Origin of the sequence: Halomonas organivorans (genome assembly GCF_014192055.1) — a bacterium.
In the GTDB taxonomy this organism is placed as follows: Bacteria; Pseudomonadota; Gammaproteobacteria; order Pseudomonadales; family Halomonadaceae; genus Halomonas; species Halomonas organivorans.
In genome coordinates this window covers 1-55,702 of record NZ_JACHXM010000021.1, presented here as the reverse complement: position 1 = coordinate 55,702, position 55,702 = coordinate 1, and the positions used below count along the sequence as shown (strand labels likewise).

The 55,702-nt window shown below is 69.9% G+C and carries 51 protein-coding genes and 2 riboswitches (1 of these 53 cut by a window edge); of the genes, 19 read left to right on the top strand and 32 right to left on the bottom strand.

Annotation, left to right across the window (positions count from 1 at the left end):
• Positions 1–162 carry the final stretch of an azurin gene (gene azu / locus FHR96_RS16520; RefSeq protein WP_183388826.1) on the top strand. Its footprint begins 306 nt before the window's first position, so only the last 162 of its 468 coding nucleotides appear in the window; its start codon lies beyond the left edge, outside the window; its stop codon occupies positions 160–162.
• A 42-nt stretch (positions 163–204) separates the two neighbouring features.
• Here the strand turns inward: azu and FHR96_RS16515 are convergent, their stop codons facing one another.
• Positions 205–792, bottom strand: a complete 588-nt coding sequence (locus FHR96_RS16515; protein ID WP_183388825.1) for a hypothetical protein — start codon at positions 790–792, stop codon at positions 205–207.
• 72 nt (positions 793–864) lie between these two features.
• Entirely contained in the window at positions 865–1,644 is a 780-nt protein-coding gene (locus tag FHR96_RS16510) for a C40 family peptidase (RefSeq protein WP_183388824.1), read from the bottom strand.
• 283 nt (positions 1,645–1,927) lie between these two features.
• Between FHR96_RS16510 and ugpB the strand changes: the two genes are divergently transcribed.
• The 5 genes from ugpB (at position 1,928) to FHR96_RS16485 (ending at position 6,938) form a co-directional block, all read left to right on the top strand.
• Positions 1,928–3,244: a sn-glycerol-3-phosphate ABC transporter substrate-binding protein UgpB gene (ugpB, locus tag FHR96_RS16505; protein ID WP_183388823.1), complete on the top strand. Its 1,317-nt coding sequence runs from the start codon at positions 1,928–1,930 to the stop codon at positions 3,242–3,244.
• A gap of 86 nt (positions 3,245–3,330) precedes the next feature.
• Positions 3,331–4,206, top strand: coding sequence for a sn-glycerol-3-phosphate ABC transporter permease UgpA (ugpA, locus tag FHR96_RS16500; protein ID WP_183388822.1), 876 nt, complete (start codon positions 3,331–3,333; stop codon positions 4,204–4,206).
• Between the two features lie 17 nt (positions 4,207–4,223).
• Complete coding sequence (gene ugpE / locus FHR96_RS16495) at positions 4,224–5,069, top strand: sn-glycerol-3-phosphate ABC transporter permease UgpE (RefSeq protein ID WP_183388821.1); 846 nt, start codon at positions 4,224–4,226, stop codon at positions 5,067–5,069.
• A gap of 28 nt (positions 5,070–5,097) precedes the next feature.
• Positions 5,098–6,225 (top strand): sn-glycerol-3-phosphate import ATP-binding protein UgpC, encoded by a 1,128-nt coding sequence (locus FHR96_RS16490; RefSeq protein ID WP_183388820.1) that lies wholly within the window; start codon positions 5,098–5,100, stop codon positions 6,223–6,225.
• Positions 6,198–6,938, top strand: a complete 741-nt coding sequence (locus FHR96_RS16485; RefSeq protein ID WP_183388819.1) for a glycerophosphodiester phosphodiesterase family protein — start codon at positions 6,198–6,200, stop codon at positions 6,936–6,938. Before FHR96_RS16490 ends, FHR96_RS16485 begins: the two co-directional genes overlap by 28 nt.
• A 39-nt stretch (positions 6,939–6,977) precedes the next feature.
• Here the strand turns inward: FHR96_RS16485 and panP are convergent, their stop codons facing one another.
• The 8 genes from panP to cbiE form a co-directional block, all read right to left on the bottom strand.
• Positions 6,978–8,633: a pyridoxal-dependent aspartate 1-decarboxylase PanP gene (panP, locus tag FHR96_RS16480; RefSeq protein WP_183388818.1), complete on the bottom strand. Its 1,656-nt coding sequence runs from the start codon at positions 8,631–8,633 to the stop codon at positions 6,978–6,980.
• Positions 8,634–8,680: 47 nt separating this feature from the next.
• Complete coding sequence (locus FHR96_RS16475) at positions 8,681–10,174, bottom strand: cobyric acid synthase (protein ID WP_183388817.1); 1,494 nt, start codon at positions 10,172–10,174, stop codon at positions 8,681–8,683.
• Positions 10,171–10,896: a 5,6-dimethylbenzimidazole synthase gene (gene bluB / locus FHR96_RS16470; RefSeq protein WP_183388816.1), complete on the bottom strand. Its 726-nt coding sequence runs from the start codon at positions 10,894–10,896 to the stop codon at positions 10,171–10,173. Before bluB ends, FHR96_RS16475 begins: the two co-directional genes overlap by 4 nt.
• Before the next feature lie 340 nt (positions 10,897–11,236).
• Positions 11,237–11,842, bottom strand: a complete 606-nt coding sequence (gene cobO, locus FHR96_RS16465; protein ID WP_183388815.1) for a cob(I)yrinic acid a,c-diamide adenosyltransferase — start codon at positions 11,840–11,842, stop codon at positions 11,237–11,239.
• A gap of 58 nt (positions 11,843–11,900) precedes the next feature.
• Positions 11,901–12,686 carry a precorrin-6A synthase (deacetylating) gene (gene cobF, locus FHR96_RS16460; RefSeq protein WP_183388814.1) on the bottom strand — a complete coding sequence of 262 codons (786 nt, stop codon included), beginning with the start codon at positions 12,684–12,686 and terminating at the stop codon, positions 11,901–11,903.
• Positions 12,683–13,504, bottom strand: a complete 822-nt coding sequence (cobM, locus tag FHR96_RS16455; RefSeq protein WP_183388813.1) for a precorrin-4 C(11)-methyltransferase — start codon at positions 13,502–13,504, stop codon at positions 12,683–12,685. Before cobM ends, cobF begins: the two co-directional genes overlap by 4 nt.
• Positions 13,501–13,908 carry a cobalamin biosynthesis protein gene (locus FHR96_RS16450; RefSeq protein ID WP_183388812.1) on the bottom strand — a complete coding sequence of 136 codons (408 nt, stop codon included), beginning with the start codon at positions 13,906–13,908 and terminating at the stop codon, positions 13,501–13,503. The genes cobM and FHR96_RS16450 overlap by 4 nt, the downstream gene beginning before the upstream one ends.
• Positions 13,909–13,969: 61 nt before the next feature.
• On the bottom strand, positions 13,970–15,193 hold the full coding sequence (cbiE, locus tag FHR96_RS16445) for a precorrin-6y C5,15-methyltransferase (decarboxylating) subunit CbiE (protein ID WP_183388811.1): 1,224 nt from the start codon (positions 15,191–15,193) through the stop codon (positions 13,970–13,972).
• Here cbiE and FHR96_RS16440 point away from each other — a divergent pair.
• The gene (locus FHR96_RS16440; RefSeq protein WP_183388810.1) at positions 15,192–15,938 is read left to right on the top strand and encodes a cobalt-precorrin-6A reductase; all 747 of its coding nucleotides are present in this window, start codon (positions 15,192–15,194) and stop codon (positions 15,936–15,938) included. The two genes, cbiE and FHR96_RS16440, sit on opposite strands and share 2 nt — an antisense overlap.
• Here FHR96_RS16440 and cobJ read toward each other — a convergent pair.
• The 8 genes from cobJ to FHR96_RS16400 all read right to left on the bottom strand — a co-directional run bounded on the left by cobJ (position 15,914) and on the right by FHR96_RS16400 (position 27,688).
• On the bottom strand, positions 15,914–16,705 hold the full coding sequence (cobJ, locus tag FHR96_RS16435; RefSeq protein WP_183388846.1) for a precorrin-3B C(17)-methyltransferase: 792 nt from the start codon (positions 16,703–16,705) through the stop codon (positions 15,914–15,916). The two genes, FHR96_RS16440 and cobJ, sit on opposite strands and share 25 nt — an antisense overlap.
• A gap of 103 nt (positions 16,706–16,808) precedes the next feature.
• Positions 16,809–17,549, bottom strand: coding sequence for a precorrin-2 C(20)-methyltransferase (gene cobI, locus FHR96_RS16430; RefSeq protein WP_183388809.1), 741 nt, complete (start codon positions 17,547–17,549; stop codon positions 16,809–16,811).
• Positions 17,546–18,175, bottom strand: a complete 630-nt coding sequence (locus FHR96_RS16425; RefSeq protein WP_183388808.1) for a precorrin-8X methylmutase — start codon at positions 18,173–18,175, stop codon at positions 17,546–17,548. The genes cobI and FHR96_RS16425 overlap by 4 nt, the downstream gene beginning before the upstream one ends.
• Positions 18,159–19,400: a cobalamin biosynthesis protein CobG gene (locus FHR96_RS16420; RefSeq protein WP_343066371.1), complete on the bottom strand. Its 1,242-nt coding sequence runs from the start codon at positions 19,398–19,400 to the stop codon at positions 18,159–18,161. Before FHR96_RS16420 ends, FHR96_RS16425 begins: the two co-directional genes overlap by 17 nt.
• Entirely contained in the window at positions 19,397–23,359 is a 3,963-nt protein-coding gene (gene cobN, locus FHR96_RS16415) for a cobaltochelatase subunit CobN (protein ID WP_183388807.1), read from the bottom strand. Before cobN ends, FHR96_RS16420 begins: the two co-directional genes overlap by 4 nt.
• Complete coding sequence (gene cobW / locus FHR96_RS16410; protein ID WP_183388806.1) at positions 23,359–24,459, bottom strand: cobalamin biosynthesis protein CobW; 1,101 nt, start codon at positions 24,457–24,459, stop codon at positions 23,359–23,361. The genes cobN and cobW overlap by 1 nt, the downstream gene beginning before the upstream one ends.
• On the bottom strand, positions 24,456–25,853 hold the full coding sequence (locus tag FHR96_RS16405) for a cobyrinic acid a,c-diamide synthase CobB (RefSeq protein ID WP_246392994.1): 1,398 nt from the start codon (positions 25,851–25,853) through the stop codon (positions 24,456–24,458). The genes cobW and FHR96_RS16405 overlap by 4 nt, the downstream gene beginning before the upstream one ends.
• 20 nt (positions 25,854–25,873) lie before the next feature.
• Positions 25,874–27,688: an AAA family ATPase gene (locus FHR96_RS16400; protein WP_183388805.1), complete on the bottom strand. Its 1,815-nt coding sequence runs from the start codon at positions 27,686–27,688 to the stop codon at positions 25,874–25,876.
• 123 nt (positions 27,689–27,811) lie between these two features.
• Positions 27,812–28,034: riboswitch (cobalamin riboswitch) on the bottom strand.
• Positions 28,035–28,256: 222 nt separating this feature from the next.
• Here FHR96_RS16400 and FHR96_RS16395 point away from each other — a divergent pair.
• The 5 genes from FHR96_RS16395 (at position 28,257) to FHR96_RS16375 (ending at position 31,736) form a co-directional block, all read left to right on the top strand.
• Complete coding sequence (locus FHR96_RS16395) at positions 28,257–29,273, top strand: ABC transporter substrate-binding protein (RefSeq protein ID WP_183388804.1); 1,017 nt, start codon at positions 28,257–28,259, stop codon at positions 29,271–29,273.
• A 140-nt stretch (positions 29,274–29,413) separates the two neighbouring features.
• The gene (locus tag FHR96_RS16390; protein ID WP_246392996.1) at positions 29,414–30,394 is read left to right on the top strand and encodes a FecCD family ABC transporter permease; all 981 of its coding nucleotides are present in this window, start codon (positions 29,414–29,416) and stop codon (positions 30,392–30,394) included.
• A complete protein-coding gene (locus tag FHR96_RS16385; RefSeq protein ID WP_183388803.1) occupies positions 30,391–31,155 on the top strand; it encodes an ABC transporter ATP-binding protein in 765 nt (254 codons plus the stop codon). Before FHR96_RS16390 ends, FHR96_RS16385 begins: the two co-directional genes overlap by 4 nt.
• A gap of 39 nt (positions 31,156–31,194) precedes the next feature.
• Positions 31,195–31,557, top strand: coding sequence for a hypothetical protein (locus FHR96_RS16380; protein WP_183388802.1), 363 nt, complete (start codon positions 31,195–31,197; stop codon positions 31,555–31,557).
• A gap of 2 nt (positions 31,558–31,559) precedes the next feature.
• Positions 31,560–31,736, top strand: coding sequence for a DUF1289 domain-containing protein (locus tag FHR96_RS16375; RefSeq protein WP_183388801.1), 177 nt, complete (start codon positions 31,560–31,562; stop codon positions 31,734–31,736).
• A 185-nt stretch (positions 31,737–31,921) separates the two neighbouring features.
• Here FHR96_RS16375 and FHR96_RS16370 read toward each other — a convergent pair whose 3' ends face one another.
• The 13 genes from FHR96_RS16370 to FHR96_RS16310 all read right to left on the bottom strand — a co-directional run bounded on the left by FHR96_RS16370 (position 31,922) and on the right by FHR96_RS16310 (position 45,040).
• The gene (locus FHR96_RS16370; protein ID WP_183388800.1) at positions 31,922–32,749 is read right to left on the bottom strand and encodes an ABC transporter ATP-binding protein; all 828 of its coding nucleotides are present in this window, start codon (positions 32,747–32,749) and stop codon (positions 31,922–31,924) included.
• Positions 32,746–33,681 carry a FecCD family ABC transporter permease gene (locus FHR96_RS16365; protein ID WP_183388799.1) on the bottom strand — a complete coding sequence of 312 codons (936 nt, stop codon included), beginning with the start codon at positions 33,679–33,681 and terminating at the stop codon, positions 32,746–32,748. The genes FHR96_RS16370 and FHR96_RS16365 overlap by 4 nt, the downstream gene beginning before the upstream one ends.
• A 52-nt stretch (positions 33,682–33,733) precedes the next feature.
• Positions 33,734–34,639, bottom strand: a complete 906-nt coding sequence (locus FHR96_RS16360) for a cobalamin-binding protein (RefSeq protein WP_379685305.1) — start codon at positions 34,637–34,639, stop codon at positions 33,734–33,736.
• Between the two features lie 17 nt (positions 34,640–34,656).
• The gene (locus FHR96_RS16355; RefSeq protein WP_183388798.1) at positions 34,657–36,483 is read right to left on the bottom strand and encodes a TonB-dependent receptor domain-containing protein; all 1,827 of its coding nucleotides are present in this window, start codon (positions 36,481–36,483) and stop codon (positions 34,657–34,659) included.
• 74 nt (positions 36,484–36,557) lie between these two features.
• A riboswitch (cobalamin riboswitch) is annotated at positions 36,558–36,757 on the bottom strand.
• A gap of 312 nt (positions 36,758–37,069) precedes the next feature.
• The gene (locus tag FHR96_RS16350; RefSeq protein ID WP_183388797.1) at positions 37,070–37,492 is read right to left on the bottom strand and encodes a bifunctional adenosylcobinamide kinase/adenosylcobinamide-phosphate guanylyltransferase; all 423 of its coding nucleotides are present in this window, start codon (positions 37,490–37,492) and stop codon (positions 37,070–37,072) included.
• Positions 37,444–38,094, bottom strand: a complete 651-nt coding sequence (locus FHR96_RS16345) for a histidine phosphatase family protein (RefSeq protein ID WP_183388796.1) — start codon at positions 38,092–38,094, stop codon at positions 37,444–37,446. The genes FHR96_RS16350 and FHR96_RS16345 overlap by 49 nt, the downstream gene beginning before the upstream one ends.
• Positions 38,046–38,816, bottom strand: a complete 771-nt coding sequence (gene cobS / locus FHR96_RS16340) for an adenosylcobinamide-GDP ribazoletransferase (protein WP_183388795.1) — start codon at positions 38,814–38,816, stop codon at positions 38,046–38,048. The genes FHR96_RS16345 and cobS overlap by 49 nt, the downstream gene beginning before the upstream one ends.
• Positions 38,813–39,349, bottom strand: a complete 537-nt coding sequence (locus tag FHR96_RS16335; RefSeq protein WP_183388794.1) for a bifunctional adenosylcobinamide kinase/adenosylcobinamide-phosphate guanylyltransferase — start codon at positions 39,347–39,349, stop codon at positions 38,813–38,815. Before FHR96_RS16335 ends, cobS begins: the two co-directional genes overlap by 4 nt.
• Positions 39,346–40,479 carry a threonine-phosphate decarboxylase CobD gene (gene cobD / locus FHR96_RS16330; protein WP_183388793.1) on the bottom strand — a complete coding sequence of 378 codons (1,134 nt, stop codon included), beginning with the start codon at positions 40,477–40,479 and terminating at the stop codon, positions 39,346–39,348. The genes FHR96_RS16335 and cobD overlap by 4 nt, the downstream gene beginning before the upstream one ends.
• A complete protein-coding gene (gene cbiB / locus FHR96_RS16325; RefSeq protein ID WP_183388792.1) occupies positions 40,476–41,456 on the bottom strand; it encodes an adenosylcobinamide-phosphate synthase CbiB in 981 nt (326 codons plus the stop codon). Before cbiB ends, cobD begins: the two co-directional genes overlap by 4 nt.
• On the bottom strand, positions 41,453–42,280 hold the full coding sequence (locus FHR96_RS16320; RefSeq protein WP_183388791.1) for an adenosylcobinamide amidohydrolase: 828 nt from the start codon (positions 42,278–42,280) through the stop codon (positions 41,453–41,455). Before FHR96_RS16320 ends, cbiB begins: the two co-directional genes overlap by 4 nt.
• 5 nt (positions 42,281–42,285) lie before the next feature.
• Positions 42,286–43,323, bottom strand: coding sequence for a nicotinate-nucleotide--dimethylbenzimidazole phosphoribosyltransferase (cobT, locus tag FHR96_RS16315; protein WP_183388841.1), 1,038 nt, complete (start codon positions 43,321–43,323; stop codon positions 42,286–42,288).
• Positions 43,324–43,435: 112 nt separating this feature from the next.
• Complete coding sequence (locus FHR96_RS16310) at positions 43,436–45,040, bottom strand: OpgD/OpgG family glucan biosynthesis protein (protein WP_221195857.1); 1,605 nt, start codon at positions 45,038–45,040, stop codon at positions 43,436–43,438.
• A 439-nt stretch (positions 45,041–45,479) separates the two neighbouring features.
• On the opposite strand from FHR96_RS16310, the gene FHR96_RS16305 reads away from it, so the two are divergent.
• Together FHR96_RS16305 and FHR96_RS16300 are read left to right on the top strand one after the other, a co-directional pair.
• Positions 45,480–47,069, top strand: coding sequence for an ABC-F family ATPase (locus FHR96_RS16305; RefSeq protein WP_183388790.1), 1,590 nt, complete (start codon positions 45,480–45,482; stop codon positions 47,067–47,069).
• A 388-nt stretch (positions 47,070–47,457) separates the two neighbouring features.
• A complete protein-coding gene (locus tag FHR96_RS16300) occupies positions 47,458–48,528 on the top strand; it encodes a PA0069 family radical SAM protein (protein ID WP_183388789.1) in 1,071 nt (356 codons plus the stop codon).
• A gap of 16 nt (positions 48,529–48,544) precedes the next feature.
• Here FHR96_RS16300 and FHR96_RS16295 read toward each other — a convergent pair whose 3' ends face one another.
• On the bottom strand, positions 48,545–49,465 hold the full coding sequence (locus FHR96_RS16295; RefSeq protein ID WP_183388788.1) for a LysR family transcriptional regulator: 921 nt from the start codon (positions 49,463–49,465) through the stop codon (positions 48,545–48,547).
• 183 nt (positions 49,466–49,648) lie between these two features.
• Here FHR96_RS16295 and aptA point away from each other — a divergent pair, with 183 nt between their 5' ends.
• From aptA to FHR96_RS16270, 5 genes are all read left to right on the top strand, one after another.
• The gene (gene aptA / locus FHR96_RS16290; protein WP_183388787.1) at positions 49,649–50,992 is read left to right on the top strand and encodes an omega-aminotransferase AptA; all 1,344 of its coding nucleotides are present in this window, start codon (positions 49,649–49,651) and stop codon (positions 50,990–50,992) included.
• 181 nt (positions 50,993–51,173) lie between these two features.
• Positions 51,174–52,664 (top strand): CoA-acylating methylmalonate-semialdehyde dehydrogenase, encoded by a 1,491-nt coding sequence (locus tag FHR96_RS16285; protein ID WP_183388786.1) that lies wholly within the window; start codon positions 51,174–51,176, stop codon positions 52,662–52,664.
• 440 nt (positions 52,665–53,104) lie between these two features.
• Positions 53,105–54,040: a 4-hydroxyproline epimerase gene (locus FHR96_RS16280; protein ID WP_183388785.1), complete on the top strand. Its 936-nt coding sequence runs from the start codon at positions 53,105–53,107 to the stop codon at positions 54,038–54,040.
• 79 nt (positions 54,041–54,119) lie between these two features.
• Positions 54,120–55,067, top strand: a complete 948-nt coding sequence (locus FHR96_RS16275) for a dihydrodipicolinate synthase family protein (protein WP_183388784.1) — start codon at positions 54,120–54,122, stop codon at positions 55,065–55,067.
• A gap of 136 nt (positions 55,068–55,203) precedes the next feature.
• A partial coding sequence (locus tag FHR96_RS16270) for an aldehyde dehydrogenase family protein (RefSeq protein ID WP_183388783.1) occupies positions 55,204–55,702 on the top strand: 499 nt, incomplete at its 3' end.

Sequence of the window (55,702 nt, the reverse complement as noted above, 5' to 3'; positions counted from 1 at the left end):
GACGAGCGTGTGCTGGCCGCCACCGAGGTCATCGGCGGCGGCGAGAGCACCTCCATCACCTTCTCCACCGAAGGCCTGGCCGGGCGCGACCTGACCTTCTTCTGCTCCTTCCCGGGCCACTACAGCATGATGAACGGCACCTTCACGGTGACCGAGGAATAACGCGAGCTCAGAGACGCCGCCGCCTCGGCGGCGTGCGTCCCATCAATGGCTTGCCGACAGTGTGGCGGGAAAGTTCTCGAGCCCCTTCACGAAGCGCTGCTTGTAGTCGTCGAACTGTGCGCGGTCGCGCTTGAACGACTGCACCACGCCCTGCTCGTCCACCGTCAGGGTGCGCGGCAGGTCGGCGAGCCCGGTGGCCGGATGACGTTTCGACAGGCCAATACGCACCCCGTCCTTGCCGCTGAACCAGCGATCGATACCGACCTCGCGAAACCGCTGCTCCTGCGCCGTATCGACCGCGTCCACGCGCAGCGGCGCACGCAGTGCCAGCTCGCTCACCAGCCGCATCGCCGGGGCCTTCACGGCGTCAGAGGGGGCAATATCCGCCAGCTGCATGACGGTCATGCCGCCACCCGATTCGTCCAACGCCAGCAGCGCCAGCGCCACGGGCCGCGACTGGTCGTCGACCAGCGCCAACAGGCGAGCGGCCTCCTGCTCGAACAGCACCCCCGTCACGCCGGCAAAGGTCACCAGCGGGGCAATCCCTGCTTCCTGGCCATAGGCCTCGGCACACAACCGGGCCAGGCAGGCCTCACGCTGGGCCGCGTTCTTGATATGCACCACTCTCATTGCTTTCGGCTCTCCCTCGATACCTGACGCCCGTCGCGACCGGGCACGAAATCGCGCAGCCTAGCACACTCGTCACGCCGCGTCCGGGCCGGCCCCGCCGTCGTCCGGCACGGCGCCCCATACCAGACGGCGATAATCGAAATGGCGATCCAGGGTCGGCTTGATGACCTGGAAATAGGGCGAGACATCGAAGTCGCGCGGTACGAAATGGCTGTAGTGCCGGGGATAGAGCACCCGTATCTCGCACCCCCAGCAGGACGGGTCCAGCGACTCGGCGGGTACCACGCGCGGCAGGATCGGATAGCGGATCGACTGGAAGGCCTGGGCAATCAGGGTGGAGCAGATCGCCCGGGTAGGATCGCCGCTCCCCAGCGCCAGCATCGGACGCCGCCAGCGCGACGGCACCGGCGGTGTCGGCATCAGGTAGCGCGCCAGGTCAAGCACGTGCCGCAGATCATAGCGCTCGCCCAGGCGTTCTCCGGCAAAGGCCACCAGCCGAGCCACTTCCGCGTCCTCCAGCCCCACCGGCCGGCAGATTCGACTGTGCAAACCGGCATAGTGTTCGACCCCCACCCGACGCACGCCCTGGCGCATATCAGCCTCGATCAGCCCCATCGGCCCGCCGCCGGCATCCTGGAAGGCCTCGCCCACGCAGAGGGCAGCGTGGGACCAGGTCGACTGGGTCAGGTACTTGATGGCCGTGCTGACCCGGGTATTGCCCTCCACCACCAGCACATCGCCGGGCCGCAGGCAGGCGGTCAGGTGGTCGAGATCCACTGCCTCGAGGGTCTTCAATCCCGGCAGCGGCTTGGTCAGGTAACGGCTCAACCAGTCGCCGATGTAGCGTCGCATGGGAACCTCCTGCACCGGGCGCCGATTTCATCTTACCCGCGCCAGGCACGGCGTCCAGGCCCGGTTCCTCATGGACGGCGGCCCAGTCCCGCTTCTTTACCTGCCCCTTGCGACCGTTCCTCGCCGCATCTCGCCCCCGCAGCATGGCGACGCGCGATGGCATGATCTAGCTTTCATTGGACTGTCATCGTCAGGACCTAATGTATCAATGCCCGAATGCTGTGATCGCCGCCTGGCTCGGGCTTCCTGACTGCCAAGAGACCCAATGGAAAAGGAGATTCCGATGCCACGCCTTCACGTGGGAGCACTGACCCTGGGGATGGCCGCCGCCGGCCTGTCGCTGTCTGCCCAAGGCGCCACCGAGATCGCCTGGTGGCACGCCATGGGTGGCGAACTCGGCAACAAGGTCGACGAGATCGCCGCCGACTTCAACGCCTCCCAGGACGACTACGTCGTCAAACCCTCTTTCCGTGGCAACTACTCGGAGACCATGACCGGCGCCATCGCCGCCTTCCGCGCCGGCGAGGCCCCGGCCATCGTGCAGATCTACGAAGTCGGCACCGCCACCATGATGAACGCCGAGGGCGCCATCGTGCCGGTCCACGAGCTGATGAGCGAGTCGGGCCTGGACTTCGATCCCGACGCCTTCCTGCCCGCCGTGACCGGCTATTACACCGACGCCAACGGCCAGATGCTGTCCATGCCCTTCAACTCCTCGACGCCGGTGGTCTACGTCAACCGCGACATCCTCGCCGAGGCCGGCGTGGACGAGGTGCCGACCACCTGGCAAGGGCTCGGCGAGACGCTGGGCCGGATCGTCGATTCCGGCGCCGCCGAGTGCGGCATGACCACCACCTGGCCGTCCTGGATCCAGCTCGAGAACTTCTCGGCGCGCAACGACCTGCCTTTCGCGACCGAGCAGAACGGCTTCGGCGGCCTCGGTGCCCGCCTGACCATCAACGACACCGCCGCCGTCGATCACATCCAGCGCCTGGCCGATTGGCAGCAGGACGGCCGCTTCGACTACGGCGGTCGCTTCGACGAGGCCGCCCCGGCCTTCTACACCGGCCGCTGCGCCATGCTGATGGCGTCCTCCGCCTCGCTGGCGGGCGTGCGCGCCAACGCGGAAGACTTCGACTTCTCCGTCGCCCCGCTGCCCTACGACGATGCCCTGATCGACACGCCGCAGAACAGCATCATCGGCGGCGCCTCGCTGTGGGTGCTGTCCGGCAAGAGCGACGAGGTCTACCAGGGCGTGGCGCGCTTCTTCGACTACCTGTCCTCCGCCGAGGTCCAGGCCGACTGGCACCAGTTCTCCGGCTACCTGCCGATCACCCAGGCGGCCTACGAGCTCGGCCAGCAGCAGGGCTTCTACGAGCAGAACCCGGGCAGCGCCGTGGCCATCGAGCAGATGACCGGCGTCACGCCCACGGCCAACTCCAAGGGGCTGCGCCTGGGCAACATGCCGCAGATCCGTGACGTGATCGAAGAGCAGCTGGAGCGCATCTTCAACGGCGACGTAAGCGCCCAGGAAGGCCTGGACGAGGCCGTGCGACGTGGCAACGAACTGCTGCAGCGCTTCCAGCAGGCCAACGGCTGATCCGCCCCTGAATCCCTAGCCCCTGGCCCAGTGCCGGCACGCCGCCTCGGCGTGCCGGCTCCCACCCGTTCCGGCAACCGACGACCATGGCGACCTTCCAACATCACCGCATCACGCCCTGGCTGCTGCTCAGCCCGCAGCTGGCCATCGTCGCGATGTTCTTCTTCTGGCCCGCGGCCCAGGCCATGCTCCAGGCCTTCTACGTCGAGGACCCCTTCGGTCTCGGGCGCACCTTCGTCGCCTTCGAGAACTTCGCACGGGTGCTCGCCTCGGCGGAATACTACCGGGCGCTGGGCATCACCGTGGCCTTCAGCGCCGGCGTGGCGCTGGGCGCCATGGCCCTGGCGCTACTGCTGGCGGTACTCGCCGACCGGGTGATCAAGGGTGCCACCGCCTACCGCACCCTGCTGGTCTGGCCCTATGCCGTGGCGCCGGCGGTCGCCGGCGTGCTGTGGGGCTTCATGCTCGACCCGGAGCTCGGCCTGATCAGCGCCTGGCTCGGCGCGCTCGGCATCGACTGGAATCACCAGCTCAACGGCGGACAGGCCATGGCGCTGGTGGTGATGGCCTCGATCTGGAAGCAGATGAGCTACAACTTCGTGTTCTTCCTGGCCGGCCTGCAGGCCATTCCCCGCAGCCTGCTGGAAGCCGCGGCCATCGACGGCGCCGGTCCCTGGCGGCGCTTCTGGACCATCACCTTTCCCCTGCTGTCGCCGACCAGCTTCTTCCTGCTGGTGATGAACAGCGTCTATGCCTTCTTCGAGACCTTCGGCACCATCGATGCCACCACCGCCGGCGGGCCCGGCGGCGCCACGCGCACGCTGGTCTACAAGGTCTTCGAGGACGGCTTCATCGGCTATGACCTGGGCTCCAGCGCCGCCCAGTCGGTGCTGCTGATGGGGCTGGTGGGCCTGTTGACGCTGCTGCAGTTTCGCTATCTCGAGCGCAAGGTCCAGTACTGACATCGGAGAAACGCCCCATGCGCTACCGCCGCCGCGGACTGGACATCGTCAGCCACGGGCTGCTGATCCTGGCCCTGATCGCCTTCTGCCTGCCGGTGTGGCTGGCCATCACCGCCGCCACCCACGACCAGGCCTCGCTATATACCGGCACCGCACCGCTGTGGTTCGGCGAGCAGGGGCTCGACAACTTCCGCGCCGTACTCACCGAGCCGGTCAGCCGGCTCGGCACCGACGCGTCACGGCTGCTGTTCAACTCGACGGTCATGGCGCTGGGCATCGCCTGCGGCAAGATCGTCATCGCCATCCTGGCCGCCTACGCCATCGTGTTCTTCCGCTTTCCGCTGCGCCGGCTGTGCTTCTGGCTGATCTTCATCACCCTGATGCTGCCGGTGGAGGTGCGCATCATGCCCACCTACAAGGTGGCGGCAGACCTGGGTCTGCTGAACTCCTACGTCGGGCTGATCCTGCCCCTGATCGCCAGCGCCACCGCGACCTTCCTGTTCCGGCAGTTCTACCTCACCGTGCCGCCGGAGCTGCTCGAGGCGGCCCGGGTCGATGGCGCCGGTCCCTGGCGCTTCCTCAAGGACATCCTGCTGCCGCTGTCGACGACCAATATCGCGGCGCTGTTCGTGATCATGTTCCTCTACGGCTGGAACCAGTACCTCTGGCCGCTGCTGATCACCACCGAGGCGGACCACATGACCATCGTGGTCAGCCTCAAGCGCCTGCTCTCCTCGGCCGACAACCTGGTGCCCTGGCAAACGGTCATGGCTACCGCCCTGCTGGCCATGTTGCCGCCGGTGGCGGTGATCGTGCTGATGCAGCGCTACTTCGTGAAGGGGCTGGTCGACGCCGAGAAATGATGCTTTCACCGATCAACGAGACATGCCTATGGCCACCCTCCGCCTGGACGCCCTGAGCAAGACCTATCCCAACGGCTTCACCGCCCTGCACGGCGTCGACCTCGAGATCGCCGACGGCGAGCTGATCGTGGTGGTCGGCCCGTCGGGCTGCGGCAAGTCCACCCTGCTGCGCATGCTCGCCGGTCTCGAGTCGATCAGCGACGGCGAGCTCGCCATCGACGGGCGCCGCGTCAACGACCTGGAGCCCGCCGAGCGCGATATCGCCATGGTGTTCCAGAACTACGCCCTCTACCCGCACATGAGCGTGGCCGACAACATGGGCTATGCGCTGAAGAATCGCGGCGTGCCGAAGGCCGAACGCCGGCGCAAGGTCGAGGAGACCGCACGGCTGATCGGGCTCGAGGACCTGCTCGACCGGCGCCCGAAGCAGCTCTCCGGCGGCCAGCGCCAGCGGGTGGCCATGGGGCGCGCCATCGTGCGCGAGCCCAAGGTATTCCTGTTCGACGAGCCGCTCTCCAACCTGGATGCCAAGCTGCGCGTCCAGATGCGCATCGAGATCCGCCGCCTGCAGAAGCGCCTCGGGGTGACGTCGGTCTACGTCACCCACGACCAGGTCGAGGCCATGACCCTGGCCGATCGCCTGGTGGTAATGAACGGCGGGCGCATCGAACAGGTCGGCACGCCGATGCACCTTTACGAGCGCCCGGCGACCCGCTTCGTGGCCGGCTTCATCGGCTCACCGGCGATGAACTTCCTCGACGCCCGTCGTTCGGGTGACGTCCTGACGCTCCCCTGCGGCACCCAGCTGGCCTCGCCCTGGCCAGGAGAGGCCGGCGAGACTCGCGACACCCCGGTGTGCCTGGGCATCCGCCCGGAGCATCTGGCCATCGTCCCCGAGGGCCAAAACGGAGGCGGCACCCTGGCAGTCCGGGTCGAGCTGGTCGAGCCGCTGGGCGCCGACACCCTCGTCCACGCGCGGCTCGACGGTCAGGACGACCTGGTGGTGGCGCGCATCGACGGTATCCAGCCGGTGGCCGAAGGCGATAGTCTGATCCTGCGCCCGGACACCGACCGCCTGCACATCTTCGACCCCGACTCCGGGCAGCGCCTGGATGACCTGGAGCCCGCATGCCACACCCCGACCTCCCCCGCCTGATCGCCCATCGCGGCCTCTCCGCCCGCGCGCCAGAGAACACCCTGGCGGCGGTGCGGGCGGCCCACGACGCCGGCATCGATTGGGTCGAGCTCGACGTGCAGCGGCTCGGCGACGGCACCGCGGTGATCTGGCACGACCGAGACGTGGCGCGCTGCTCGAACGGCCGCGGCCGGCTGGCCACGCTGGACATCGCCGCGGCGCGCCGACTGGACGCAGGCGCCTGGTTCGCGCCCGCCTTCGCCGGCGAGCGGATGGCGACGCTCGAGGAAATGCTCGCGCTGCTCGTCGAGCTCGGCATGGGCGTCAACCTGGAGCTCAAGGTCAACCGCGGCCACGACCCGGCGGCGCTGGCCGAGGCGGCGGTGCCGGCGGTGATGGAGGCGCTGCCGTTCGAGCGGCGACTGGTGTCGTCCTTCGACGAACGGGCACTGAGGGTCAGCCGGGCACTGGCCGGCCCCGAACGGCTGGCCCTGGGCGCGCTGTTCGACCGCGTGCCGCGCGACTGGCAGGCCCGCGCCGAGGCGGTGCAGGCCGTCAGCGTGCACGCCAACTGGAAGCCGCTGAAGGCCGAACGCGCCAAGGCGATCAAGGCCGCCGGCTTCGCTCTGCTCTGCTACACCGCCAACGACCCGGACGCCTTCGCCCCGCGCTGGGAGTGGGGCGTCGACGCGGTGATCAGCGACGATCCCACGCGCTTCGACACGGCCTCCTGAGCGGCCTACCGGCGGCCCGGTGTCGGGACGCCGACACGATCACCCCTGGCGATAATGGGAGGCCAGCAGCGCCTTCAGCTCAGCGAAGTCGGCGCTTTCTCGCTGCTCTGCGGCAATCTGGCGCTGCTCCTCGATGAGCTCGCGCAGCACCTGGTCGGTGGTCAGGGGGTTGGCCAGCACGACGCGGAAGACCGTGATGGCCTGGCCGCCGTGGCGACTCGGCGTCAGCCGTGTGCGCGACACGAAGGCCTTGCCCCGCTCGCGCTGGATCTTCTGAATGGACTGGGTCATGCGATTCAGGTGGTCGTTGATCCGCTGACGCAGCGCATCGTCGGCCTTGCCCAGCAGCGCCTGAACCTCGGGTGGCGCCCAGCGATAGGTGAGGATGTTGAGCTCCGGCTCGGTGACCAGTTCGAAGTCGTCGAGCGCCGTGATACGGTCGGCGAAGCGCCGAGCCAGCTGGATGCCATTGTCGATCAGCATCGCATACCCCTGACGTCCGATGATCTTCAGGGCCGACTGCACCAGCATCGCCATGCCGGGCCGGGAGCCTTCCAGGGTGGTGCTGCCAAGATCCCGGGATCCCTGCCGAATGATGTACTGGGCATGATGCTCGATGCTGCCGAGGGCGGACGGCTCGCGGAACAGCACCATGCCCGCCCCCATCGGCACATAGAGCTGCTTGTGGGCATCGATGGTGACCGAGTCGGCCCGTTCGATGCCGGCGAGACGCGGCCGGTAGCGCTCCGAGAATAGCGTCGGTCCGCCCCAGGCGGCATCCACGTGGAAGTGGATGCCATGCTCTGCGGCAATATCGGCCAGGCCGTCCAGCGGATCGATGTTGCCGGTCTCGGTCGTGCCGGCGATACCGACCAGGGCAAACGGCCGTATCCGCTGCTGCTTGAGCCGCTTCAGCGTGGCGACCAGGGCATCGGGCCGAATGCGGTTATACCCATCTGTCTCGACGGCCACCATCTGGTCCCGCCCGATCCCCAGTACATCGGCCGCCTTGGAGAGCGAGTAATGGCCGCGCTCGGAGACCAGCACCGCCGCGCCCTCACACTCATAGTGCCGCATGGCGCTGAACACGCCGCCGCGGCTGATGCCCGGGAACTCGCCATCCGGGCCGAAGGCCCGGTTCCGCGCGGCCCACAGCGCGGTGATATTGGCCACGGTGCCGCCGGAGCAGAAGGCGCCGAGGCGACGCTCGCTGTGGTGCAGCCAGCTGTCGTAGAAATCATCAGGCTGCCCGTAGATCAAACGATGCAGCATGCCCAGCACCTGACGCTCCAGCGGCGTGAAGGCCTTGGAGGTTTCGGTCTTCACCAGGTTCTGGTTGAGCGCGATCATGATCTTCGACAGCGGGATCATGAAGTACGGGAGTGCCGACGTCATGTGGCCGACGAAGCTGGGCGAGGCGGTATGCACCGACTGCGAGACCACCTTGTCGAGCAGGAACTGGGTCTGCTCCGAGACGAAGGCGGGCGCTTCCGGGATCCTGGCATCGCTGAAGTCCTGCTCGATGACGGCCAGGTCGTTCTCTTCCGCGACGATATGCTCCCCGAGGAAGCCGGAGAGATTCGTCGAGATGTCCCTGTCCAGACGGTTCAGCGTCGATCCCGGCGCCTCGGGAACGGTGAAGATCCTCAGCAGGTTTTCCCAGCTGCTCTCGGCGACCTTTGATTGCTTGCCCATGGAACCCTGTTGTCTTTGAAGGATGGAAACGCCGCAAGGGCCGGTGATTACCGATGCGCGCGATGGTAGCCGAGGACCCTGCCCATCGCCAGCGCCTCGATGGCGGCCGGATCGAGATGTTCCTCCAGGGTATCGGCCAGCCGGTCGAGCTGGCGCTCGCGGTGGGCGGCCAGATCCACGGCCCCGTCCTCGCCTTCGAGCCCCAGCATGGCCAGCAGCGCGGCGGCCGCCGGCGCCTCGTCGAACAGGCCGTGCAGGTAGGTGCCCATCACCTGGCCATCCTCGCTCACCGCACCGTCCGGGCGGCCATCGAGGTCGAGCAGCGGTCGCGCCAGCCCCGGGCCCTCGCTGACGCCGTTGTGGATCTCGTAGCCGCTCACCGCCACGTCCTCTCCGCCTGCCCCCCCCATCAACCGCCCGCGCACGTTGCGCAGCTGCTTGCCGGCCACCATGCGGGTGCGCATCGCAAGAAGCCCCAGCCCCGGCACGCTGCCGGCCTCGCCCTCCAGGCCGTCCGGGTCGTCGATGGCCTCGCCGAGCATCTGGAAGCCGCCGCAGATGCCGAGCACCCGGCCGCCGTAGCGCAGATGGCGACGTATCGCCGGTTCCCAGCCCTGGCGTCGCAGCCAGGCCAGGTCGCTGGCGGTGCTCTTGCTGCCGGGCAGCAGGATGACGTCGGCGGGCGGCATGGCCTGCCCGGGCCCCACCAGCGTCAGCTCGACCCGCGGATGCAGGCGCAGTGCGTCGAGGTCGGTGTGGTTGCTGATTCGCGGCAGCGCCGGCACCGCCACGCGCAGCCCCGGCGCTTCGGCGGCGCTCTCGGTCAGCCCCAAGCCGTCCTCGGCGTCCAGCAGCAGGCCATTGAGGTGCGGCAGCACGCCCGTCACCGGCTTGCCGGTGCGCTCGGTGAGCCAGTCGAGGCCCGGCTCGAGCAAGGCGATGTCGCCGCGGAAGCGGTTGATCACGAGCCCGGTGGTGCGCGCGCGCTCGGACTCGCTAAGCAGCTCAAGGGTGCCTACCAGCTGGGCGAAGACCCCGCCGCGGTCGATGTCGGCCACCAGCCACACCGGGCAGTCCACCGCCTCGGCGAAGCCCATATTGGCGATATCATTGGCACGAAGATTGATTTCAGCAGGACTCCCCGCGCCCTCCGCAATGACGAGATCATGGCGTGAAGTCAGTCGCTCCCAGGCCGCCAGCACGGTCTCCCGGGCCTGACGCTTGAAGGCGTGGTAATCCAGCGCATCCATATGGCCGTGAACCCGGCCGTCGAGGATCACCTGGGCGCCGCGGTCGGTCTCGGGCTTGAGCAGCACCGGGTTCATGTCGGCGTGGGGCGCCAGCCCGCAGGCCAGCGCCTGCAGCGCCGTGGAGCGGCCGATCTCGCCGCCCTCCGCCGTCACGGCGCTGTTCAACGCCATGTTCTGGGGCTTGAAGGGCGCCACCGACACCCCGCGCCGCGCCAGCAGCCGACACAGCCCCGCCACCACCGTGCTCTTGCCGGCGTCCGAGGTGGTGCCCTGGATCATCAGCGCCCTCATCGCTCGCCCTCCCTGGCCGCGAGGGCCTCGAACAGCTCAGGGGAGTCCGCCGCTTCGCCCCAGCCGCTGCCGTGCACTCGCTCACTCAGCGGCAGGCGCTGACGCCAGCCGGCGCGGGCCAGCTCGGGACGATCGAGGAACGCGTCGACGTAGCCCAGGCACAGGTAGGCGAGCGGATAGACGGTCTCCGGCAGGCCCAGCACCTCGATCAGCTCGTCCTGATCGAGGATGCTGACCCAGCCCACGCCAATGCCCTCGGCCCGAGCCGCCAGCCACAGGTTCTGGACCGCCAGGCAGGTGCTGAACAGGTCCATGTCGACGATGCTCTGGCGTCCCAGCACGTGCTCGCCGCCGCGGCTGCGGTCGCAGGTGATGCACAGGTTGAGCGGGCTCTCGAGGATGCCCTCCAGCTTGAGGCGACGATACAGCGCGCCGCGCTCGCCGGTGTGGGCCTCGGCCGCCTTGGCGTTCTCGCGTTCGAAGATGGCGTGCACGCGCTCGCGCACCTCGCGGTCGTCGATCAGCAGGAAGTCCCAGGGCTGCATGAAGCCCACCGAGGGCGCGTGGTGGGCGGCCTCGAGCAGCCGCGCCAGCACCGCGGGCGGAATCGGGTCCGGGCGGAACTGGGCGCGCACGTCGCGACGCTCGAAGATGGCCCGGTAGAGGCCCTCGCGCTGCGCCTCGGGGAAGGCGTGATCGGGTCGCCCGGTCGGGTCTGCCATGCGGCGGTCTCCTGAAAATCGTGGTGGTGGGATGGCGCTAATGTCACAGGATGATGAGCTTGCCCGGCGCCAAGCCGGCACGAGGGCGCTGTAAACCCATCCCTGGGCGCTAACTTTTGCCCAGCGGCGCTCTCGCATCCTGCTCCGCTTGCTGGGCCGGTGCTGGCCATCCATGGCCAGCCCGTTCGGCGGAATCCGCCTCACCCCTGGCAAAAACCCCTCGCGCCGTCTCGTCCCCGGCGCTCATCCAGCCACTCCCCACGAACCTGGCAATATCGTTAGTGGCGTAGCTACGGAACGGGAACAGGCTAGGCCGAGCGCAGCCACTTCTCAGGCCGGCCTAGAGTTCGACGCCCTTCTGGGCCTTGACGCCCTGATCCTTGAAGGCGTGCTTGATCACCTTCATCTCGGTCACGGTGTCGGCCAGCTCGATCAACGCCTCCGGCGCGTGGCGGCCGGTAACCACCGCATGCTGCATGGCCGGGCGACCCTGGAGGTCGTCGAGCACGGTGTCGAGTGCCAGGTAGCCGTGGCGCAGGGCGATGTTGAGCTCGTCGAACAGCACCAGCGCGTAGTCCGGGTCGGCCAGCATGCGGCTGGCCTCGGCCCAGGCCGCCTCGGCGGCGCGCACGTCGCGCTCGCGGTCCTGGGTGTCCCAGGTGTAGCCCTCGCCCATGACGTGGTAGTCCACGCCCGGAAGCGAGCGATAGAAGGCCTCCTCGCCGGTCTGGAACTTGCCCTTGATGAACTGCACCACGCCGACCTTCATGCCATGGCCCAGGGCGCGTGCGACCATGCCGAAGCCGGAGCTGCTCTTGCCCTTGCCGGGGCCGGTGAGCACCAGCAGCACGCCCTGCTCCTTGTCGGCGGCGGCAATCCGCTCGTTCATGATTCTCTGCTTGTGGGCCATGCGCGCCGCATGGCGCTCGGGGTCGACGTGCTTCATCGGGTTCTCCAGCGATCGAGGGAGTAGCGTAGTGTGTTCGGTGCCATACCGATATCCATCATTTGAGCAGCGGCCGACGCGCCAGCAGGTAGACATCCATGATCCAGCCGTGGCACTCGCGCAGCGCGGCACGGCGCTCGACGATGGCGGGACCGACCTCGGCCAGCGGGCCAGCGATCAGGCACTGCTTGTCCATGCCGAGATAGGCGCCCCACCAGATGTGCAGGCCCTCCGGGGCCAGCGACTGGAAGGCGCCGCCGGCGTCCAGCATCACCGCCACGCTGGCGGCGTCGCCCGGCCAGCCGCGCTCGCGCAGGCGCCGCCCGGTGGTGACCTGCACCGGCTCGGCCAAGGCGTTCAATGGGATGCAATGCTCGGCGGTCAGCACCTGCAGGCTGGTGATGCCCGGCACCACGTCGACCTCGAGCGCCATGCCGCTCTCCTGCTCCGGCCCTGCGCCCTTGAGGCGCGCGGCGATGCGCAGGCTGCTGTCGTAGAGCGAGGGATCGCCCCAGATCAGCATCGCGACCCGCCCGCCCTCGGGCAGGCGCTGCGTCATCTGCTCGCGCCAGGTCTCGGCGATGGCCGCGTGCCAGTCGTCCACCGCACCCAGGTAGTCGTCGCGGCCGTCGCGGCGCGGCAGGTCGAACTCCACCACCCGCGAGTGCGCGGCCTCGTCGAGCAGGCTGCGGCACAGCAGCCGGCGCAGGTCGACCAGGTCCGAGCGGGCCTCGCCCTTGCGCGGCAGCAGGATCAGCTCGGCCTCGCGCAGCGCGCGCACGCCGGCCAGGGTGATGTGATCGGGATTGCCGGTGCCGATGCCGATCAGCGAAAGATGGATCATGCCTCGCCCTCTCGTTCCGCGCCCTCATGTTCGCGGATGCCGCCCTCGGCGAAGGGCGAGTCCGCCGACTGCGGCCGGAAGCGGCGGTCGTAACCGATGGCGTAGAGGCAGCTGTCGTCGAAGTCGGCGCTGCCCAGCGCCGGGCCGACCAGGATCAGCGCGGTGCGGTTCATGGCCGGATCGAGCCGAGCGGCAATGGTGTCGAGCCGCCCGCGGATCACCTTCTGGTCGGGCCAGCTGGCGCGCCAGACGATGGCCACCGGGCAGTCGTCGCCGTAGCGCGGCGCGAGCTCCGCCACCACCTGCTCCAGGTTATGAATCGACAGATGGATCGCCAGCGTCGCGCCGCTGCGCGCGAAGTTGGCCAGGGTCTCGCCGTCCGGCATGGCGCTGGCACGGCCCGGCGTGCGGGTCAGCACCACCGACTGCGCCACGCCCGGCAGCGTCAGCTCCTGGCCGAGGGTGGCGGCCGCCGCGGCGAAGGCCGGCACCCCGGGCGTGATGGCGTAGGGAATGCCCAACGCGCGCAGCCGGCGCAGCTGCTCGCCCATGGCCGACCATACCGACAGGTCGCCGGAGTGCAGCCGGGCCACGTCCTGGCCGGCGGCGTGAGCCCTGGCGATCTCGTCGACGATCTCGTCGAGGGACAGCGGCGCGGTGTTGACGATCCGCGCGTCCGCCGGGCAGTGATCGAGGATCGCCTCGGGCACCAGCGAGCCGGCGTAGAGGCACACCGGGCTGGCGGCGATCAGGTCGCGCCCGCGCAGGGTCAGCAGGTCCGGCGCGCCGGGACCGGCGCCGATAAAGTGAACGGTCATGGCATCTCTCCTGCCGGAGTGTCTTGCGTCATAGCGACGTTGGCCATGGCGGCGGTGGCGCATCGATCCGACGACACCAGCCGCGGGCCGAGCAGCTCGCTCCCCGGCCCGGCCGCCAGCCGCGCCACCGCCTCAGCGACGCTGCCGGTGCCGCGGGCCCGGCGGCTGCGTGGGGAATGCGTCAGCGTCTCGGCCGAGGCCAGCGCCTCATCGGGCACGCCCAGCACCTCAAGGCCCCGCGTATCGCCCAGGGTCTGCACCATCGGCCGCATGCTCTCGGCCGCCGCCAGCCGGTCGGCCGGGCCATGGCGCGCCTCGAGCCGCTCCAGCGCCTCGGCCAGCGAGGCGAGCGTGGCCGAGCGGCGAAAGCCGAAGCCCGCGACCTTCATCGCTTTGCTCTTCATGGCGCCCGGCCCCGCGCCTTGCTCTTCATGGCGCCCGGCCCCGCGCCGTTCATGTCGCTATTCATTTCACTATCCGCCACTGCACGATGGGATAGGCGGCCTTCCAGCCGCGGCGGCTGCCGAGGGCGGTCGCCGCCGACAGCGCCAGGCGCACCAGCTCGCCACCCAGCTCTCGCTGCCGCTGGACCAGCAGCGCCTCGGACTCGAGCGTCACCGCATTGGCCACCAGCCGCGTACCCGCTGTCAGACGCGGCCACAGCGCGTCGAGCAGCGCCTCGGAGAGCCCGCCGCCGATGAAGACCGCATCCGGCCGCGGCGCGTCCACGAGGCCGTCCGCCAGCAGCGCCACCGCGTCGCCCTCGACCACCTCTAGCCAGTCGACGCCGAGTTCACGGGCGTTGAAGCGGGCGCGCTCGGCCCGCTCGGCATCGCGCTCGAGGCCCAGGGCAAGGTTGTCCGGATGGGCCAGCAGCCACTCGATGGCCACCGAGCCGGAGCCGGTACCGATGTCCCACAGCCGCTCGCCCGGCATCGGGGCCAGGGCGGCGAGCGTGGCGGCGCGCACCGCCTGCTTGGTGATCTGGCCGTCGTGGGCAAACCAGCCGTCCGGCCGCCCCGGCGCCAGCGGCAGCGCCGGCCCGGCGCCGTCGACCTCGAGCCCCACCGCCACCGGATGGGCGATGTCGCCCGGCAGCTCGGCGTCGGCACGCAGGCAGCGCACGCGTTCTTGATCCCCGCCCAGCGCCTCCAGCACCTGGAGCCGGCTGGCGCCGAAGCCGACGCTCCCGAGCCACTCGGCCAACGCCGCCACGGCCTCGCCGTCGCGCAGCAGCACCAGCAGCCGGCGGCCGCGATGCAGGTGCGGGCGCAGGCGGGTCAGCGGCCGGGCGTGCAGGCCGAGGCAGGTCACGCCCTCCAGCGACCAGCCGAGCCTCGATGCCGCCAGGCTGAAGGTCGAGGGCGAAGGCATCGAGCGCCACTCGCCCGGCGCCAGATGACGCGCCATACTCGCCCCGGCGCCGAACCAGAAGGGATCGCCGGAGGCCAGCATCACCGTCCGCCGGCCGCGCTCGGCCAGCAGTTCGGGAATGCCGTCGGCGAAGGGTACCGGCCACTCGCGCACCTCGGCAGCGAGCGGCGGCAGCAGGCGCAGGTGGCGCCGGGCGCCGAACACCAGCTCGGCGGCTTCCAGCGCCTCGCGACTTGCCGGCGCGAGCCCGGCCGTGCCACTCTCGCCCCAGCCCACCACCGTCAGCCAGGGAGCGTCGTTCGCGTCAATCATCATGAAGGTCCTGATCCTGGGCGGTACCACCGAGGCCAGCGCCCTGGCCCGCGCGCTCGCCGAGCGCGAGATCCCCGCGCTGTTCAGCTACGCCGGCCGCGTCGCCGCGCCGAAACCTCAGCCGCTGCCGACCCGGGTCGGCGGCTTCGGCGGCACGGACGGGCTGGCCGACTTCCTCACGGCGGAGCGCATCACCCACCTGGTCGACGCCACCCATCCCTTCGCCGAGCAGATGAGCCAAAATGCCGTGGCCGCGGCGACGCATACGGGCACCGCGCTGATCGCCCTGACCCGGCCGCCGTGGGAGCAGCAGGAAGGTGACCGCTGGCAGCGCGTCGCGAGCATCGAGGCGGCGGTGGACGCGCTCGCCGGCCCGCCCGAGCGGGTGCTGCTGGCGATCGGGCGCATGCACCTGGCGGCCTTCGCCGCCCGGCCCGAGCATCACTACGTACTGCGGCTGGTCGACCTTCCCGAGGAGGCGCCGCCGCTGCCGCGCCATACCCTGACCGTCGACCGCGGCCCCTTCACCCGGGAGGGCGACCTGGCCCTGATGCGCGAGCACGGCGTCGAGCGCCTGGTGTGCAAGAACGCCGGCGGCGCGGGGGCCGCGGCCAAGCTCGAGGCCGCCCGCGAGCTTGGGCTGCCGGTGGTGATGATCGACCGCCCGACGCTGCCGCCCCGCCGCGAGGCGCATGACGTTCGGCACGTCGTGCAATGGCTGGGTCATACCACCGACCTCGGCGTATAGACCCACTCGCCCGCCACACCGCTGTCGACGGGAATCCGCCGCGTCAGGCTCGAGCCCACCATCACCAGGGTGCGCATGTCGGCCATCTCGGGGGTCGCCTCGCCGAGGGTCGTGACGCGCAGGCGCTCCTCCGGCGTGGAGACGGCGCGGGCGAACATGATCGGGCGATCAAGGCCGCAGGCCTCGCGCAGCACCGCCAGGGCGCGGGCGAAGCCCTCCGGCCGCGAGCGGGAGCGCGGGTTGTAGAAGGCCATGGCGAAGTCGGCCTCGGCGGCCAGCCGCAGGCGCTTCTCGATCAGCGCCCAGGGCTTGAGGTTGTCGGAGAGGTTGATGCAGCAGAAGTCGTGGCCCAGCGGCGCGCCGAGCCGCGCGCTGGCGGCGAGCATCGCCGAGACCCCCGGCAGCACCTGGATGTCCAGCGCCCGCCAGGCCGGCTGCCCTGCCTCCAGCGCCTCGAACACGGCAGCACCCATGGCGAACACGCCGGGATCGCCCGAGGAGACGACCGCCACCCGGCGGCCGTCGGCGGCCATCTCGAGGGCCTGCTCGGCGCGGCGGATCTCCTCGCGGTTGTCCGAGCCGTGGCGGGTCAGCCCCGGGCGCGGTGCGACCCGCTCGACGTAGGGCACGTAGCCCACTACATCCGTGGCCTCGGCCAGAACGCTCGACGCCTCAGGGGTGATCAACACCTCATTGCCCGGCCCAAGACCGACAATCTTCACCCAGCCTTCACGGCCGGCTGCGCGTCGGCCATACGGCGTTGGCATCGTCTTCGAAATGCTCATTTAGCCCCTCTAAACTGCGCTTTCTCAGACGATGCCGCCTTGTCTGTCGCTAGCTCGCCAGGCCGTGATTCGACGTTTTCTCCGCTCATGGCCGCCTCCCGTTGCCGTGAATCACCAGGATCGAGAAATAGGGCACGCGCTCGCCGGCATCGCGCAGCGGCACCACCCGCTGCCGGCCCATGGAGGCGTACTCGATCAGCCAGGCCTCGTCTTCGCGGCCGGCGCTTTCCAGCGCGCGGCGCAGCTTGTCGAGGTGTCGGCCGATCTTCATCACCACCAGGGCGTCGGTGCGCGCGATGCGCTCGGCCAGCCGGTCCTCCGGCTGGGTCGCGGTCAGCACGGTCAGCACGTCGTCGCCCCAGGTGATGGGCCGGCCCGTGGCCGTCCAGGCGGCGGACATGCCGGTGATGCCCGGCACCACCTCCACGGCCACTCTCCCCTGCAAGCGGGTATAAAGGTGCATGAATGAGCCATAGAAGAAGGGATCGCCCTCACACAGCACCGCCACGTCGTGGCCCGCCCCGGCGACCTCGGCGAGCTGGGCCACCTGGCGCTCGTAGAAGGCCGACAGCCATTCGTTGTAGCGCGGATCGTCGACGGGAATCTCGGTAGTGACCGGATACTCCATCGCCAGCTCCACGGCGCCGGGCGCCAGCATGCCCTCGACGATGGTGCGGGCGTGGCCGGTGCGGCCCTTCTTGCGGAAGTAGGCGACGTGGCTGGCGCCGCGGATCAGCCGGTCGGCGCGCACGCTCATCAGGTCCTGGCTGCCGGGGCCGAGGCCGACGCCGAAGATCGTGCCGGATCGGATATCGAGCGTCGTCATTCGCGGCGATCCGCCATGGCGTTGATGGCGGCAACCGTCACCGCGCTGCCGCCGAGCCGGCCCTCGACGATGGCGCAGGGCGCCGCACCGCTCTCCCACAGCGCCTGCTTGGATTCCGCCGCGCCGACGAAACCCACCGGGCAGCCGACGATCGCCGCCGGGCGCGGGCAGTCCGGGTCCTCGAGCATGTTGAGCAGGTGGAACAGCGCGGTCGGGGCGTTGCCGATCGCCACCACCGCGCCTTCCAGTTGGGGCCGCCACAGCTCCAGCGCCGCCGCCGAGCGGGTGTTGCCCATCTCGCGCGCCAGGCCCGGCACCCGCTCGTCGTGCAGGGTGCAGATCACGGCGTTGTCCGCCGGCAGGCGCTGGCGGGTGATGCCCTCGGCGACCATGCGCGCGTCGCAGAGGATCGGCGCCCCGGCCTCCAGCGCCGCCCGGGCGCAGGCCACCACGTCGTCGCGGAAGTGGACATGCGGCGCCAGCGCCACCAGGCCGGCGGCGTGGATCATGCGCACGGCCACCTGCTCCTCCTCGGGCGAGAAGCGTGAAAGCTCGGCCTCGCGCCGTATGATGGCGAAGGACTCCCGGTAGATCGCCGGTCCGTCGGTTTCATAGACGTAAGGCATCACGTGTCTCCAAGTATTCGATAGCGTCGGCTTCGCCGAGGCCGGTCGCGACCGGCGCGTCGTCGGCGCATCCGTTCAGGATCAGGTCATGGCGGCCGTCGCGCCCGGTCAGGCAGACTTCGGCCGGGCCGCTGCGGGCGCAGCCCTTGGCGCAGCCGGATACATGCAGGCGGCCGGTCGCCGGCGTGCCGGAAGGCTCTCTCGACCGCTCGGCAAGCGCATTCGCCAGCGACGTTGCCAGCCCCAGGGTCGCCACGCTGGCCTGGGCACAGAACGGCGCGCCGGGGCAGGCGTCCATGGCCAGGCGCGGGTCGCGGGCGTCATGGATCAGGCCGTCGTCCGGTGCGCTGTCTTTCGTATTCGGATTCGCCCCCTCGCCTTCCAGCAGCAGACACCGCCAGGGCGTGACGCGAACGCCGGTGATGCCCTCGGCGGAGAATAAAGAGCGAAGCGCCGAGGCCGGCGCCCGGCCGAAGGGCAACCCGACCACCCGGCCATGCGGATGCGGCCCCGGCGTCAGGCCCGCGGCGTGGTCGGACGTTTCCGGCGCGGCAGCTGGCTCGGTATCGGCCTCCGCCCATTCCGGCAGCGGCATCTCGAAGCGACGCATGCGCCCGGCCAAGAGGCCACCCTGGTCGACGAACCAGTGCGCCAGCCGCGTCATCAGCGCGACCGCGGCCTCGGCGTCGGCGACCGGCGTGCCAAGATCGCGCCCGTCGGCCCGCACCATCAGGCCGCCCTCGCGCGAGCGCTCCAGACGCAGGTCGGCGGGAACATCGGCGAGCACCGGCACCGGGCCGGCGTCCAGCGCCAGGCCCCACTTGTCCGGCAGCGCCGGCCAGTCGGCCAGGCGGCGTTCCAGCCGGCGCGCCGCCTCGACGGTGGCATCGCCCTCGCGCCAGTCCGGGGCCAGCATCAGCGCCGGGCGGCGCTCGCCCTCGGCGTCCGGGGCCGCCAGACCGTGCTCGACCAGAAACGCCATCAGCTCGGGCCAGCCGGCCTCGCTCACGCCGCGCAGCTGCAGGTTGGCGCGGCGGGTCAGCTCGATCAACCCGCTGCCCCAGGTCTCGGCGGCCTCGCACAGCGCCAGCATCCGGGCCCGAGTGAGCCGGCCCAGCGGCGGGCGCACGCGCACCAGCAGGCCATCGCCGGTGGCCATGGGCCGCCAGGCGCCGGGGCACCAGCCGCGCATGCGGGGCGAGGCGCTCAAGCGCTCGTCATTCACGACATCCCCTCCCGCCGCTCGTCGAACTCGAGCAGCAGGTCCTGCAGGGCCTCGCCGCGCTCGCCGGGGTCCTGCCACAGGCCGCGCTGGACGGCCTCGAGCAGCCGCTCGGCCATCTCCTCCAGCGCCGCGGCGTTGTGCTCGCGCAGGAAGCGCTGGTTGGCGTCGTCGAACACCAGGGCATCGCTCACCTGGGCGTACTGGTGGTCGGGTACCAGGTCGGTGGTGGCGTCATAGGCGAACAGATAGTCCACGGTGGCCGCCATCTCGAAGGCGCCCTTGTAGCCGTGCTCACGCATGGCCTCGATCCACTTGGGATTGAGCACTCGGGAGCGCACCACCCGCGTGATCTCTTCCTGCAGGGTGCGGATGCGCGGCCGCGCCGGGTTGGCATGGTCGGCGTGGTAGACGGTCGGCGCCTCGCCGCCCAGGGCACGGCCGGCGTTGGCCATGCCGCCCTGGAAGGCGTAGTAGGTGCTGGAATCGAGGATGTCGTGCTCGCGGTTGTCCTGGTTGTGCAGCACCGCCTGCAGCCCCTCGAGCCGGTGTTCGAAGGCACGGCGCGCGGCGGCGCCGGACTCGGGGAACTGGCCGTAGGCGTAGGCGCCGGCCGCGAGGTAGGCCTCAGCCAGCTCGTCGGCATCGTCCCAGGCGCGACTGTCGACCAGCCGATCCAGGCCGGTGCCGTACTCGCCGGGCCGGCTGCCGAACACGCGGAAGCCCGCCTCCTTTTCGGCCGCCTCGGGCGAGAGCCCGGCGGCCTCCAGCTCGCCGCGACGCGCCTCGACCGCGGCGCGGATGGTGTTGCCGTCGCCCGGCTCGTGATAGTCGGCCACCGCCCGCACCGCGGCGTCGAACAGCCGGATGACGTGGGGGAAGGCGTCGCGGAAGAAGCCGGATACCCGCAGGGTGACGTCCACCCGCGGTCGGCCCAGCAGCATGCTGGGGATCACCTCCACGTCGACCACCCGCTGCGAGCCCAGCGACCAGATCGGCCGCACGCCCATCAGCGCCAGGGCCTGGGCAATGTCGTCGCCACCGGTGCGCATGGTGGCAGTGCCCCAGATCGACAGTCCCAGCCGACGTGGGTAATCGCCGTGGTCCTGCAGGTAGCGCTCGACGAACGCCTGGGCCGAGGCCTCGCCCAGCGACCAGGCGGCGGGCGACGGCACGGCGCGGTTGTCGACGCTGAAGAAGTTGCGCCCGGTGGGCAGCACGTCTAGCCTGCCTCGGCTCGGCGCCCCGCTCGGTCCCGGCGGCACGGCGAGGCCGTCCAGCCCGTCGAGCAGCGCGCCGATCTCGCGCTCGACACCGTGGCGCATGGCGGCCCAGAGGCCGTCGCGGGCATGGCGACACAGCGCCGCGGTGGCCGGCCAGTCGCACGCCAGCGCCTCGAGATCGCCGTCTTCCAGCACGTAGCCTTCGACCAGCCGCTCGGCGAGCCGCTCGAGCCGCTCGCGGGTATCGGCGGCGCTGCGCCAGGGCACGTTGCTCAGCTCGTCCAATTCACTCAAGACCGTCGGCCGCGGCCCCTGCCAGGGCTCGGCGCCGGCGGCCAGCGGATCGAAGCGCGCGCCCTCCTCGCCACTGACGTCCGGCTCGCGCAGGCCCAGGTCGTCGGCCAGGGCGTGCAGCAGGCCCTGCTGCGTCGGCTTGTCGCCTCGCGGCAGCCGCAGGATGGCGACCAGGGTCGCGGCCCGCTTGTCCGCCGGCGGCAGGGTGCCGAGCACGTGCAGGCCGTGGCGGATCTGGGCTTCCTTGATGTCGCAGAGGAAGGTGTCGAGCTCGTTGAGCAGGCGCTCGTCGTCGCCCTGGCAGGCGTCATCGGCGTTGGCCGCCGATTGGCCGAGCTCGGCGTCGATGCCGGTGCGCTTCAGGTGCTCGAGGATGCGCTCGCGCAGCAGGGCCTCGCGGCGCGGGTCCATGCCCAGCGCCTGGTAGTACTCGTCGGTCAGCGACTCGAGCTCGGCCAGGTCGCCGTAGAGCTCGGCCCGGGCCAGCGGCGGCATCAGGTGGTCGATGATCACCGCCTGGCTGCGGCGCTTGGCCTGGGCGCCCTCGCCCGGGTCGTTGACGATGAACGGATAGAAGTGCGGCAGCGGCCCCAGGGCCACGTCCGGCCAGCACTCGGCGGAGAGCGCCGTGCTCTTGCCGGGCAGCCATTCCAGGTTGCCGTGCTTGCCGACATGGATCACCGCGTCCACCCGGTAGTGCTCGCGCAGCCAGAGATAGAAGGCCAGATAGCTGTGGGGCGGCACCAGCGCGGTGTCGTGGTAGCTCCTGGCCGGATCGGCATCAGGGCCCTCGCCAATGTCCCGCGCCGGCTGGATGCCGACGAAGGTCTCGCCGAGGCGGAGGCCGGCGATCAGCAGTCGGCCCTGGCGGTGCTTGGGATCGTCCTCGGGGGCGCCCCAGCGCCGCCAGACCGCCTCCTGCAGCGCCTCCGGCAAGGTGCGGAACCAGGCCAGGTAGTCGTCGACGCCGAGGCTCTGCCAGCTACCGCGCCAGGCAAGCGACTGCGGATCGTTGGTCACGCTGCCCTGCAGGCGGCGGATCAGCGCGTCGCCGTCCTCGGGCAGGTCCGCCAGCGGATAGCCGGCCTCCTCCAGCGCGCGCAGCAGCTGGACGGTGGAGGTCGGGGTGTCGAGGCCGACGCCGTTGCCGATGCGGCCGTCCCGGGTCGGATAGTTGGCCAGCACCAGCGCCAGGCGCTTGTCGGCGTTGGCGGTGTGGCGCAGCCGCGCATAGCGCCGGGCCAGTTCGGCGACGAAGGCGGCGCGCTCGGGATGCAGCGCATGGCGAGTCACCGACAGCTGGCAGCGCTCGCTGTAGTGGGCCTCGGCCTTGAAGCCCACCGCCCGGGTGATGACGCGCCCGTCCATCTCCGGCAGCACCACCTGCATGGCCACGTCGCGACTGTGCAGGCCGGCGGCCTTGTCGCGCCAGTCGTCCTCGGGGCTGCTGGCCAGTATCGCCTGCAGCACCACCGGACGGCCGGCGAACAGGTCGCTCGCTTCGTCAGCCCCGTCGTCGCAGAACGCGCCGCCGGTGACCTCGCCCTCGTCGGGCTCGCGGTTGACCGAGAAGCCGGTGGTGTTGACCACCAGGCCGGCGCCGGTGCGCTCGATCAGGTGATCGACGAAGGCGACGCAGGCGTCTTCCTTCAGCGAGGCCACCGCCACCGCCAGCGGCGCCAGGCCCTCGGCCTCGAGCGCCGCGATCAGGCCGTCCAGCACCGCGGTATTCGCCCCCTGCAGATGGCTGCGGTAGAACAGCAGCAGGCAGACGGGGCGCGCGGGATCGCGCCGGGCCTCCCAGTCCGCCAGGGTCGCCTCCTGCCCGCTCCTCGGCGCGGATTCGGGCGCCTGAGAGTGCGCCGTGTCGGGCGCCTTAGGGAGATAGACCAGTGCGGGAGGAATCGCCCGCGGCTCGCGCCAGTCGAGCGGCGCCGCCGCGCTCTGTTCCAGGGCCAGATGTTCCGCGCCGACGAAGCGCAGCAGCTGCTCGGCGTTGTCGGCGCCGCCCTCGCGCAGGTAGCGCCATACCCGATGGGCCGACTCGACCGGCACGCTGGAAGCCTCAAGCAGGGCGTCGTCCGGGGCGTCGCAGCCCGGCACCAGGATCAGCTGCCGCGTCGGGTCCGCCGCCGCCCAGGCCCGCAGGCGTTCGAAGCCGTACTGCCAGTAGGCGCTGCCGCCAAGCAGCGAGACGATCACCAGCCGCGCGTGGTCCAGCACCCGGTCCTCGTAGAGATCAAAGGCGGCCGGCTTGACCAGGTTCATCCAGTTGGCGAGGCGCACCGAGGAATAGGCGTCGCCCAGCCGCTCGGACGCCTGGGCCAGCGCCGACAGGCTGCTGTCGGCGGCCGACAGGATCACGACCTCGGCGGGCGTCTGCTGCAGGTCGACGATGCCCTCGTCGTCGACGAAGCCTCCGGGCTTGGCGGCGAACAGGTGCATCAGGCGGGCGTCGCGCTCTCGGTGTCGGCCAGCACGGCCTGCAGCACCTCGCGATCCAGGTGCCGGCCGATGATGACCAGCTCGGTGTGGCGCGGCTCGTCCTGCGCCCACATCCGGTCGAAGTAGCCGTCCAGGCGCTCGCCGACGGCCTGGATCACCCGGCGCATGGGCTTGCCGGGAATCGCCGCGAAGCCCTTGGCACGATAGATCTGATGGGCCTTGAGCAGGTCGGCCAGGCGCGTCTCCAGCGCCTCGGCGTCGACCTCGCCCAGGCGGATCACCAGGCCGTCGAAGTGATCGTGGGCGTGATCGTGATGGGCGCCCTCGGCGTGGTGGCGATCGTGGTGGTTGTCGATGCGGTCGATGCCCTCCTCGCTCGCCGCGCCGATACCCATCAGGGCCTCCAGACGGGCCGGATCGTCGGCCAGGCTCGGGTCGATAAACAGCGTCTTCACGGACTCGGGGACCTTGTCGGCCACCAGCGCCTCGACCCGATGGCGCTCGTCCTCGGTCAGCAGATCGCTCTTGCTGACCAGTACCAGGTCGGCGGCGCTCAGCTGGTCGTCCAGCAGCTCGCGCAGGCTGGGGTCGTGATCCAGGCTGTCGTCGGCGCGGCGCTGGGCCTCGACCTGGTCGACGTCGCTGGCGTAGCGGCCGGCGGCCACCGCCGGGCCGTCGACCACGGTGATGATGGCGTCGACGGTGCAGTGCTGGCGCACCTCCGGCCAGTTGAAGGCCTGCACCAGCGGCTTGGGCAGGGCCAGGCCGCTGGTCTCGATCAGGATGTGGTCGATGTCGTCGCGGCGGGCCACCAGCTTCTTCATCACCGGCAGGAACTCTTCCTCCACGGTGCAGCAGATGCAGCCGTTGGCCAGCTCATAGATGCCGCCGTCGTCGTCCAGTGCCACCGCCCCCTCGCCTTCACAGCCGATGGCGCAGCCACGCAGCAGGCTGGAGTCGATGTCCTGCTCGCCGAACTCGTTGACGATCACGGCGATGCGCTTGCCGGTGATGCGGCGCAGGATGCCGGCCAGCAGCGTGGTCTTGCCGCTGCCGAGGAAGCCGGTCACCACCGTGGCGGGAATCTTGTCGAGTTTCATGCGTGGCATTCCTTGGTTTGATCGGGAGTCTGATCGAGCGTCTGGTCGAATCGAGAGACGTCGGCCTCGACCGCGGCCGCGCCGAACAGGCGGGCCACGGCGGCGGGGTTGTCGGGGAAGAACAGGTGCAGATAGGACGCGGTCAGGCCTCGTTCGCGATAGATCGCCTCGCCGGGCGCGGGATGACGCTGGCGGCGACCAAAGGCAATGGGCGCTGGCGTGTCGCTGGCCTGGGAGCGGTGATGGGCATGGCCGCGCACCGGGCCCTCGGGCAGCTCGGCGGTCTGCATGCCCTGGCAGCCGCGGCGCCCGCGCATGGCGCCGGCGCCGGGCAGCAGGCCCAGCATGGCGTGGGTCTCGCCGTCCTGATCGGTCAGGGTCTCCAGGCAGTAGAGCAGCCCGCCACACTCGGCGAGGATCGGCAGATCGTCCTCGAAGGCCCGCTGGAGGTCGTCGCGCAGCGCCGCGTTGGCGGCGAGGCCGGCGGCGTGCAGCTCCGGGTAGCCGCCCGGCAGCCACAGGGCGTCGCAGGCCGGAAGGGCCTGATCGGCCAGCGGGGAGAAGAATCGCAGCGCCGCGCCCATGCGCTCGAGCAGGTCCAGGTTGGCCTGATAAATGAAGCTGAAGGCGGCGTCCCGCGCCACGGCGATGGTGCGGCCGGCCAGCCAGGCCGGCGGCGCGGAGGCTTCGGTAAGCGCGGGGGTGAAGGCCACCGGCGGCAGCGCCAGCAGGGCTTCCGCCAGGCCCTCGGCGGCGAGCGCCTCGGCGCCGGCGTCGAAGCGCGCCTCCAGGTCGTCGCGGATCTCCTCGGCCTGGACCAGCCCCAGGTGGCGCTCGGGCAGCGCCAGGGCCGGATCGCGGGGCACCGCCGCCAGCAGCGGTACGGTCGCCGGTAGCGCCGCCTCGATCAGCTCGCGATGGCGAGCCGAGCCGCAGGCGTTGGCGATCAGTCCGGCGATGCGCACGTCGTCGCGAAAGCCGGCCAGGCCGGCCACCAGCGCCGCCGCGGTCTGGGCCATGCCCTTGACGTCCATCACGATCACCATCGGCAGTCCGAACAGCGCGGCCAGATCGGCGCTGGAGGGCTCGCCGTCGAACAGGCCCATGGCGCCCTCGACCAGGATCAGGTCAGCCTCCCGGGCGGCCTCGAACAGCCGCTGGCGGCAATAGGCCTCGCCGGCCATCCACAGGTCGAGCTGGTCCACCGGCTGCCCGGAGGCCTGGGCCAGCACCCGCGGGTCGAGGTAGTCCGGCCCGGTCTTGAACACCCGCACCACCCTGCCCTGGCGGCGCAGCATCCGCGCCAGCGCCGAGGTCACGGTGGTCTTGCCCTGGCCCGAGGCCGGTGCGGCGACGAACACCGCCGGGCAGCTGACGGCGTCGTGTTCGCGCATCGCGTTCGCTTCCTTGACGTTCATGTCGATGCCCAACCCCCAGCCTCCAGGCCGGCCAGCGGCCGGTAATCGGCGCCCAGTGCGCGGGCGATGTCGCGGCCGCGACCACGCTTCACGGCGGCGGACTCGGTGTCGACGACCACGCAGTCGCCGAGCGGCGGCAGGCCGCCGAGCGGCTGGCGGGTGCGGCCGTCGGTGATCAGGTAGGTGCGCACGTGCAGGCCGGCGTCCTGGCGACGCCAGCGGCGGACCAGTTGGGCGGCGTGGCGCACGGCTTCGCGCAGCGGCGTGCCGCCGCCGCCGGGCACGGCGTCGAGCCGCTCGAGCAGGTCCTTGGGCGCGCGGCGTCGGGGCTGGAGGGTCTTGATGCCGTCGTTGCCGAAGCCCAGCACCGCAATCTGCTCCCGGGTGGCGTAGGCTCGGCGCGCCAGCGCGTCGACCGCGCCCTTGGCCCGGCCCAGCAGGCGCCGGCCGAGGGTCGAGGCGGAGGTGTCCAGCAGCACCAGGTGCAGCATCGGCTGGCCGCTGCGCGGGCGGCGATAGCACAGGCGACGCCAGGGGCGCCTGCCGCGATGTTCGACCAGGGTCGCGAACCAGTCCGGACGCGGCTCAGGATCGGCGGGCTCACTCTGTCGACGATTACGGCGACGGCCCTCCTGGCGGCCGGGGCGGTGGCTGGAGGATGCGAGCGAAGACGGCGTCCCATCGGTCTTCGGTGCGGGCGTCATTTCGGGCAGCGACGGCATCGGCGTCATGACGCTCGGCTGCGCCACCGGGGGCATGGCGCCCCACTGGCCCTGGGGCTCGGGGTCTCGAGCGTTACTGGCGTCCGGCCCCTGTCGCCCGAGGCCCTGCCCTTCGGAGCCACGCCCTTCGGAGCCACGCCCTTCGGAGCCCTGTCCTTCGGAAACAGAGCCAGAACCGCTGGAACCGTCATCGGGCGGATTCCGGTCTTCGGCCCCGGGGGCGACGGTGCGGCGGTGGGCCAGCACCCAGGGCTCGACGACGTCCAGGTCCTCACACTCGACGCGCGACGCACCGCGCCAGGCCGCATGGGCCCGGGCGGCGCGGTGCCAGGTGACGTCGGCGCGCATCCCTTCGACGCCGGCGGCCTCGCTGCGCGCGGCGATGCGCTCGTAGACCCAGTCGTCGGCGACGATCGCGGAAAGCCGCTCACGGGCATCGGCCAGGCGCCGGGTCAGCGCTGCCTGCTCGGCCTCGTGGGCATCGACGAAGTCGCGCGGATCGCAGTCGAAGGCCTCGCGCTGGCGCAGGATCGCTACGCGCTCGGCCACGCCGGGGCTCGCCGCCTGTTCGACGCACAGGCCGAAGCGGTCGAGCAGCTGCGGGCGCAGCTCGCCCTCGTCGGGGTTCATGGTGCCGATCAGACTGAAACGCGCGGGGTGGGCGTGGCTCAGGCCATCGCGCTCGACGCGGTTGACGCCGCTGGCCGCCACGTCGAGCAGCAGGTCGACCAGCGCATCCGGCAGCAGGTTGACCTCGTCGACGTACAGCAAGCCGCCGTGGGCGCGGGCCAGCAGGCCATCCTGGAAGCGCGCCTCGCCGTCGGCGAGCACCCGCTGCAGGTCCAGGCTGCCGGTCAGGCGCTCCTCGCTGGCGCCCAGCGGCAGGGTCACAAGCGACGTGGGCCGGCCCCCGGTATCGCGCGGCAGGATTGCCGCCAACGCCCGGGCCAGGGTCGACTTGGCACTGCCCTTGGGGCCGCTGATCAGCACGCCGCCAATGCGCGGATCGATGACGCTGAGCAACAGCGCGGTCTTGAGCGCCGGCTGGCCGACGACGGCGACGAAGGGGAAGTCGGGCACGGCGGTCATGGCGTCACGACCGAAGAGCGGCAGACGGACGCCAGACACGCATCACGGCGGTAGCTCCGCCGTGAGCAGAAAACGAAAAACACGGGCATGTTGATCCTCTCGGTGCCCACCGCACCGCACTGGGATGACACGAAACGACAGGCCGGTCTCCGGGCTTGAAGGGGCACTCGCCAGGGCATTGCCGAGGCGTCGTGCCGTGATCTGCACCTTCCCGGCGGGTCGCCAGTGGTCATCGCAGATCGCGCTTCATTACCGTTGCGGGGGCAGCGCTGGGATCGGCCGTGGCCTCACCAGACTTCCCGATTATCCCCAGATCGTCAGGGGCACCTGTCTTCGGACCAAGTATCGTAATGGACCGGTCACGCCCTGCGCAATCGCCCACTGCCGAAGCCTCGAAGACCTTGCCGATTTTTTAAGATATGTTATATCATAACTTTTTATATCGCTTAGCGTCTCCCGCATCTGGGGCGTCTACCCTGCGCCGAAGGGAGTGGAAAATGCATCGAAAATCGTGGCAATCTCCCGACGCCGGACGCCCATGTCACCCCCTCAACCTGGACACCACCGCATGACTCTCGCTCGCAAGCTACTGGCAGCGCTTACACTCCTCCCGGCATCATCCGCCTGGTCAGAGGCCACGCAGTATCCGCTGACACTGATGAATTGCGGTCGAGAAATTCGCGTTGATGCCGCACCGGAGCGCACCGTCACCGTCGGTCAGTCAGCGACCGAAACCCTCTACGCATTGGGCCTGGACGACCGAGTCGTCGGCACCTCGGTCTGGTTCACCCCGGTACTGCCAGAATTCCAGGAAGCCAACGCCAATATCGAGCGTATAGCCGACAATGACCCGAGCTTCGAAGGGGTAGTAAACCTCCGCCCAGACCTGGTCGCGGCCCAGTACGAATGGCACGTCGGCCCCACCGGCAGCGTGGCCACCCGCGACCAGTTCAAGGACCTCGGCATCGACACCTACATCATGCCCGCCGACTGCGATACCAAGGACAATGCCACCGGCGGCGATGGCACTCGCACCGCCGCCTTCTCTACCAATTCGATCTACAAGGGTATTCATGAGCTGGCCACCATTTTCGACGTACAGGATACCGGGGAAAACCTGATCGATGAGCTTGAGTCACGCGAAGAAAAAGCCATTTCCCGCGCCGAATCGCTGTCACTTCCTGACGACTTGTCGGCGGCATTCTGGTTCTCTTCTCCCGACGACTCATCGGATCCCTACGTCGCCGGAAGGCTCGGCGCCCCCGGCTACATGATGGACAAGCTCGGCATCCAAAACGTTATCCAGTCGAACGAGGAATGGCCGACCGTTGGCTGGGAAACGATCGCCCGCGCCGACCCGGACATCATCGTGATCGCGACGATGGATCGCCGCCGCTATGCGGCGGACAGCGTCGAGGCAAAGCGCGACTTCCTGCGCAACGATCCCGTGGCACAAGAGATGTCGGCGGTGAAAAATGGCCACATCATCGAGATGGATGCCCACGCCATGAGTGCGACGATGCGTACCGTCTACGGCCTCGAGACGCTGGTCGAGGCCCTGTCGATCCAGCCGTTCGATCGATGACCGATGCCGCTCGCTCCCTGGCGTCGACCACCGCGCCCTCCGGGCACTCGAACGCCGCGCGCCCTGCTCGTCTCGTGCCTTCGGCACGCTCCGCATGGCACTGGAGCTGGCTGGCACCGCTGCTGCTGTTCGCCGCGGTGATGGCAGGCACCGCCATCGGCGAGACCGCGATTCCGCTCGATACCATTCTCAAGGTGCTGGCCAACCATCTCGGCGATGCGACCTTCGCGGTAGACCGCATCGATGCCGGCATCGTCTGGGAGTATCGCCTGAGCCGGGCGATCCTCGCCGCCTGCTGCGGCACCGGCCTGGCCCTGGCCGGGGTGGTGCTGCAGGCGCTGCTGCGCAACCCGCTCGCCGACCCCTTCCTGATGGGTATCTCCGCCGGTGCCTCCACCGGCGCCGTCTCGGTGGCCATCCTCGGCATCGGCGCCGGTACCCTGACGCTGTCACTCGGCGCCTTCGCCGGTGCCGGACTGGCCTTCGGCCTGGTGGTGGTGCTGGCCCACACCGCCGGCAGCGGCACCGGCGGCGGCCGCGCGACCCAGGCCGCCGGCGCCATCATCCTCGCCGGCATCGCCGGCTCGCAGCTGTTCAATGCCCTCACCGCGCTGATCATCGCCAAGTCGGCGAGCGCCGAGCAGGCCCGCGGCATCATGTTCTGGCTGATGGGCAACCTCTCGGGCGTGCGCTGGGACGACGTCGCCCTGGCGCTACCCGCCGCCCTGGCGGGCCTGGCGATCTGCCTGTGGTACCGGCGCGCCCTGGACGCCTTCACCTTCGGCGCCGACAGCGCCGCCTCGCTGGGCATTCCCGTGCGCCGGGTACGTGGAGTGTTGATCGCCGCCATGGCGCTGGTCACCGCCGCCATGGTGTCCATGGTCGGCGCCATCGGCTTCGTCGGGCTGGTGATTCCCCACGCCATGCGCTTTCTGGTCGGCAGCCGCCACACCCGGCTGGTGCCGGCCTCGGCGCTGGCCGGAGCGATCTTCCTGATCGGCGCCGACGTGCTCTCGCGCATCCTGGTGGCCGGCCAGGTGCTGCCGATCGGCGTGGTCACGGCGCTGATCGGTGCCCCGGCCTTCGCCCTGATCCTGATCCGCGGTGCGAGGACGCGATGAGACTCTGCGCCGAGCACGTCGACTGGCGGGTCCACGGCCGCCGGCTGCTGGACGACGTCAGCCTGACGGTGGAACCGGGCGAGACTTTCGGCCTGGTCGGTCCCAACGGCTCGGGCAAGACGACCCTGCTGCGCGTGCTGGCGGGGCTCAGGCGGCCAAAGGCCGGCCGCGCGCTGGCCGACGGCCGGCAGATGCAGACCATGCGGCCCCACGAGATCGCACGTGCCATCGCCTTCGTCGAACAGCAGGCGGATACCCTCGACCGCCTCGCGGTGCGCCAGGCGGTGGCGCTGGGGCGCACGCCCTTCCTCACGCCGCTGAGCCCGTGGTCCGAAGAGGACGACACCATCGTCGACCAGGCGCTGGCCGAGGTCGGCCTCGAGACGATGGCCGAGCGCCTGTGGCACACCCTCTCCGGCGGCGAACGCCAGCGCGTGCACATCGCCCGTGCCCTGGCCCAGCGGCCCCGCGCCCTGCTGCTCGACGAACCGACCAACCACCTGGACATCCGCCACCAGCTGTCGATCCTGCGCCTGGTACGACGGCTGCCGATCACCGTGATCATCGCCCTGCACGACCTCGACCAGGCCATGGACTGCGACCGCATCGGCGTGATGGAAGGCGGACGCCTGGTCGACATCGGCCCGCCCCGGGAGGTGCTGACCCTCGAACGGCTGCGGCACACCTTCGGCGTGCACGCCGATTTTCTCGACGATCCCGAACAGGGCCGGCCGGTGCTGCGCTTCCGACGCGCCCTGTAGATCGCTACCCTGCCACGCCCCACGATGAGAGAGCCCGATATGCTCGACAAGAAAGCCAGCCGGCAGATGGAACGCCGGCTGACCCAGGCCCTGACCGACGCCTGCGAAACCGCCAAGCCGCTGCTGCCGGGCTTCGCCTGGCTGACCCATCTGGTGGACTACCGCCGCTTCCCCGACAGCCTGCGGGTGGTCTGGGTGTTCGAGACCCAGGACGATCTAGCCCGCGCCCTCAAGGGCGACGGCCGCCGTCGCATGCGCGAGCTCACCGAGGCCGCGCTGTTCGAGGCGGACGTGGAGGTCGGGAACATCGACGCCCACCTGGACGCCGACAGCGAAGAGGAATGCCGCCGCGTGCACGGCGGCGACTGGGAGCGCCGGCTGTCCGTACTGGAGCGCCACTGATTATGGCCAAGCGCATCGACAGCCCCTGCGTCTCGATCTGCCAGCTGAAGGGCGGACTATGCGTGGGCTGCGGCCGCACCACCGAGGAGATCACCCGCTGGCAGTCGATGAAGCGCCCGGAGCGCCTGCAGACCAATCGGCTTGCGGCGCAGCGGCTGAAGAAACTCAGTAAAGACTGAGCCGGAAAGTCGTCGAGCGAAGGTGAGGGCTAGGCCCGTTCCCGACGGGCCAACGCACTTCCCACCTCCCTGTGGGTCGCAAGGCAAACATCATCGAAAAGGCGGACCGGGCTCGCGTGCGAGTTTACGTTCTGTAAATGAGGACTTTGACCGGGCTCGCGCACAAGCTGATGTTTAACGCCGTATCATCGAGCGCAGACACTTTTCCGAGGGACGAAAACGAGGGCGCCGTCTACCTCCACGCAAGTCAACGTCTGATCGTAGAGCCGCTCCAGGGCGTCGGGCGCCAGCATGGCCTCGGCCGGGCCCCAGCAGGCCTCGCCGTCGGGGTAGAGCAGCAGCAGGTGGCTGCACCAGCGAGCGGCGAGGTTGAGGTCGTGCAGGCACATGATCACGCCTCGCCCCCGCTCGGCCTGCTCGGCGAGCAGCGTCATGATCGCCACCTGGTGGTGCAGGTCGAGGTGGTTGGTGGGCTCGTCGGCAAGCCAGAAGCGCGGCGCCTGGGTCAGCACCGTGGCCAGGCTGACCCGCTGGCGCTCGCCGCCGGAGAGCGTCGCCAGCTCGCGCTCGGCGAGGTGCGAAAGCTCGAGTCGTTCGAGTGCCGCCTCGGCCCGGGCGTAGTCCTCGGGCCCTTCCTGGCGCCAGGGCGAGAGGAACGGATGGCGGCCGATCAGCGCGGTCTCGCGCACCGTGGCCGGGAAATCGTCGTGGCGCTCCTGGAACACCACGCCAAGGTGTCGGGCCAGCTCGCGGCGCCGCCGGCGGGCCAGCGGCGTACCGTCGAGGCTCACCTCCCCCGCCCGCGGCGGGCGCAGCCCGGCCAGGGTATGCAGCAGGGTGGTCTTTCCCGCGCCGTTGGGCCCGAGCACCCCCCAGCGCTGGCCGGGTTCGATGGCGAGATCGAGCGCCCGACCGTCCGGTCGCCCCGGCACATCGATGACCAGGCCTCTCGCTTCCAGGCCCGTCGCCGCCAGGCCCTTTCCTTCCGGGCCCTTCGCCGCCGGCCCCGTCATCGTTGGCTCCGCTGCAACAGGTAGAGGAAGGTCGGCACCCCGATCAGCGCGGTGATCACGCCCACCGGCAGCTGCTGAGGGGCGATCAGGGTACGCGCCAGGGTGTCGGCCAGGGTCAGCAGGGTACCGCCGGCCAGCAGGCTGGCCGGCAGGATCAGCCGCTGGTCGTTGCCCAGCCGCAGGCGCAGCATGTGCGGCACCATCAGCCCGACGAAGCCGACGCTGCCGGCGGTGGTCACCGCCATGGCGGTGATGAAGCTCGCCAGCAGGTAGAGGGTCCACTCGAGCGGCCGCACCGCCACGCCCAGCGCGGCGGCCTGCAATCCGCCCCGGGCCAGCACGTTGAGCGTGCGCCCCAGCGGCAGCACCACGGCCAGGCCCGCTGCGGCCGTGGCCAGCACCGGCCAGGGGCTGCCCGCATAGGCGAGGTCGCCCATCAGCCAGTAGAGCATGCCGGGCAGCCGTTCCACCGGGCTGACCGCCAGCAGGAAGGTAATCATCGCGCCCCAGCCCGACGCCATCACCACCCCGGTGAGCAGCAGCCGAGTGGGCGTCCAGCTGCCGCCGCCGTGAGCCAGGCCGAACACGATCAGCGTCGAGGCCAGCGCCCCGGCGAAGGCCGCGCCGCCCACCAGGGTCGCGCCGAGACCGGCCAGCATGGCCAGCAGCGCGGCCACCGAGGCACCGCCGGAGAGCCCCAGCACGTAGGGATCGGCCAGCGGGTTGCGCAGCAGGATCTGCATCAGCGCCCCGGCCAGCGCCAGCAGCGCCCCGGTGCCGAACGCCGCCAGCGCCCGGGGCAGGCGGAGTTCAAGCACCAGGGTGCGATGCAGGGCTTCACCGCCGCCGGCCAGCACGTCCAGCAGTTCACCGGGGCCCAGCGACACGCTGCCCAACGCCAGGGCGGTCAGCTGGGCCAGCAGAGCCGCCATCGCCAGACACGCCAGCGGCCCGAGGGCCGGCCTCCCGAATAGGCGAGATACCCTAGCGCCGCCCACGGGCCGTCTCCAGATGGGCGCACAGCGCCCGAGTGCCCTCGACCAGCCGCGGCGTGGCGCGCTGCACCAGGTCCGGGTCGATGAAGAACAGGTTGTCGCGACGCACCGCGGCAAGCTCGGGAAACTCGCGCCAAGCCTCTAGCCAGGAGGAATCGGCCTTGCCCATGCCGCCGGTGATGATGACCTCGGGATCCCGGGCCAGCACCGCCTCGCGGGCGATGCGCGGCACCAGCGGCGCCTCGTCGGCGAACAGGTTCTCGCCGCCGCACAGCGCCAGGGCATGGCTGATCCAGTGCTCGCCGTTGACGGTCATCAGCGGCTGCTCCCAGACCTGGTAGAAGACCGACACCGGGGCGGCATCGGCGTAGCGGCGTCGAAGCTCGGCCACCTCGTCGCGCAGCCGCGCGGCCGCCTCATGGCCCTCGCCCTCGCTGCCGGCCAGCGCTCCGAGACGCTCCAGGCTCGCGGCGATGGCGACAAAGTTCTCGGCATCGGAGAAATACACCGGCAGGCCGAGCGTGGGCAAGCGATCGATCTGCTCGCGAGGATTGCCCCCGGCCCAGGCCACCACCAGGTCGGGCTCGAGGGCCAGCAGCGCCTCGAGGTCGAGGCGGTCGTAGCTGCCGACCCGGGGCAGTGACTCGGCCGCAGGCGGGTAGTCACTGAAGCTGACCGCCCCCACTACCCGCTCGCCGGCCCCGGCGGCGAACAGCAGCTCGGTCACGCCGGGCGACAGCGCCACGATGCGGTGCGCCGGGACGTCCAGGCAGACCTCGCGGTCGGCATCGTCGGTGACGCAGACATCGGCGGCGGCCTGGGCCGGCACGAGACCCGCCAGCCCCAGGCCTACCAGCAAGCCCGCTCTGCGGCCCAGCGCCATCATTCGTTGCATGCCAGCTTGCCAGGACATCAGCCGCCGAAGCTTACGCTGAGGAAGGCCGCGCGCCCGGCGTCGCGATAGGCGTAGTCGTTGAAGCTGTCGTAGGTCGTGACGTACTCCTTGTCGAAGACGTTCTCCAGCGTCAGTCGAGCCGACCAGCCCGGGGCGAAGCCCCAGCCGGCGCGCAGGTTGAGGATACCGAAGCCAGGCAGACGCTCATCGTTGGCCGCGTCGTTGTAACGGTGCCCCTGGGCGATCCAGGAACCGCCGAGCGTCCAGTCGCCCAGCGCCCGGTCGGCGTCGAAGCGCAGGCTGCGCGAGGCACGGCGCACCAGGCGCTTGCCGGTCTCGCGATCCTCCGGGTCGGCGTAGGTCAAGGCGGCACGCAGCGTCCAGTCGTTGACGTCGGCGCCGGTGGCGATCTCCACGCCGCGGATGCGAGCCCGGTCGACGTTGAAGGGGGCGAAACGGCCGTTGCGCAGGGTGTTGGCGATCATGTCGTCGATCTCGGTGCGGTACAGCGCCAGGTCCCAGAAGCCACGGCCGAGCTGGCCGCGCAGGCCGAGTTCGATGCTCTCCGAGTGCTCCGCCTCGAGATCGGGATTGCCGAAGTTGGGAAAATAGAGCTCGTTGAAGGTCGGCGCGCGGAAGGCGGTGCCGTAGCTGGCGCGCAGGGTATGGATCTCGTCGAGGGCGTATCCCAGCGCCAGGCTGCCGGTGACCTCCTCGCCGAAGGCCTCGTTGTCGTCGTGACGCAGCCCGGCCTGCACGGAGAACGGCGAGAAGTCCAGCAGCGCCTGGCCGAACACGGCCAGGTTGTCGCGGCTGTCCTCGACGTAGGCGGTGGTGCCGGAGACGTCGTCGCGGGCGTACTCGGCGCCGGCGACCAGCTGGTGGGGCCCCAGATCCAGGGTGTTCTCCCAGCGGGCGGTACGCGTGCGGGTGTCGATCACCGAGTCGCCAAAGTCGTCATGGTTGTCGCTCTCGTCCCGGGCCTCGCTCAGCGTCAGGCGGCTGCGCCAGGCGTCGGTGACCGGCAGCTCACCGTAGACCCCGGCCACCCGCTGGGCATAGTCGGTGTCGCCGCCCACGAACTCGGTGTTGCCGCGAGCGCTCAGGCCCAGCAGGCCCAGCTCGGCGCCGCTGGCGAAGGTATGCGAGAGGCGCACCAGGCCGGTGGTGTTGTCGTAGCCCTTGTCGCCCTGGCCGTCGACGATCTCGTAGCCGTCGCTCTCCAGGCGGCTGGCGGCGACGTGATAGCGAGTGCCGCCCCCGCTGCCGGACAGCGAGGCGCTGCCCCGCCGGGTGTCGAAGCTGCCGCCGCCCAGGGTGACGCTCGGGGTCGGCTCGCCCTCGCCCTCCGGGGTGAACAGCTGGACCACGCCGCCCACGGCGTCGGCGCCGTAGAGGCTGCCCCGCGGGCCACGCACGACCTCGACGCGCTCGAACATCCGCGGGTCGAGGAACTGCCAGGCGGGGCTCCCGGTGGTGGCCGAACGCAGCCGGATGCCGTCGATCATCAGCGGCGTGGATTCGCTGCCGGTACCGCGCAGGTAGACGCTGGCGTTCTTGCCGAAGGCGCCGCTGGAGGAGATGTCGACGCCTGGCTGGGCGCGCAGGATATCGGTGATGTCCCTGGGATCCTGACGGCGCAGGGCTTGCTGGTCGATCACGGTGACCGAGGCCAGGCTCTCGTCGGCGGTGCGCGGCGCCAGGGCGGCGGTCACCACCAGCGGGTTGAGCGTCTGTGAGGCGACATCGTCCGCCGCGGCGGTCGTCTCGCCCTGGGCCTGGACGGCCAGCGGCAGCGCGGCCAGGGCAAAGGCCAGGCCGCGGGAGGGATGGGGCTTGTTCATGGGAGTCCTTGCTCACCGTGCTCACCCGCACGGCTTGTCGGTTTTTATCGAGCCTCGAGGCCATCCGGCTCATCGTGGCGTTGGCCTCCCAGGCCGGTCTCCGGGCTGACGAGCGAGGCGCTGACGTGCCTCTCTACCGCCGCCTTCCCGTGCAAGGCACAGTGGCATTGTGGCGGTGCATGACTCGATCACCGTTGCGGGGGCAGCGTCGGACTGGATCACCGACTTCCCGTTTCAACCCGGCCCGTCGTGCGGGCCTGGCGCCGGATCGGAGGGCGCCTGGGTCACCTGAGAGTGCGCGTAAGCTAGCAATCGCCTACCGGGGCGTCAACGCGGCACGGGCTCTTGCCCAAGACCGTCGCTACCGATACGCTCGCGGCTATCCCGTCGACAAGCCTGCGAAGAAACGCTGTGAATACTTCCCTGTAAGCTCCCGACGCCCTGCAGCGCTCTCGCGTCCCGCTTCGCTTGCAGGGCCGGTGCTGGCCATCCTTGGCCAGCCCGTTCGGCGGAATCCGCCTCACCCCTGGCGTAGGAGTTTTTCTTCGGCTTGTCCCCGGCGCCCCTCGCTAGATGCCTCGGCCACTCACAGCCGGCGCGCCAGTCCGTGGCGCACATACCAGACCGATTCGGCGCGGGCGGCGGCGTCCTGGGCCAGCCAGCCGGCCAGGTCACGCAGGCGCCGGTCCGCCGCGTCCATGGGCACGATGCCGCGCCCCATCTCGGGCAGGATCAGCACGACCTCTCCCCTCGCCTCACGCTCGGCGTCCCTCAGCCTGTCGAGCGCCTCGGCCAGTCGCGCGCGCAGCCGGTCGTCGTCGGGCTCGTCCGCCAGGGCCTTCTCCAGCCAGCCCGCCCAGCCTGTCAGCACCCGCACCCTGCCCGAGCGCAGGTCATTCTCCCGACCCTCGAGGCCAACGTCGTCGACCCGAGACCAGGCGGCGCCGGGGAAGCGCGCGGCTACGAGGTCGCGCTTGCCGGCGCAGGCACCGCCGATGAAGAGCTGCATGACCAGCCGTCCTCCTCGCATGTGAAGGTGAAACACCGCCCCTGGGCCTGGCCGACCACGCCGCCCCAGAAGTCCGCGTTCTCCAGGCGGCGGCGCAGCTCGCGGATGGCGCCGCCGTGGCTGACCGCCAGCACCCGGCGATGGCCGGCCGCCTGCGCCTCGGCCTGCACCTCCTCGAGCCAGGCCGAGAGCCGCGCCCACAGGTCGTCGGCGGATTCCCCGCCCGGCGTGGCCAGCCGCCCTTGGCTGTCGACCCAGGCACGATAGTCGGGATCGTCCTTGAGCGCGGCCCAGGTCTGGCCCTCGTAGTCGCCGAAGGCCAGCTCGCGCAGCCGGGCATCGAAGCGCGGCGACGCTAGCTCCCCCTCACGCGCCCTGCCCTCCAGCACATGGGCCAGGGTCTGGCGGCAGCGCGTCAGGTCGCTGCAGTGCACGGCGTCGAAGGCGACGTCGGCCAGCGCCTCGCGCAGCCGGTCGAGGTCCGCCTCGGCATCCGGCAGCAGCAGCGGAATGTCGCGATGGCCCTGGTAGCGGTGTTCACGGTTCCAACGGGTCAGGCCATGACGAACGACCACCAGCTCCAGGCGATCAGCAGCAGCCATAGTTCTCCTCCCTCGATGGCGGCGCCGACGATGTCGCCGTTGATGCCGCCGAAGGCCCGGCGCACCGCCCGGCCGTAGATGATGACGAAGCCCGCCATTCCGACAAGCAGCCAGGCTAGCAGCCAGCCCATCCCGGGCACGAAAAACAGACACGCCAGCGCCGGCAGTGAGGCCAGCACCAGGTCGCGCCGGCCGAGGCTCTGCTGCCAGGCGTGGGCCAGGCCCTCAGCGCGGGCGGCGGGCTGGCTCACCAGCAGGCCGACCGCGGCCAGCCGGCCCAGCGCCACCACCGGCACCAGCCACCAGGGGCTCGCTCCGGCGGCCAGCAGCGCCCACAGCAGCGCCGCCTTCCAGGCCAGTTGGAAGACCAGCGCCAGCATGCCGAAGCTGCCGACCTGCGGGTCCTTCATGATCGCCCAGCGCTTCTCGAGCGGCGCGTTGCTGCCGAGCGCGTCGGCCAGGTCCATCAGGCCGTCGAGATGCAGCCCGCCGGTCAGCGCCACCCACAGGCTGAGCAGCGCAAGCGTCAGCAGCGGCAGAGGGACCATCTCCTCGAGCAGCATGCCGGCGGCGGCCAGGATCGCCCCGACCAGCGCGCCGACCAGCGGATAGGCCCGCGCCGCCCAGCGCCGAGTGGCCGGCGTCCAGGGGCAGGACAGCGGCACCGGCAGCCGGGTCAGGAACTGGAGAGCCAGCAGCACCCCGAAGCCCGCGTCCTTCATGCATCATCTCCCTTCCAGTCGATGGCGCGGCCGGCCACCACCTCGATCACCCGATCCGCGGCCGCGGCCAGGTCGCGATGCAGGGCCTGCAGGAAGGCCAGGTAGCGCCATACAAGGGCGTCGCGGGGCGGCAGATCCTCGTTGAGGTCGTTGGAGACCACCACCAGGGCGAGGTCGCGGCGTCGCGCCTCGGCGAGCCCCGCCGCCAGCATCGCCCGGCCTTCGCCCTCCGAGAGGCCGGCCTCGAACATCACCCGGCTGGCCCACAGGGTCAGGCAGTCGAGCAGCGCCGTGCTGCCCCTGGGCATCGCGGCGAGCGTCTCGGCGAAGGCCAGCGGCGGCTCGAGGGTCAACCAGCCCTTGCCCCGCTCGCGGCGATGGCGGGCGATGCGGGCGGCCATCTCGTCGTCGCCGGCCCGGGCGGTGGCCAGATAGTAGCGCTCGCCGCCGCGCGCTGCCTGCCACTCGCCGACCAGCGCCTCGGCCACGCCGCTCTTGCCGGAACGCGCCCCGCCGGAGACGAAGGCGATCATGGCCGCCTCCAGGCCGCCAGGGCCTCGAGCAGCCGGGCATTGTCGTCGCCGCCGCGCAGCGCCAGGCGCAGCCAGGCGCCGTCGAGGCCGGGGAATCCGTGAGTGTGGCGGGCCAGCAGCCCGCGCTCGAGCAGGAAGGCGAACAGCGCCCCGGCCTCGCCGGCATCGGCCCCGCCGCGCAGCAGCAGGAAGTTGGCGTGGGTCTCGGGCACCGTGTAGCCCAGCGCCCGCACGCGTTCGGGAAGATCGCGCTCGGTGGCGAGCCAGGCCCGGGTGCGGGCCAGATAGTCCTCATCGGCGAGCAGCGACGCCGTCAGCGCCAGGGCCAGGGCGTTGACGCTCCACGGCATCTGCAGCGCGGCCAGCCGCTCGACGGTCTCGGGGGCGCCGAGCAGGTAGCCGAGCCGGAGCCCCGGCACGTCGAAGAGCTTGGTCAGCGAGCGCAGCAGCAGCAGGTTCCTCGAGCGCTCGAGCAGCGGCGTGAGCCGCTCCTCGCGCTCGGTGAAGTCGACGAAGGCCTCGTCCACCACCAGGGTGGTGCGGGTCTCGTCGGCCCGCGCCAGCAGCCGCTCGACGTCGGCGCGGGGAATCAGGGTGCCGCTGGGATTGTTGGGCCGGCACAGGAAGGCCACGTCGACGCCGGCCAGGGCGGACTCGGCGGCCTCGAGATCGAGCCGGAACGCCGAGGGTTCCAGCGCCAGCCGCTCGACCTCGAGGCCGTGCCGGCGAGAGGCCAGGGCATACTCCGAGAAGGTGGGCTCGATCACCAAGGCGCGGCCGCCGGCGTGCAACGCCGCGGCGAGATGGATCGCCTCGATGCCGCCATTGGTGACCAGCACTCGCTCCGGCGCCACGCCGTCGTGGGCGGCGATGGCCTGGCGCGCCCGGCCGTCGTCCGGGTCCGGATAGCGGGAGAGCAACTTACCGGCGCCGGCCAGCGGCCCATTCAGCCGATCGCTCAGCCAATCGCCGAGCCAGGGCGGCGGCCCCAGCGGATTGAGGTTGGCGCTGAAGTCGATCACCGGATGGTCGGCGGGCAGGCCGTGACGCGACAGCAGCGGCGCGATGCGCCCGCCGTGGGCCGGCCAGTCCGGCGTGCTCTTCGCGTCCGTTCTCGCCGGTGTTGTCATGCCAGCCACTCCTTCAACAGCACCAGGGGCACCAGCAGCGCCAGCAGGCCTAGCCATCCGCCATGCATATGGCGGATGGCGCGCTCGATATGGGCCACGCTCAACGGCTCCAGCGCGCAACCGAGGACGGCGCGATGCGAGGGGCGACCATCGTAATGGTTGAGTCCGCCGAGCCGCACGCCCAGCAGGTGCGCGACCATCGCCTCGGGCCAGCCGGCGTTGGGGCTGGGATGACGCGGCGCCTCGCGGCGGGTAGCGGCCATGGCACCTTTCGTGCGGCCGCCGACGACGAGGCGCGCCGCCAGCCACATGGCCAGTGCCGTGAGCCGCGCCGGCACCCAGTTGACGGCGTCGTCCAGGCGCGCCGAGGCGCGGCCGAAGTCTTCGAAGCGCGGGCTGCGATAGCCGACCATCGAATCCAGCGTATTGACCGCCTTGTAGGCCAGCGCCAGGGGCGCGCCGCCGATCATCGCCCAACACAGCGGCGCGGTGATGCCATCCACGGTGTTCTCGGCCACGGTCTCCACCGCGCCGCGGGTGAGCCCGGCCTCGTCCAGCGCCTCGGTGTCGCGGCCGACGATCCTGCCCAGAGCGCGCCGCGCCGCCGGCAGGTCGCCGCGCTTGAGCGGCTCGGCCACCGCCCGGGCCGCCTCGGCAAGCCCGCGGGTGGCGAAGGCCGTGGCCAGCAGGATGAGTTCGGCGGCCAGCGACAAGCCAGGGGATATCCAGGCCAGCGCCGTCAGCAGGACCCAGACCAGCGCCCAGGTGCCGCCGACCACCGCCGCCGCCAGCCAGAGGCCCCGCCGCCGCCGGGCCTCGGCGGGGCCGTGATTCCACGCGCGCTCGAGCCGGGCGATCGCCCGGCCGATGCCGACCACCGGGTGCGGCAGCCAGGGCGGATCCCCCAGCGCCAGGTCGATGGCCAGCGCCGCCGCGATCAGCACCAGCAGCTCCCAGGACAGCGGGTCCAGCATCATGCTGCGCCCTCCCCGGCCGCCAGGGATTCGCGCACGGCGCGATAGACCGCGGCGCCGATCGCGCGGCCGAGGCGCGTGCCCGAGCCGGCATAGGGCGTCGGCGCACCGCGCTGGGTGGCGGCGATGGCCAGGCAATCGGTGGAGGTGCCGGTGGCCGGCGTGCCGTGCTCGGGATCGCGTACCCCGTCGGCCGCCAGGGCCTGCACCTTGGCCTCAGTGGCGGAGAGCGCGGCGTTGACCAGGGCGCCGTCGGTGAGATGGCCGTCGACGAACACCAGCACATTGATGGTGCCCGCGACCAGGCGCGGATCGCCGCTCGCCGGCGCGGTGATGTCCACGGCATTGCCCACCCCGGCGGTGACCGCCGCCAGCACCCGAGGCCTGCCATCCACGTCGTCGACGTCGACCGGCACCAGCGCCAGATGCGCCAGCGGCACCGCGGTCATCATCGCCAGGGCCTCGTCTCTTTTCTCGGCCCGGCCCTCGCCTCTCTCCTCGGCCCGGCCCTCGCCTCTCTCCTCGGCCCGGCCACCGCCGCTGTCCTCGACCAGGCCCCGCGCGGCGAGCCAGCGGCGCAGGTCCTCCGTCGGCGTTTGGCCGGCGTAGTCCCTGTCGACGTAGAAATTGCAGAAATCACGGACCCAGCCGAGCCCTTCGCCGACCAGGGCGTTGCTGAGCGTTCGCAGCGACTGGGGATAGTAGAAGTGCAGGCAGCCGGCCTCGGCGACGAGGCTCAGGCCGTCGCCGAAGGCCAGCGCCCTGGAGACCGGACCGTGGTGCCGGCAAGGATCATGGCGAAGGGCGTGACGCAATGGAGCATCCATCGGCATCAAGCCCCCTCGCGATCGTCGACCCCGGCGCCGTCGAAGGTGGCCATCTCGGCCAGCATCGACGTGGCCGCCTCGAGCAGCGGGAAGGCCAGGGCAGCACCGCTGCCCTCGCCCAGGCACAGCTCCATGGCCAGCAGCGGCTCGGCGTCCAGCGCCGCCAGGGCGTGGGCGTGGCCGGGCTCGTGGGAGCGATGACCGAAGATCAGGTAGGGGCGCAGCGCCGGGTCGAGCCGGCAGGCCGCGAGCGCGGCCACCGTGGCGATGAAACCATCGACGAGACAGGGAAGGCGCCTGCCCGCCGCCTCCAGGTAGGCCCCGACCATGGCGGCGATCTCCAGCCCGCCAAGCTTCGCCAGCACGTCCAGGGGATCGGCGGGGTCCGGGGCGCGCTCGGCCAGCGCCGCCTCGATCACCGCGCGCTTGTGGGCCAGCGCCTCGCCGGCCACGCCGGTGCCGGGGCCGACCAGCTCGGCGACGGGCACGCCGGTCAAGGCCGCCAGCATGGCGCTGCTGGCGGTGGTGTTGGCGATGCCCATTTCGCCGGCGATCAGGCAGCGGCAGCCCGCCTCTGCGGCCCGCTCGGCGGCACGCCGGCCGGCAGCGATGGCGGCCAGGGCCTGGTCGCGGGTCATGGCGTCCTCGCGGGCCAGGTTGGCGGTGCCGGAGCGAACGCGATCGTGGACCACGCCGTCATGGGGCAGCGCCCCCGCCACGCCCACGTCGACCACCTCGAGCCGCGCGTCGATGCGCCGCGCAAAGGCATTGATGGCCGCCCCGCCGGCGACGAAGTTGGCCACCATCTGGGCGGTCACCGACTGGGGAAAGGCCGAGACGCCCTCTGCCGCCACGCCATGGTCGGCGGCGAACACCGCCACCCCGGGAGGGCCGACCCGCGGGAAATCCTCGCCGGTGATCGCCGCCAGGCTCACTGCCAGAGACTCCAGGCGCCCGAGGCTGCCCGGGGGCTTGGTCAGGGTGTCGAGATAGCGGGCCACGCGCCCGGCACAGGCGGTGTCGGGCGCGGGAATGGACGGCATGGCATCGGTCACGGGGCATCTCCGGGCATCCTTGGCAAGGCGCCCATCCTACCAGAGGCCCGCTGCCGGCGGTGGCTACCCTCGCCCGCTTGGCTCCGCGAGCCCGAACGCCCTACAGGTGTCCGGGATTGCGCAGCTTGCGCTCCTCCGCGGGCGGCGGCGTCCATTCGTAGAGCCAGGTCTCGGTCAACGCTTGATCGCCGCGCTTCAGGTAGAGCCGCAGGGTGATGGGATCCGTTCCATCGTCGGGGGGCACCACGTCGAACATCGCGCGGTAGCCACCGATGGCGTCCAGCGGGCGGGCCGAGGCGATCTCGACCCGCCCGGCGGAGGCGTCGATGACCGGGGCGACGTCGACCTCCTCGTCCAAGGGCAGCGGACCGCCCGCGAAATCGACCACGAAGCGCCGACTGTAATACTCGCGACGCTGGCCGACCACGCCGCCGAGCCCGGTGCGGGTCGCCACGCAGCGCGCCAGCGACGGCTGGGCGGGCGAGGCGTCGCACCAGCTGAGCCGATAGCCGAACAGCAGCTCCTCGCCGGGCTCGGCGGGCGCGGCCGGGTTCCAGAAGGCAACGATGTTGTCGAAGGTCTCGTCGAGGGTGGGCAGCTCGACCAGCTGTATCGATCCCTCGCCCCAGTCGCCCTTCGGCTCGATCCAGACGCCTGGGCGTCGATCGTAGAACACGCCGTCGTCCTGGTAATGGTCGAAGTCGCGATCCCGCTGCAGCAGTCCGAAGCCGCGTGGCGCCCGTTCGCCGAAGGCGTTGAAGCGCAGCCGGTCGGGATTGGCGAGCGGTCGCCACAGCCACTCGCCGTCGGCGGCATGGATCGACAGGCCATCGGAATCGTGGATCTCCGGCCGCCAGTCCCAGCTTGCCTCCCGGTCGTTCTCGCCGACCATGTACATGCTGGTCAGCGGCGCCACGCCGAGCCGCTCGATGGTGCGCCGCGGGTACAGGGCGGCATCGATGTCCATGACCACGCCGTCGGCCTCGCCGATGATGAAGCGGTAGGCGCCGGTGACGCTGGCCGATTCGAGCAGTGCATGGACGATGACGTGCGACTCGCCGTCGTCGGGCTGCTCCAGCCAGAAGCGGGTGAAGTCGGGAAACTCCTCCTCCCCGGTCGCGGTGGCCGTGTCGATGGCCAGGCCACGGGCCGACATGCCGTACTGCAGGGAGTCGCTCACCGCCCGGAAGTAGCTGGCACCCAGGAAGGCGGCAACGTCACGCTGCCAGTCGTCACGGTGATGGAGCCGGAACCCGGCGTAGCCGAGATCCTCGGGCAGGCGCTCCCCCTCGACGCCCGACGCGCCGAAATCGAATCGTGAGGCCTGGTAGGCAAGCTCATGGGCGCGGCCCTCGACGACCTCGTAGATGCGCACCGGCGTCCGGTAATGGAGCCCCAGATGGAACAGCTGGGCACGGAAGTCCGCCCCGTTGTCCCCGGCCCACAGCGCCCGCTCGGGCCGATAGCGGATCGCTTGGTAGGCGTCCCAGTCGAGGCCGCGGAGCGGCGCGGGCAGCTCGATGGCATGTTCACGCGGCGGCCGGGCGGAAAGCTCCCGGGCCAGCCCCTTGAGCCAGGCAAAGTCGAAGGGCTCGCCGTCACCGCTCGGCTGGGCGTCTCGCCCCGCCGCCAGCACGCTGCCCATCGGCAGCAGGCCGCTGCCGCCGAGCGCCCCGGTGAGTTTGAGGAAATCGCGTCGCTTCATAACGGGTTCCTTGTCAGTGGCATCCATCACGGCCCCGGGTTCGCCCGGGGCGCCCTCGCGTCCGTGTGGAACGCCGCCACCCCGCCCGAGTTCCCCGGCCAAGGCTTTGTCGTGATGACGGGAGACGCCCATGCCATACCTGGATACGGCAAAGGAGCCCGACATGGCGACGCCTCCCCACCGCCAACGCTCCCTGGCAGCTGCGCGGCAGCAACCTGTCATCGCGCTATACCACTCGCTGGGGAGAGTGGCTCGAGGTCGAGGCATGAGCCCGCCATGGAGACGGCAGGTTGCCGAACCGAGCTGACGCGGCCGGTCGACGGGGCGTGTAGATAGCCACGCGGTCCGGCACGTACAATGCGCCCTCCACTTTGGTCGAAGCCCCTTGCCGCGCCGGCCCAAGTCTCTCATTCATGTTCCTCCCGCGAGATACTCCGCCGTGCTCTCTACCGCCAACATCACCATGCAGTTTGGCCCCAAGCCGCTGTTCGAAAACGTTTCCGTCAAATTCGGCCAGGGCCATCGCTACGGCCTGATCGGGGCCAACGGCTGTGGCAAGTCGACCCTGATGAAGATCCTCGGGGGCGACCTCGAGCCGACCAGCGGCCAGGTGATGAAGGACGCCACCACTCGCCTGGGCAAGTTGCGCCAGGACCAGTTCGCCTTCGAGGACGAACGTGTCATCGACACCGTCATCATGGGCAACGAAGAACTCTGGCGCGTCGCCGCGGAGCGGGAGCGCATCTACTCGCAGGCCGAGATGAGTGAAGAAGATGGCATGGCGGTCGCCGATCTCGAGGTACGTTTCGCCGAACTCGATGGCTATACCGCCGAGGCCCGTGCCGGCGAGCTGCTGCTGGGCCTGGGCATTCCCCTCGAGCAGCACGCCCAGCCGATGAGCGTTGTCGCGCCAGGCTGGAAGCTCCGCGTGCTGCTGGCCCAGGCGCTGTTCAGCGACCCCGACGTGCTGCTGCTCGATGAGCCGACCAACCACCTCGATATCAACACGATTCGCTGGCTGGAGGACATCCTCAAGGCACGCTCGTCGACCATGATCATCATCTCCCACGACCGCCACTTCCTGAACAGTGTCTGCACGCACATGGCGGATCTGGACTACGGCGAGCTGCAGCTGTTTCCGGGCAACTACGACGAGTACATGACCGCCGCCACCCAGGCACGCGAGCGCCTGCATGCCGAAAATGCCAAGAAGAAGGCGGAAATCGCCGAACTGCAGCAATTCGTCAGCCGCTTCTCGGCCAATGCCTCAAAGGCCAAGCAGGCCACGTCGCGGCAGCGCAAGATCGACAAGATCCAACTCGAGGAGATCAAGCCCTCCTCGCGCGTCAGCCCCTTCATTCGCTTCGAGCAGAACAAGAAAATCCATCGCCAGGCGCTCTCGGTGGAAGATCTCTCCAAGGCCTGGGGCGATAACGTACTGTTCGAGCGACTCGGCCTGCGCGTCGAGGCCGGCGAACGGATCGCCATCATCGGCCCCAACGGCATCGGCAAGACCACCCTGCTCAACTGCCTGGTGGGCGGCATGACGCCGGATGCCGGCGAAGCCAGGTGGACCGATGCGGCCGAAGTCGGTTACTTCGCGCAGGACCACGCGGCGGACTTCGAGGGCGGCGAGACGCTCTTCGAATGGATGCAGCAGTGGACGACCGGCGGTGAGCAGACCGTGCGCGGTGCACTAGGCCGGATGCTGTTCTCCAATGACGACATCGGCAAATCCGTGAAGGTCATCTCGGGTGGCGAACAGGGGCGCATGCTGTTCGGCAAGCTCATCCTGCAACAGCCCAATGTGCTGATCATGGATGAGCCCACGAACCACCTGGACATGGAGTCCATCGAAGCGCTCAATCTGGCACTGGAACACTATGCCGGCACGTTGATCTTTGTCAGTCACGACCGGGAATTCGTCGGCTCGCTGGCCACGCGCATCATCGAGATGAAAGACGACGGCATCGTCGATTTCAGTGGCAGTTATGACGATTACCTGCGCAGTCAGGGTGTTCCCGGATAAGTCTTCCCTCGCGCCGTCGTGATGGGTGGCGCCCGCCGCCCATCCGTCAGCCCCCGCCTCATCGGCACAGCCCTTCCACGACTCGACCCGAAGCGTCGCGTGCGCGACGGCAAAGGCGTCGCTCAGCATCGTCTTGATCTCGACCAGCACCCGCTCCTGGTCCGCCCCCTCATCCAGAATCGCAGGCAGCGACATCAGAGGCGGCCCCGGCGTCAGTGACCAGGCATGCACATGATGCACATCGCGGACCTCGGGCAGGCGAGCCCCCTCGACGCCGGACTCACCAACGTCGAAGCGCTCGACCGCGTAGAAAAGCTCCCCGACCCACACTTTGCCGCCATGACGGGAGGCGCCTATACTGTATATATTTACAGCAACGGAGTCCGACATGGCGACGCCGCCCCGGAACGCCATGGCCCGCAAGGGCCGAGGCGCCACCTTCGATCCCGACAATCGCTTCGCGCCGACGCGGGTCGAGGCGGTGGACGACGGCTGGTGGCAGGGCGCCGTGCCCGAGCGGCTGGCCACCGAGGTCGCCGAGGAGCGGTCGCGCAGCGCGCTGGCCTGGAATCGTTCGCCGGACCTGCCCTTCGATCGCTCGTTGAACCCTTATCGGGGCTGCGAGCACGGCTGTATCTACTGCTATGCACGCCCCAGCCACGCCTACTGGGATCTCTCCCCCGGGCTCGACTTCGAGACGCGGCTGATCGCCCGCCACGGCCTGGTCGAGCGACTCGAGGAGGAACTGGCCCAGCCCGGCTATGTGTGCCGTCCGATCAACCTGGCCGGCAACACCGACGCCTACCAGCCCCTCGAGGCCGAGCGCCGCACCACACGGCGCCTGCTGGAATGCCTGCTCGCCTGCCGCCACCCGGTTACCCTGGTGACCAAGGGGGCGCTGATCCTGCGCGATCTGGACCTGCTGGGCGAGCTGGCCCGCCGCCGCCTGGTCAGGGTGCTGGTCAGCCTGACCAGCCTTGACACCGACCTGAAGCGCAGCCTGGAGCCACGCGCCGCCTCACCGGCGACGCGACTCAGGATGATCGGCCGGCTGGCCGAAGCCGGCGTGCCGGTGGGCACCCTGATCTCACCGGTGATCCCGGGACTCACCGACCACGAGCTGGAGCGGCTGATGGGCGCCGCCCGAGAGGCCGGAGCCGGCGACGCCAGTTGGATGCTGCTGCGCCTGCCCCGAGAGGTGGCGCCGCTGTTCGAGGACTGGCTGGCCCAGCACTACCCCGAGCGCGCCGCCAAGGTGATGAGCCTGATTCGCCAGTGCCGCGGCGGGCGCGACTACGACGCCCGCTTCGGCCGCCGCATGCGCGGCCAGGGGGTGTTCGCCGACCTGCTCGACCAGCGCTTCCGCAAGGCTTACCGGCGGCTCGACTTTCCCGGTCTGCCGTCCCTGGATACCGAGGCCTTCCGGCCGCCGCGCCGCCAGGGAGAGCTGTTCGAGTGAGAACGCAGCCCACGTTCTATCCGCCGATCCGGCCTGCCAGCTCCTCGAGATAGCTCTCCAGCACCAGGTTGGGCGGCGCCCCCTTGCGGGTGATGGCGCTGTAATGGGTCAGGTAGTGCCAGGTGTCGGGATTCAGGGCGCGCATTCGTCCCTCGCGCACCCAGCGTTCGGCGTAGTGGGTCGGCAAATAGCCGATATAGCGGCCGGACAGGATCAAAAAGGCGATGCCTTCGCGGTCGGTCGCCGATGCGGCGGCCCTGAGCGGCTCATGCAGCGCCTTGATCTCCGGCGCCTGGGCGTAGGCGGGCACCACGGCATCGCATTCGGCCAGCCGCTCTCGCGTCACGTCGCCGACCTCGAACAGCGGATGGTCCGCTGCGCAGTACAGCTGGGAACGCTCCTCGTAGAGAGACAGATACTCGAGCCCGGGAAGGGTCTTGAGCGCCGGTATCACGCCGGTATGCAATCGGCCGTCCAGCACCGCCAGCTCGATATCGCTGGGCGGAATCATGCGGATGTTGATGCGCACCTCGGGCCCGCGCTCCTTGAGCGCGCTGAGCGCATCGGTGATGTGCATCTCCGGCATGGTCACCAGGTTGTCGGTAATGCCGATATTGAGTTCGCCCTTGAGCCAGGCGTGCAGGCCATTGACCCGGGTGCGAAACCCCTCCACCGCCGCCTGCAGCTGCAGGGTGGCCTCATAGACCTCGGCGCCCTCGTCGGTCAGGGCGAAGCCGCTGCGGCCGCGCTGGCAAAGCCGCAGGCCTAGCCGCGCCTCCAGGTCGTTCATGGCCATGCTGATCGCCGCGCGGCTGATGTTCAGCTCCACTTCGGCGGCGGAAAAACCACCGCATTCCACGACCTTGCGGTAAATACGCAGCAGGCGAAGATCGGCATCGCTGGGCTGGCCCGACAGGGCCTGTTTGCGGGTCGGCATGGCACGGCTCTCTGGTCGAGGACGTTCGTTGCGAAGGGTATCGGACATCGAGGCAGAAAGTTAACCAAATGCTTTCACGAAATTAAAGATATCTAGATTTAACTTATCCACTCCCGGGCCTACCTTTTCATTACAACGACCTGCAATGACCTGAAACGGCCTATCAACAGGAGGGGTGCTGCCATGTCGGTTCGAGACGACTCACACATCGCGGGCTTGAGCCCGGAGCAGTTGGATGCCTACTGGATGCCCTATACCGGCAATCGCCAGTTCAAGCGCGATCCGCGCATCATCACCGGCGCCCAGGGCAGCTATCTCACCGACGCCGAGGGACGACGCGTCTTCGACGGCCTCTCGGGGCTGTGGACCTGCGGCGCCGGCCATTGCCGCCCCGAGATCGCCGAGGCGGTCAGCCGCCAGCTCGGCGAGCTGGACTATGCCCCGGCCTTCCAGTACGGCCATCCCAAGGCCTTCGAGCTGGCCCATCGGCTCCGCGAGCTGACGCCCGCCGGCCTCGACTACGTGTTCTTCACCGGTTCCGGCTCGGAGAGCGCCGATACCGCGCTGAAGATCGCCCGCGCCTACTGGCGCAAGAAGGGCAAGCCGACCAAGACCAAGCTGATCGGGCGCAGCAAGGGCTATCATGGCGTCAACTTCGGCGGCTTCAGCCTGGGCGGCATCGGCGCCAACCGCACCCTGTTCGGCCAGGGCGTGGATGCCGACCACCTGCCCCATACCCTGCTCAAGGACAACGCCTTCACCCGTGGCATGCCGGAGCGCGGCGCCGAACGTGCCGACGAGCTGCTGGAACTGATCGCCCTGCACGATGCCTCCAACATCGCCGCGGTGATCGTCGAGCCGCTGGCCGGCTCCGCCGGGGTGATCCCACCTCCCAAGGGGTATCTCAAGCGCCTGCGCGAGATCTGCGACCAGCACGACATACTGCTGATCTTCGACGAGGTGATCACCGGCTTCGGCCGCATGGGATCGATGACCGGCGCCGAGGAGTTCGGCGTGGTGCCGGACATGCTCAACGTCGCCAAGCAGCTCACCAACGGCGCGGTGCCCATGGGGGCGGTCATCGCTCGGGACGAGATCTATCACACCTTCATGGAACAGGGTGGCCCCGACTACATGCTCGAACTGCCCCACGGCTACACCTACTCGGGCCATCCGGTGGCCTGCGCCGCGGCGCTGGCATCGCTCGACGTGCTCGAGAACGATCGCCTGATCGAACGGGTGAAGGAGATGGCACCGATCTTCGAGAACGCCCTGCACGGACTCAAGGGCACGCGCTACATCAGCGATATCCGAAACTACGGCCTCGCCGGTGCCCTGCAGATCGAGCCCTACCCCGGCGAGCCGGCCCGGCGCCCCTACGAGATCGCCATGAAGTGCTGGGACAAGGGGTTCTACGTGCGCTACGGCGGCGACACCATCCAGCTCGGCCTGCCCTTCATCGTCGAGCGCGAGGAAATCGACCGGCTCATCAACGCACTGGGCGACGCGCTCGGTGAGCAGGATTGAATCAGGCGCCCCTGAGATGCGCGCCGGGGACAAGGCGAAGCGAGGGTCATCCGCCATGGATGGCGGATGTAGCGCCCAGGGAAGGGTTTACAGCGCCCTCGCGGAGGCTTGTCGGCGGCACAGCGCATCGCTCCGTCAGCACCAAGTCATTCTCCTATCAGCTGCATTCAAGAGGTAATACATGACCACACTCGGCCATCTGATCAACGGCGTCCGGATCGACGACGACGCGCGCACCCAGGACCTCTACAACCCCTCCACCGGCGTGGTCGCCGGCCAGGTCAGCCTGGCCAGCAAGGCCACCGTCGAGGAGGCCATCGCCGCCGCCCAGGCCGCCTTCCCGGCATGGCGCGATACCCCGCCGGCCAAGCGGGCCCGCATCATGTACCGCTTCAAGGCACTGCTGGAGCAGAACGCCGATGAGATCTGCCGGCTGATCGGCCAGGAACACGGCAAGATCGTCCACGACGCCAAGGGCGAACTGCAGCGCGGCATCGAGAATATCGAGTACGCCTGCGGCGCGCCGGAACTGCTCAAGGGCGAGTACAGCAAGAACACCGGCCCAGGCATCGATTCCTGGAGCGATTTCCAGCCGCTGGGCGTGGTCGCGGGCATCACGCCGTTCAACTTCCCGGCCATGGTGCCGCTGTGGATGTACCCGATGGCCATCGCCTGCGGCAACACCTTCGTGCTCAAGCCCTCCGAGCGCGACCCGACCTCCTCGCTCTACATCGCCGAGCTGGCGCTGGAGGCGGGCCTGCCCGCCGGGGTGCTCAACGTGGTCAACGGCGACAAGGAAGCCGTCGATACCCTGCTCGACGATGCCCGCGTCCAGGCGGTCAGCTTCGTCGGCTCCACGCCGATCGCCGAGTATATCTACGGCCGTGCCAGCGCCAACGGCAAGCGCTGCCAGGCGCTGGGCGGGGCCAAGAACCACGCCATCGTGATGCCGGACGCCGACATGGACAACGTGGTCAGCTCGCTGACCGGGGCCGCCTTCGGCTCCTCCGGCGAGCGCTGCATGGCGCTGTCGGTGGCCGTGGCGGTGGGCGACGAGGCCGCCGATGCCCTGATTGCCAAGATGCAGGCGCAGATGACCTCGCTGAAGGTCGGCCCCTTCCATGACGCCGACAACGACTTCGGCCCGGTGATCACCAAGGCACACCAGGAGAAGGTCTGCGGCTACATCGACAGCGCCGCCCAACAGGGCGCCGAGATCGTCGTCGACGGTCGCGGCGTCCAGGTGCCGGGGCACGAGCAGGGCTTCTACGTCGGCGGCACCCTGATCGACCGCGTGACGCCGGACATGACCTGCTACCTCGAGGAGATCTTCGGGCCGGTGCTGCTGGTGGTGCGCGTCGACTCCATGGAAGCCGCCATGAAACTGATCGACGACCACGAGTACGGCAACGGCACCTGCATCTACACCCGCGACGGCGAGGCGGCCCGCTACTTCAGCGACCGCATCCAGGTGGGCATGGTCGGCATCAACGTGCCGCTGCCGGTGCCGGTGTCCTACCACAGCTTCGGCGGCTGGAAGCGCTCGCTGTTCGGCGACCTCTCCGCCTACGGCCCGGACGCCGTACGCTTCTATACCCGGCGCAAGACCGTCACCCAGCGCTGGCCGTCGGCGGGCGTCCGAGAGGGGGCGCAGTTCTCCTTCCCCTCCTGATCCGCTCTCCGCGCATCGCTATCGCAGCCGAACCGGCCCTGCCGGTTCGGCTGCGTTCATGACTCCCCGCCCCACCTTCCCCTCCTGACAGGCCCTGGTCCGAGGTCGCCGCGGATCTACGCGCCCTGCTCTTCCGGCCATCTCCCGCCTCGCATGGCCGAGGTCGACCTGGCTCTCGCCGGTTTAGACCTTGGTCGAGCGCGCAGCCCGCTCGTACACGCGCATGGGAGACACACGCCGCGCCATGCCGGCGCCAGGACGTGATCACGCCGGGTCATCAGACCATTCATCCGACCATGGAAAGCGAGGCGGTGCACGAAGATCGCTTCACAAAGATCTTTGAAGATTGTATAAAATATAAAAACTACAGCAACACAGCACACGACTCTGCTCGATAGCGACTCAGTCGATCCTCAAGACAAGACCAACCGGGGGTACCCATGAAACGCGTGCATGTCATCGATTCCCATACGGCCGGCGAACCGACTCGGCTGGTGATGGACGGCTTTCCGGACCTTCCCGGCGCCACCATGGCCGAGAAGCGAGACGCCCTGCGCGACGCGCACGACAACTGGCGGCGCGCCTGCATGCTGGAGCCGCGCGGCCATGACGTACTCGTGGGCGCCCTGTATTGCGCGCCGGAGTCGGCCGATGCGACCTGCGGCGTCATCTTCTTCAACAACACCGGCTACTTGGGCATGTGCGGCCACGGCACGATCGGCCTGATCGCCTCGCTGCATCACCTTGGCCACATCGCCTCGGGCGAACACAAGATCGATACCCCAGTGGGCCCCATCAGCGCCACCCTGCACGACGACGGCGCCGTCACGGTGCGTAACGTGCCGGCCTACCGCTACCGGCATCGCGTCGGCGTCGAGGTGCCGGGATTTGGCCTGGTGTACGGCGACATCGCCTGGGGCGGCAACTGGTTCTTCCTGATCGGCGAGCACGACCAGACACTGGCTCTCGACAACGTCGAGACCCTGACGACCTTTACCTGGGCCATCCGCCAGGCGCTCGAATCACAAGCGATCACCGGCGAGGACGGAGCCGCGATCGATCATATCGAGCTGTTCGCCGACGATCCGGCGGCCGACAGTCGCAACTTCGTGCTCTGCCCGGGCAAGGCCTACGACCGCTCGCCCTGCGGAACCGGCACGAGCGCCAAGCTGGCCTGCCTGGCCGCCGACGGCAAGCTTGCCCCTCACAGCCCCTGGGTACAGGCCAGCATCACCGGCAGCCACTTCGAGGGCTACTACGAGTGGGAGGGCGATCGCATTCGCCCCTATATCAAGGGCCGCGCCTATCTGAGTGCCGACAACACCCTGCTGATCGATGAGCAGGACCCGTTTGCCTGGGGCATCGCGACGTCATGACAGCGGCCAGGTCCGCCAGCGCCCTAACGGGCTGACAGCAACATCACGCATCCATCCAAGTCATACCGAAGGAGACAACATGAACGACAACATCTTTACCGGCTGCATCCCCGCCCTGATGACCCCCTGCACGCCGGACCGCAAGCCGGACTACGACGCCCTGGTCGCCAAGGGGCTCGAGCTCGTCGATATCGGCATGAGCGCCGTGGTCTACTGCGGCTCGATGGGTGACTGGCCGCTGTTGAGCGAGGCCGAACGCCAGGAAGGCGTGGCGCGTCTGGTCGCCGCGGGCGTCCCGACCATCGTCGGCACCGGCGCGGTCAACACCCGGGAAGCCGTATCCCATGCGGCCCATGCCGCCGAGGTCGGCGCCCACGGCCTGATGGTCATCCCCCGTGTACTGTCACGCGGTACCTCGGCCGCCGCCCAGAAGGCGCATTTCTCCGCGATTCTGGAAGCGGCGCCCCAGCTTCCGGCGGTGATCTACAACAGCCCCTACTATGGCTTCGCCACGCGTGCCGAGCTGTTCTTCGCCCTGCGGAAGGCGTATCCGAACCTGATCGGCTTCAAGGAGTTCGGCGGTGCCGAGGATCTGCGCTACGCCGCAGAACACATCACCTCTCAGGACGACGACGTCACCCTGATGGTCGGTGTCGACACCACGGTGTTCCATGGCTTCGTCAACTGCAATGCGACCGGTGCGATCACTGGCATCGGCAATGCCCTGCCGCGCGAAGTCCTGCACCTGGTGTCACTGAGCAAGCAAGCCGCGAAGGGCGATGTCCGGGCACGTCGACTGGCGAGGGAACTCGAGGAGGCCCTGGGCGTCCTGTCGTCCTTCGACGAGGGCGCCGACCTGGTCCTCTACTACAAGCATCTGATGGTGCTCAATGGCGACCACGAGTACGCCCTGCACTTCAACGAGACCGACGTCCTGACGGAGGCGCAACGCCAGTACATCGAAACGCAGTATGCGCTGTTCAAGACATGGTACGCCGAGTGGTCCGCATCCAACCGCGAGGCATGACCTTTCCCTCGACCTGACAATGCGCGAATCGACGCAGCCATGCACTCGTGCCGCTCCGGCGGCTGGCGACATCCCACGCTCGATTCGCGCCATTTCTTGACGCCACCGTTCAATCCCTGTGACCTCAGGAGACCTCATGACCCTGGAAGGCAAGCAACTGATCGGCCAGCAGGCCGTGACCAGCGACGGCAAGCCGATCCACGCCGTCGATCCCGCCACCGGCGAGACCCTGTCCCCGGCCTATCCCGCCGGCGGCCAGATCGAAGTCGAGCGCGCCTGCGACCTGGCCTGGGCCGCCTTCGACGCCTATCGCGAGACCGGCCTCGAGGCCCGCGCCGCGTTCCTCGAGACCGTGGCCGACGAGATCGAGGCCATCGGCGATGACTTGATCACCCGTGCCATGGCCGAGTCCGGCCTGCCGCGGGCCCGCTTGGAGGGCGAGCGCGGCCGCACCTGCGGCCAGCTGCGCCTGTTCGCCAACGTCGTGCGTGCCGGCGAGTGGCTCGACGTGCGCCTCGATCCGGCCCTGCCCGAGCGTCAGCCGATGCCGCGGGCCGACCTGCGCCAGCGCCACATCGCCCTGGGCCCGGTGGCCGTGTTCGGCGCCTCCAACTTCCCGCTGGCGTTCTCGGTGG

What these genes read in the sequence shown, in the direction of transcription:
- FHR96_RS16515 (WP_183388825.1), bottom strand. Translation starts at nt 792, where the DNA reads ATGAGAGTGGTGCATATCAAGAACGCGGCCCAGCGTGAGGCCTGCCTG.
- FHR96_RS16510 (WP_183388824.1), bottom strand. Translation starts at nt 1,644, where the DNA reads ATGCGACGCTACATCGGCGACTGGTTGAGCCGTTACCTGACCAAGCCG.
- ugpB (WP_183388823.1), top strand. Translation starts at nt 1,928, where the DNA reads ATGCCACGCCTTCACGTGGGAGCACTGACCCTGGGGATGGCCGCCGCC.
- ugpA (WP_183388822.1), top strand. Translation starts at nt 3,331, where the DNA reads ATGGCGACCTTCCAACATCACCGCATCACGCCCTGGCTGCTGCTCAGC.
- ugpE (WP_183388821.1), top strand. Translation starts at nt 4,224, where the DNA reads ATGCGCTACCGCCGCCGCGGACTGGACATCGTCAGCCACGGGCTGCTG.
- FHR96_RS16490 (WP_183388820.1), top strand. Translation starts at nt 5,098, where the DNA reads ATGGCCACCCTCCGCCTGGACGCCCTGAGCAAGACCTATCCCAACGGC.
- FHR96_RS16485 (WP_183388819.1), top strand. Translation starts at nt 6,198, where the DNA reads ATGCCACACCCCGACCTCCCCCGCCTGATCGCCCATCGCGGCCTCTCC.
- panP (WP_183388818.1), bottom strand. Translation starts at nt 8,633, where the DNA reads ATGGGCAAGCAATCAAAGGTCGCCGAGAGCAGCTGGGAAAACCTGCTG.
- FHR96_RS16475 (WP_183388817.1), bottom strand. Translation starts at nt 10,174, where the DNA reads ATGAGGGCGCTGATGATCCAGGGCACCACCTCGGACGCCGGCAAGAGC.
- bluB (WP_183388816.1), bottom strand. Translation starts at nt 10,896, where the DNA reads ATGGCAGACCCGACCGGGCGACCCGATCACGCCTTCCCCGAGGCGCAG.
- cobO (WP_183388815.1), bottom strand. Translation starts at nt 11,842, where the DNA reads ATGAAGCACGTCGACCCCGAGCGCCATGCGGCGCGCATGGCCCACAAG.
- cobF (WP_183388814.1), bottom strand. Translation starts at nt 12,686, where the DNA reads ATGATCCATCTTTCGCTGATCGGCATCGGCACCGGCAATCCCGATCAC.
- cobM (WP_183388813.1), bottom strand. Translation starts at nt 13,504, where the DNA reads ATGACCGTTCACTTTATCGGCGCCGGTCCCGGCGCGCCGGACCTGCTG.
- FHR96_RS16450 (WP_183388812.1), bottom strand. Translation starts at nt 13,908, where the DNA reads ATGAAGAGCAAAGCGATGAAGGTCGCGGGCTTCGGCTTTCGCCGCTCG.
- FHR96_RS16440 (WP_183388810.1), top strand. Translation starts at nt 15,192, where the DNA reads ATGAAGGTCCTGATCCTGGGCGGTACCACCGAGGCCAGCGCCCTGGCC.
- cbiE (WP_183388811.1), bottom strand. Translation starts at nt 15,193, where the DNA reads ATGATGATTGACGCGAACGACGCTCCCTGGCTGACGGTGGTGGGCTGG.
- cobJ (WP_183388846.1), bottom strand. Translation starts at nt 16,705, where the DNA reads ATGCCAACGCCGTATGGCCGACGCGCAGCCGGCCGTGAAGGCTGGGTG.
- cobI (WP_183388809.1), bottom strand. Translation starts at nt 17,549, where the DNA reads ATGACGACGCTCGATATCCGATCCGGCACGATCTTCGGCGTCGGCCTC.
- FHR96_RS16425 (WP_183388808.1), bottom strand. Translation starts at nt 18,175, where the DNA reads ATGCCTTACGTCTATGAAACCGACGGACCGGCGATCTACCGGGAGTCC.
- cobN (WP_183388807.1), bottom strand. Translation starts at nt 23,359, where the DNA reads ATGCACCTGTTCGCCGCCAAGCCCGGAGGCTTCGTCGACGACGAGGGC.
- cobW (WP_183388806.1), bottom strand. Translation starts at nt 24,459, where the DNA reads ATGAAACTCGACAAGATTCCCGCCACGGTGGTGACCGGCTTCCTCGGC.
- FHR96_RS16405 (WP_246392994.1), bottom strand. Translation starts at nt 25,853, where the DNA reads ATGCGCGAACACGACGCCGTCAGCTGCCCGGCGGTGTTCGTCGCCGCA.
- FHR96_RS16400 (WP_183388805.1), bottom strand. Translation starts at nt 27,688, where the DNA reads ATGACCGCCGTGCCCGACTTCCCCTTCGTCGCCGTCGTCGGCCAGCCG.
- FHR96_RS16395 (WP_183388804.1), top strand. Translation starts at nt 28,257, where the DNA reads ATGACTCTCGCTCGCAAGCTACTGGCAGCGCTTACACTCCTCCCGGCA.
- FHR96_RS16390 (WP_246392996.1), top strand. Translation starts at nt 29,414, where the DNA reads ATGGCAGGCACCGCCATCGGCGAGACCGCGATTCCGCTCGATACCATT.
- FHR96_RS16385 (WP_183388803.1), top strand. Translation starts at nt 30,391, where the DNA reads ATGAGACTCTGCGCCGAGCACGTCGACTGGCGGGTCCACGGCCGCCGG.
- FHR96_RS16380 (WP_183388802.1), top strand. Translation starts at nt 31,195, where the DNA reads ATGCTCGACAAGAAAGCCAGCCGGCAGATGGAACGCCGGCTGACCCAG.
- FHR96_RS16375 (WP_183388801.1), top strand. Translation starts at nt 31,560, where the DNA reads ATGGCCAAGCGCATCGACAGCCCCTGCGTCTCGATCTGCCAGCTGAAG.
- FHR96_RS16370 (WP_183388800.1), bottom strand. Translation starts at nt 32,749, where the DNA reads ATGACGGGGCCGGCGGCGAAGGGCCCGGAAGGAAAGGGCCTGGCGGCG.
- FHR96_RS16365 (WP_183388799.1), bottom strand. Translation starts at nt 33,681, where the DNA reads ATGGCGGCTCTGCTGGCCCAGCTGACCGCCCTGGCGTTGGGCAGCGTG.
- FHR96_RS16360 (WP_379685305.1), bottom strand. Translation starts at nt 34,639, where the DNA reads ATGCAACGAATGATGGCGCTGGGCCGCAGAGCGGGCTTGCTGGTAGGC.
- FHR96_RS16355 (WP_183388798.1), bottom strand. Translation starts at nt 36,483, where the DNA reads ATGAACAAGCCCCATCCCTCCCGCGGCCTGGCCTTTGCCCTGGCCGCG.
- FHR96_RS16350 (WP_183388797.1), bottom strand. Translation starts at nt 37,492, where the DNA reads ATGCAGCTCTTCATCGGCGGTGCCTGCGCCGGCAAGCGCGACCTCGTA.
- FHR96_RS16345 (WP_183388796.1), bottom strand. Translation starts at nt 38,094, where the DNA reads ATGGCTGCTGCTGATCGCCTGGAGCTGGTGGTCGTTCGTCATGGCCTG.
- cobS (WP_183388795.1), bottom strand. Translation starts at nt 38,816, where the DNA reads ATGAAGGACGCGGGCTTCGGGGTGCTGCTGGCTCTCCAGTTCCTGACC.
- FHR96_RS16335 (WP_183388794.1), bottom strand. Translation starts at nt 39,349, where the DNA reads ATGATCGCCTTCGTCTCCGGCGGGGCGCGTTCCGGCAAGAGCGGCGTG.
- cobD (WP_183388793.1), bottom strand. Translation starts at nt 40,479, where the DNA reads ATGACAACACCGGCGAGAACGGACGCGAAGAGCACGCCGGACTGGCCG.
- cbiB (WP_183388792.1), bottom strand. Translation starts at nt 41,456, where the DNA reads ATGATGCTGGACCCGCTGTCCTGGGAGCTGCTGGTGCTGATCGCGGCG.
- FHR96_RS16320 (WP_183388791.1), bottom strand. Translation starts at nt 42,280, where the DNA reads ATGGATGCTCCATTGCGTCACGCCCTTCGCCATGATCCTTGCCGGCAC.
- cobT (WP_183388841.1), bottom strand. Translation starts at nt 43,323, where the DNA reads ATGCCGTCCATTCCCGCGCCCGACACCGCCTGTGCCGGGCGCGTGGCC.
- FHR96_RS16310 (WP_221195857.1), bottom strand. Translation starts at nt 45,040, where the DNA reads ATGAAGCGACGCGATTTCCTCAAACTCACCGGGGCGCTCGGCGGCAGC.
- FHR96_RS16300 (WP_183388789.1), top strand. Translation starts at nt 47,458, where the DNA reads ATGGCGACGCCGCCCCGGAACGCCATGGCCCGCAAGGGCCGAGGCGCC.
- FHR96_RS16295 (WP_183388788.1), bottom strand. Translation starts at nt 49,465, where the DNA reads ATGCCGACCCGCAAACAGGCCCTGTCGGGCCAGCCCAGCGATGCCGAT.
- aptA (WP_183388787.1), top strand. Translation starts at nt 49,649, where the DNA reads ATGTCGGTTCGAGACGACTCACACATCGCGGGCTTGAGCCCGGAGCAG.
- FHR96_RS16285 (WP_183388786.1), top strand. Translation starts at nt 51,174, where the DNA reads ATGACCACACTCGGCCATCTGATCAACGGCGTCCGGATCGACGACGAC.
- FHR96_RS16280 (WP_183388785.1), top strand. Translation starts at nt 53,105, where the DNA reads ATGAAACGCGTGCATGTCATCGATTCCCATACGGCCGGCGAACCGACT.
- FHR96_RS16275 (WP_183388784.1), top strand. Translation starts at nt 54,120, where the DNA reads ATGAACGACAACATCTTTACCGGCTGCATCCCCGCCCTGATGACCCCC.